We start from the raw sequence: 57671 nt of genomic DNA, 5'->3' as shown, positions 1-57671 counted from the left end.
TCTTAACCGGTTACAATGGCTGCCACATTTTGAGAGCTGTGCATGTGCGGCTCGACCTAACCCATAGGATTTACTCATGAGCGAATATTCGATTTTCACCTCTGAATCAGTTTCAGAAGGGCACCCAGATAAGATTGCCGATCAGATCTCTGATGCAGTTTTAGACGCGATTTTAAAAGAGGACAAGTACGCACGAGTGGCGTGTGAGACCATGGTGAAAACCGGGGTTGCGATTGTCTCTGGTGAGATCAGCACCACCTCTTGGATTGATCTTGAAGATCTTGTTCGTGACGTGATTAATGACATCGGCTACACCTCTTCAGATGTGGGTTACGATGGTGATACCTGTGGTGTGATCAACATCATCGGTAAACAGTCTGTGGATATCGCTCAGGGCGTCGATCGTGCAAAACCTGAAGATCAAGGCGCCGGTGACCAGGGTTTGATGTTCGGCTACGCGTCGAACGAAACCGATGTTCTAATGCCTGCTCCAATTACCTTTGCCCATCGTCTTGTAGAGCGCCAAGCAGAAGCCCGCAAATCAGGCTTGCTGCCTTGGTTGCGTCCAGACGCGAAATCTCAGGTGACTTGTCGTTACGAAAACGGTAAGCCGGTCGCGATTGATGCTGTTGTTCTTTCGACGCAACACAATCCAGATGTCACCCAGAAAGATCTTCAGGAAGCGGTTCAGGAGCTGATCATCAAGCATGTTCTGCCAGCTGATCTACTGCATGCTGGCACTAAGCTGCACATCAACCCAACCGGTAAATTTGTTATCGGTGGTCCCGTCGGTGACTGTGGTCTGACGGGTCGTAAGATCATTGTAGATACCTACGGCGGCATGGCACGTCACGGTGGTGGGGCGTTCTCTGGCAAGGATCCATCAAAAGTGGACCGTTCGGCGGCGTATGCAGGTCGCTATGTGGCTAAGAATATCGTCGCTGCAGGCCTTGCAGATCGTTGTGAGATTCAAGTCTCTTACGCGATTGGTGTTGCAGAACCGACCTCAGTTTCAATCAACACCTTCGGCACTGGCAAGATCTCGGATGAGAAGATCATCGAGTTGGTTCGCGAGACCTTTGATCTGCGCCCGTACGCAATCACAAACATGCTAGATCTACTGCACCCTATGTACCGCCAGACAGCGGCATACGGTCACTTTGGTCGTGATCCATTTGAGATGACCGTTGGTGATGACACCTTCACGGCCTTCCCATGGGAGAAGACCGATAAAGCAGACGCGTTAAAATCAGCTGCAGGCGTCTAATCGCCAACTAATAGTGGCTAAGGGTAGGCGAAAGCCTGCCCTTTTTTGTGTCTAAATCCAGCCTGACGCACCCTAATTGTCATGGCATAATCAGTGGCAGAGTAACCAGAGAATCAGTATGCGAATACCCCGTGTCTACCTAGACCTACCACTGAGCACCGGAACAGAAATTGAACTGCCAGAAGCCGCTCACAATCACCTAGTGAAAGTGTTGCGTATGAAGCAAGGGTTCAAACTCGTACTATTCAATGGTGATGGTTTTGACTATCAGGCCGAGCTATCGAGCGTGGCAAAGCGTGAATCCAGTGTGCGGATCATTGCGGCCGACCCGAATGATCGCGAATCCCCGATCGACATTCATATTGGGCAGGGACTTTCGCGCGGTGAACGCATGGACTATGCCGTGCAAAAAGCGACAGAGTTGGGAGTACAAAGCCTGACCCCCCTTTTCACGGATCGTTCCGAGGTCAAACTAACAGCCGATCGCCAAGAGAAGCGATCCGCTCACTGGCAGCAGATCGCGATCAGCGCCAGCGAACAGAGTTTTCGGGCTAAGCCGATGAGCGTTAGCGCTCCAATGTCACTGACAGAGTGGATCGAACAGTGTGATGCCGAATTAAAACTGATTCTTCACCCACACCTTGAGCTCACATCGCTGAACAGTGAGCCAAGACCCTCCAGCGTGGCACTGCTGATTGGACCGGAAGGTGGTTTAGAAGAGAGCGAAGTCGAGTTGGCACTGCAAAAAGGATTTAAGCCCTGGTTACTGGGCAGTCGAATATTACGCACAGAGACCGCCCCCGTCGCAGCGGCATCGGTACTAAATTACCTCTGGGGCGACTTCTCATAAAAGGAACGAGAGATGAGCATTAAACTGGGCATCGTCATGGACCCTATTGACGACATCAACTACAAAAAAGACAGCTCTTTGGCGATGCTTTGGGCAGCGCAGCAGAAAGGGTGGGAGCTGTTCTATATGGAGCAGTCCGATCTCTACTCAAGAGATGGGGATGTTCGTGCTCGTATGGCACCGATTAGCGTCGATATGAACCCGAACAAGTGGTTCGAACGTGAAGCCTACCAAGATCTATCGCTAACAGAGCTCGATGTCATATTGATGCGAAAAGACCCACCTTTCGACAACGAATTCATCTACACCACCCATCTTTTGGCGGTTGCTGAAGCTGCCGGTGTACTTATCGTAAACCGCACTCAGAGCCTGCGCGATTTCAACGAAAAGCTATTTGCTACGCACTTCCCGCAATGCTGCCCGCCGGTACTGGTCAGTCGTTCAGAGGAGCGATTAAAAGCCTTTCATGCTGAGCATAAGGACGTCATCTTTAAACCTTTAGATGGTATGGGTGGCAGCTCTATCTACCGCATCAAAGAGGATGGTTTGAACCTAGGGGTGGTGATAGAGACGCTGACAAAATTTGGCCAAGAGACCATTATGGCGCAGCGCTACATCCCTGAGATTGTCGAGGGTGATAAACGCATATTGATGATCAATGGCGAGCCTATCGACTATGCACTGGCACGCATTCCCAGTCAGGGAGAGACTCGCGGTAATCTAGCCGCAGGGGGGCGAGGCGAAGGCCGCCCACTGAGCGAACGTGATCGTTGGATTGCTGCACAGGTGGGGCCAAAACTGCGCGAAGCAGGGCTTCTATTTGTCGGCTTGGATGTGATTGGTGACTACCTAACAGAGATCAATGTCACCAGCCCGACCTGTATTCGTGAACTCAATGATCAGTTCGGTTTGGACATCGGCATGCAGTTAATGGATTGCATAGAGGAGCAACTCGCTCAGCAATGAACTTAGCTGCCTCGCCAAAACCGGTCAATCGATCAGCTGCATGGTGTGCAGATGCCGATGAGCGTCTGCGCTTTATGCTGGTATTGGCACTGGCTCTGCACGCACTGATCATACTTTTGGTCGGATTTGATGCACTGAAAACAGAGCAATCATCTAAAACACTTGAGATCACCTTTGCGATAAATCAGGATCCACAGGCCCCTATCGATCCAGCCTATTTAGCCCAGCATCATCAATTAGGTCAGGGCGATTCACAAACGAACCAAGAGGCGAGTGTTGTTGAGCCTGCGCTGTTCAGGTCTGACAAGATCAACCAACTCTCGGCACAGATCAGTGCACAATCCGGAACGGGCGTGGCACCTTCGAATGATGAGGGCGTCAACGATAGTACTCTACAGGCGAAATCGGGGACGAATGAGCTGTTAGCAGCCAACACCCAAGCGCTGCTTAAAGCCAATCAACAGACTGATTCCATTCAGACCACCGCCTCGAATCCCTTAGCAGGCGACTCAACGGCTCTGTTTAAAGCGTCAGAGGAGATCGCCTCTTTGGAAGCGCGCTTAAAAGATGAGCAGCGAAAATTAGAGAGTCGCTCACGCACGGGGCGTGTCACTTCGCTTTCGACCTTGGCCAAAGCTGATGCACTCTATCTAGAGCGCTGGCGTCAGAAAATCGAAACGATAGGTAATCTCAACTACCCTATCGAAGCGCGACGCAAGGGCATTGAAGGCAGTCTGCAGATGCTAGTCACTTTAGCCGCTGATGGGAGCGTCAAGCAGTTAGAGATCCTCAAAAGTTCTGGCTACTCAATACTGGATGATGCCGCCGTTCGGACAGTTAGGAGCGCTTCACCCTTCGAGCCCTTCCCTAATGAGATGCGCCAGCGGCTGGACCGACTGGAGATCATTCGCACTTGGAAATTTGAGAAAAATACCCAAGTGTACTGATATCGAAACATTTTCAGCTTACACTGAGGGTGTAAAAAGATTCGACGTTGTTAAAGGAGAAAGAGATGAGTAATGCCAACCTACTCAAGCACCACTTCTTGATGTCTATGCCCAGTCTGGAGAGTGACTACTTTAGCAACAGCCTCATCTATCTTTGTGAGCACAATGAAGAGGGTGCCATGGGGATTGTGGTCAATAAGCCGCATGAGATTCCTATGGATGAGATCCTTGATCAGCTCGATCTCCCTGAAAACTCTCCCTTGAACTATCAGCCTGTTTACCAAGGCGGACCGGTCTCTGAAGAGCATGGGTTTATTCTGCACAGACAGGGCGAGCAAGCTTGGAAATCCTCACTACACCTACCCGAGCAACTGACGTTAACCACATCCCTTGATGTTCTAGAGGCCATTTCGCGTGGCGAGGGGCCTGAAGACTATCTGTTCGCTTTAGGTTATGCGGGCTGGGGACCGGGGCAGCTCGATGAAGAGATGTGTCAGAACCTATGGTTAAGCTCACCCGCAAATTTAGATATACTGTTCGATGTTGAACCCGAATTTAGACTCTCATCCGCAGCGTCTACTCTGGGTGTCGACCTAAACCTAATCTCCGCACAGGCGGGGCACGCATAATTAAGGTCCAATGACTGAGTTAACTGAGAGCGCACTGGGATTCGATTTTGGCTTACGCAGAATTGGTGTTGCCTTTGGTCAGTCATTAACAGCCACCTCCCAACCTCTAAATCCAATTGCTGCAAAAGATGGCATCCCCGATTGGAGTTTAGTCGATAAAATTATTGCTGAATGGCAGCCAAAGACGATCGTTGTGGGACTGCCATTGAACATGGATGGCACTATCAGTGATATGGCGCGACGAGCGAGAAAATTCGCCAACCGCCTGCATGAACGATCTAAAATACCCTGCTTTCTTTTTGATGAACGATTAACATCTCAAGAGGCTAAATCGATTCATCTTGAGAATGGCGGATCAGCCGATTTCGGTGCAGAATCTGTCGACGGTATCGCCGCTCAATTGATGTTAGAAGGTTGGTTTCTTCAAGAACAGCGCATACCAAGCCATGCAAGGCTTGAGGACTATTATGACCAGTAAAACTTTGGACGCTGAACAGCTCCTAACAAGAATGTGTGACAGCACACAGCAGTTAATCGAGACACGCGGCTTAGATAACCCGTACATCATTGGCATTCATAGTGGCGGTGTTTGGTTGGCTGAACGTCTTCACCAACACCTGGGGATTCAGGATGAGATGGGGGTGCTGGACATCTCCTTCTATCGTGACGATTTCACTCGCGTTGGATTGAACCCTAAAGTAGGGGTTTCAAAGCTGCCAAGCGCAACCGAAGATCGCAACATTATCTTGGTTGACGACGTGTTAATGAGTGGTCGCACAGCTAGAGCCGCGCTCAATGAACTGTTCGATTTTGGTCGTCCAGCCTCTGTGACACTGGTCACCCTGATTGACCTACAACGCCGCGAACTGCCGATTCAAGCTGATGTCATCGGTGGAACCCTGACGTTATCAAGCGATCAACAGGTAAAGCTAACAGGCCCATCTCCCCTTGAACTGACCATCAGTCAGCGTAGCAAATAATAGGAAGCGAACATGTTTAACTTTCCTGACCCAACTCAAGCGCAGCTAACCGAAGATGGCCAGCTAAAGCACTTTTTAGATATCGAGGGGCTGCCAGAGTCACTGCTATTAGAGCTGCTAGATACGGCTGACTCTTTTGTGGATATGAGTGAGCAGCAGGTTAAAAAGGTGCCGCTTCTTCGGGGTAAAACCGTGGCCAACCTCTTTTTTGAGAACAGTACACGTACATTGTCGACCTTTGAGCTAGCCGCTAAGCGCCTATCGGCTGACGTTCTGAATTTAAACATCAGCACCAGCTCCACAAAAAAAGGGGAGACGCTAAAAGACACCTTGATGACCTTGGAAGCGATGCATTCGGATATGTTTGTCGTTCGCCACTCGGATAGCGGTGCGGCTCACTTCATTGCCAGCCAGGTCACACCCAACGTCGCCATCATCAATGCCGGTGACGGTCGTCACGCACACCCGACCCAAGCGATGCTGGATATGATGACTATTCGTCGCCATAAAGGTGGCTTTAAGCATCTAAAAGTCGCGATCGTCGGCGATATACTTCATTCGCGTGTAGCTCGCTCACAGATTCATGCCTTAAGGATTCTCGGTGTACCCGAGATTCGTCTGATCGCACCTCGTACACTGCTACCGCGTAATGTCGAGATGCTTGGGGTCAAAGTTTTTACCGACATGGCACAGGGTCTTCGTGATGCCGATGTCGTCATCATGCTTCGTCTGCAAAAAGAGCGTATGACCTCCGCTCTGTTACCGAGCGAGTCTGAGTTCTTCAAACTCTATGGCCTATCAGAGGAGAAGCTCGCCTTTGCACACCCTGAGGCGATCGTTATGCACCCAGGGCCGATTAACCGAGGCGTTGAAATCGCGTCCTCCGTAGCTGACGGACCTAAATCGGTGATACTGAATCAGGTCACCAACGGCATTGCCGTTAGGATGGCCGTTATGTCGATGGCGATGAGTGGCCAGGTTGCGGAGAGAGCAAAAAAATTAGAGGCAGGAGAGTAAACAGTGCAGATTAAAATTGCCGGCGGGCGCATTATCGACCCTGCACAAAATATAGATCGAATTGATGACCTCTACATTGTCAAAGGACGCATCGCCGCCATAGGAGAGGCGCCAGAGGGCTTCTCTGCTGACGAAGAGTTTGATGCTGAAGGACAGATCGTCTGCCCCGGTCTCATCGATCTATGTACCCATCTGCGTGAACCAGGTTTAACGCAAAAAGGGACTATCGCATCCGAGACTGCCGCTGCCGCTGCTGGCGGCATTACCACACTGGTAGCCTCACCTAACACCAAACCGGTCGTAGACAGCACAGCGGTTGCTGAACTGGTACAAGATCGTGCAACCGATGCCGGTATGGCACGAGTGCTACCGCTAGGAGCGCTGACACAGTCAATGCAAGGCGAGCAGCTTGCGCCACTGCATGCACTGGCGAGCTCAGGCTGTATCGGTTTCACTAACGGTCGTCACCCGATCGATAGCTCGCGTGTAATGCTAAGAGCGCTTGAATACGCGGCCACACATGACCTGTTGGTAGTGTTTCAAGCGGAAGATCGAGCACTGGCTGCCGAGGGTTGTATGCACGAAGGCACCACCGCCACTCGTCTTGGCTTGAACGGCATTCCTTCCGCTGCTGAAACCATAGAGGTATCACGCTGCTTGATTCTGATTGAAGAGACCGGTGTAAGGGCTCACTTCGGCCAGCTTTCCTGTGCTCAGTCAGTTCTATTAATTCAGAGTGCCCGTGAACGAGGTCTCAATGTGACCGCTGATGTGGCGATTCACAACCTGCTTCTGACAGATGAGGAGGTTAATGGTTTTAACAGCCTATTCCATGTCATCCCACCGCTGCGTTCGCAGCTGGATCGTGCGGGACTGCGTCAAGGCTTAGTCACCGACACACTGGATGCCATCTGTTCCGATCATCAGCCTCAGGATGCTATTTCAAAAGAAGCACCTTTCGCGGCGACTGAACCAGGCATTAGTGGACTTGAAACACTATTACCGCTGAGCCTAATGTTGGTAGAGCAGCAGTTGATCGCCCTGCCTCAGCTGATTGAAAAATTGACAGCGGGTCCTGCGAAAGTGCTAGGCATCGAAGCCGGCTCTCTCGAAGTCGGGGCTGATGCAGATGTGTGTGTCTTTGATCCAGAAGCGACCTGGACGGTCAACAGTGAAACGCTCAAATCTCGTGGTAAGAATACCCCGTTCATCAACACTGAACTGAAAGGCCGTGTGACACTGACTCTACTCAATGGTCAGCCAGTACATCGCTTAAGTTAATAGTCTGAAAACGAAAAGACCCAGCCGATGCTGGGTCTTTTTTTGCCTATTTATGGACCAATCAGTGATTCAGAGTATCGTCTGAATCTTGAAGAGTAAATGACGGTAGATCCTCACCTTCTTGCTTACCCCCCTCATCACTGAGTTTGATCATCAAACGCAGATCATTTGACGAGTCAGCAAAGGACAGTGCCACTTCGTAAGTGATGACACCCTCTTTGTAGAGCGCAAACAGTGCCTGATCGAAGGTCTGCATGCCAAGATTGCTCGATTTCTTGATGACATCTTTAATCTCGTGCACCTCACCTTTGCGAATCAGATCCTGAATCAGCGGCGTGTTGATTAGCACTTCAATGGCCGCTCTTCGCCCCTTACCATCCGCAGTGGGCAGCAGTTGCTGCGCGACAATCGCTTTCAAGTTAAGTGATAGATCCATCCAGATCTGATTATGATGCTCAGGGCCAAAGAACGAGATGATACGGTCAAGGGCTTGGTTCGCATTGTTAGCATGAAGCGTTGCCAAACAGAGGTGGCCGGTCTCAGCGAATGCCAGAGCGTACGCCATGGTTTCAGCCGAGCGGATTTCACCCATCAAGATGACATCTGGTGCCTGACGTAAGGTGTTTTTCAGTGCTACTTCAAACGACTCAGTATCAAGCCCCACTTCACGTTGAGTCACGATCGACTTTTTATGATGGTGAATGTACTCAATGGGGTCTTCAACCGTAATGATATGCCCCGCAGCATGCTCATTACGGTAATCAATCATTGATGCCAGAGAGGTCGATTTACCGGTAGAGGTACCACCGACAAATAGGATCAAACCACGCTTAGTCATCGAGAGATCTTTAAGCACCTCAGGAAGTTTGAGCTCCTCCATAGTCGGTATGTGGTTAGCTATAGAACGCAGCACCATTCCCGGCGTGTTTCGTTGCACATAGGCGCTAACACGAAAACGACCGATACCGTTCACACTCAGTGCAAAGTTACACTCATTGGTTGCTTCAAATTCGGCCAGCTGCTTGTCACTCATCGTACTGTAAACCAGTGCACGTGATTGTGATGAGTTGAGCGACTCACGTGTCAGTGGCTTGATCGTGCCGTCCACCTTGATAGAAGGGGGTGCACCCGCAGTGATGAACAGATCTGAACCACCGCGTTCAGTCATTACTTTTAATAGCTGTGTAAAATCCACGGGTTACCTCACTTAAAATATCGAAGGGTCTTTAGCGCGAGCAGCCGCTTGCTCTGGCGTGATAAAGCCTTTTTGAACCAGCTCTAAAAGGGCCTGATCCAAGGTCTTCATACCCACCTGGGAACCCGTCTGAATGGCTGAATACATCTGAGCCACTTTATCTTCCCGAATCAGGTTACGTATGGCAGATGTCCCGATCATGATCTCGTGAGCTGCGACTCGACCGCCGCCTGTCTTCTTCAAAAGGGCTTGAGAGATAACGCCCTGCAGCGATTCAGAGAGCATTGAACGGACCATATCTTTCTCTGCGGCTGGAAAGACATCGATGATACGGTCAATGGTTTTCGCTGCCGAGGTGGTATGAAGAGTGCCGAAAACTAAGTGTCCAGTCTCTGCTGCAGTCAACGCAAGACGAATGGTCTCTAGGTCACGCATCTCACCCACTAGGATGACATCGGGGTCTTCACGCAGCGCCGAACGCAGTGCCGCATCAAATCCAAGGGTATCTCGATGCACCTCACGCTGGTTAATCAGACACTTTTTACTCTCGTGTACAAATTCGATGGGATCCTCAATCGTCAATATATGCTCAGATCGAGAGTCATTGATGTAATCGATCATCGCTGCCAGCGTGGTCGACTTACCGGAACCGGTTGGTCCTGTCACTAGAACCAGCCCTTTTGGCTGGTCGGAGAGCTGCTGGAAGACCTTACCCATACCAAGATCGTCCATAGTAAGCACTTTACTGGGGATGGTACGAAATACCGCTGCCGCTCCGCGGTTTTGAACAAAACCATTAACACGAAAACGCGCCAGCTGAGGTACTTCAAAGGAGAAATCGACTTCTAACTTCTCTTCGTACTCTTTACGCTGCTTGTCATTCATAATGTCATACAGCAACCCATGGACCTGTTTATGATCCATCGATGGCAGTTTGATGCGACGCACATCACCGTCGACACGGATCAACGGCGGCATACCCGCCGTAATGTGCAGATCGGATGCTCCTTGCTGTACAGCAAAGGCTAAAAGTTCGGTAATATCCATAATTGAGTTCACCCTAGCGGAAACGACCGCATCAACCTCATGAGTAGTGACACATATGACTAGCATAGCAGAGAGCCTGAAAAAGGTGAGATCCGAGATAGAAAAAGCCTGCGCTGAGTCAAACCGTTCTGAAAAAGAGGTATGCCTACTAGCCGTCAGTAAGACCCGCAGTGTGGATGAGGTCGTCGAACTGGCTCGCTTAGGGCAACGTGCTTTCGGTGAAAATTATCTGCAAGAGGCGCTGGATAAAATATCCGCTCTTGAGCCCCTTAATCTCGAATGGCACTTTATTGGCCCCATTCAATCCAACAAAACGAAGCCAATCGCAGAGCAATTTGCCTGGGTCCATAGTGTCGATAGACTGAAAATCGCACAACGTCTGTCAGCACAACGGCCTTACTATGCCGAGGACTTAAACATCTGCTTGCAGGTTAATATTAGCTGTGAAGAGAGCAAATCTGGCTGCTTTCCAGATGAAGCGCTCGAGCTCGCCAAACAGATTGCCGAACTCCCCAAAATAAACTTGCGTGGTTTAATGGCTATACCAGAAGCGACTGAGGATGTTGAACTACAAAAAGAGCGTTTTTGTCAGGTGAGAACTCTGTTTGAAGAGATCAAACAAACGATACCCAGTCTGGATACCCTATCAATGGGCATGTCGGGTGATCTGGATGCCGCCATTGAAGAGGGCGCAACCATCGTTCGTATTGGTACGGCTCTATTCGGCCCACGCAACTACAACAAATAATTTTTAGGAGAAGAGTGTGGCACAGCCATCTATCGCATTTATTGGTACAGGCAACATGGCCGGTGCAATCCTTGAGGGCTTAATTGCAACGGGATACCCCGTCGACAAGCTATGGGCCACACGTCGCCAGCTCGATAAGTTAGCAAGCTTTGCTGAGCGTGGCGTTCACACAACGACCGATAACCATCTCGCGATTAACGCTTCGGAAATTGTTGTAATCTCCGTTAAGCCGCAGATGATGCGCGATACACTGACTGAGTTAGCACCCACACTGAAACAGCGTAAACCGCTGTTAATCTCTGTGGCAGCAGGCATTAGCTGCGACTCTTTGGAGCGTTGGGCCGGCGGTGAACTGGCCGTGATTCGTTCAATGCCGAACACGCCATCTCTACTCAAATTAGGCGCCAGCGGCCTGTTTGCCAACCCTAGAGTGAGTGATGAGCAGAAAGCTCAAGCCTCTTCAATTGCAGAAGCGGTCGGCATTGCTACCTGGTGTGATACTGAAGAGGGCATCGATCAGGTAACTGCCGTTTCGGGGTCAGGCCCTGCTTACTTCTTCCTAATGATGGAGAAGATGATTGAAGCGGCACAAGCGCTCGGCATGAGTCCTGAAGCGGCGCGTCAACTAACCATTCAAACCGCCAAAGGGGCTGCAGAGATGGCCGCTCAAACTGGGATTGAACCGGCCCAGTTGCGAAAAAATGTCACCTCCCCAGGCGGTACCACTGAGCAAGCGATTAACAGCTTCGAACAGGATCAACTGGGCGAGGTTGTGTTACGAGCAATGACCGCCTGCAAGAACCGTGCAGCAGAGATGAGTGAGCAACTCGGTAAAGACTAATGGCTGCAAAACAGCTACTCTTAAACACTTGTCATCATTAAGCGAACTATAGGATTGAACATGGCTGGCGATACACTGACATTAATCATTCGAACGATTGGTGAAGTTTTTGCATTTATTCTGCTTCTGCGTTTTTTACTGCAGGCGAGTGGCGCTGACTATTACAATCCGATCTCTCAATCGGTGGTTCGCTTTACCCAAGTTCCTTTGGCTCCACTGCAGAAACTGGTTCCAAGAATTGGGCGTTTAGACATCTCCCCGTTGGTATTGGCCTTCGCAGTTAAAGTGGCTGTTGTTGTCGCGATTATCTTCTTTACACAGGGCAACATCCCCAACATGCTGGGTGCGGCACTGTTTGGCCTATTCGGGGTGCTTGACGGCATTCTCACCATCTATTTCTGGGCTGTTATTGGGTCAGTGATCCTCTCCTGGGTAGCCCCAAACAGCTACCACCCGGGTCCACAGCTCATTATGCAGATCACAGAGCCCGTGTTCTCTTTGGCGCGCAAAGTCATTCCACCTATCGGCGGTCTGGATCTATCACCGATTTTGATCTTTTTAGTGATTCAAATTCTACAATCTCAAATCACTCGTCTGGTCATGTAACTGAACCCGTGGTTTGCTAGAATTAAATACTGTTTCACGTACAGCATTGCACAGGAGATAGCCTAATGCCGGCTAGCTTGCCAACGGATTCCGTCGGTATCGTTACACCAGAATTGATTCACTTTGCCGAGCCTCTCTCTTTGGCTTCAGGCCGAGTGCTGCCTGAATACGATCTAATGGTTGAGACCTACGGGCAACTCAATGCAGATTGCTCAAATGCGGTTTTGATCTGCCATGCACTATCGGGTCACCACCATGCGGCGGGATATCATTCAGAGAGTGATAAATACCCTGGCTGGTGGGACAGTGCTATTGGTCCAGGTAAGCCGATCGACACGAATCGCTTTTTTGTTGTGTCGTTGAATAACCTTGGTGGCTGTCACGGCTCAACAGGGCCGACTTCCATCGATCCAAACACAGGAAAACCTTACGGACCAGACTTTCCTTTTGTAACCGTTCGAGACTGGGTCAACAGTCAGGTTCGACTTGCAGACCACTTCGGTATCCAACGTTGGGCAGCGATTGTGGGTGGCAGCTTGGGCGGTATGCAGGCGATGCAGTGGTCAATCGACTACCCTGAAAGACTGGGCCACGCATTAATCATCGCCTCTTCACCAAAGTTAACGGCACAGAATATCGCGTTCAATGAGGTGGCTAGACAGGCTATTTCGAAAGACCCTCAGTTCCACGAGGGACGCTATTACGATCACGAAACCCTTCCCAAAACAGGGCTCTCACTGGCTCGTATGATTGGCCACATCACCTATCTATCTGATGATGGCATGGCCGAGAAGTTTGGTCGTGAGATGCGCACGGGTGAGCTGAGTTTCGACTTAAATACTCAATTCCAAGTCGAAAGTTACCTTCGATACCAAGGTGAGAAGTTTTCGACGGCGTTCGATGCAAATACCTACCTGTTAATGACAAAAGCGCTGGATTACTTTGATCCCGCATCAGAGTATGGCGATGATCTTTCAAAGGCATTAAGCCAGGCTAGCTGTAAATTTCTCGTCGTCTCGTTTACAACAGACTGGCGCTTCTCTCCCGAGCGCTCGCGTGAGATTACCGATGCACTGGTCGCAGCCGATAAAGATGTCAGCTACGCAGAAATCGACTCTGATCACGGACACGACGCCTTCTTAATCGATAGCCCTCGTTACATGGCTGTTTTTAGAGCCTACATGAACCGTGTAGCCAATGAACTCAATCTAGGAGTCACCCATGAGAGCTGATTTAGAGATCATTGCAGACTGGATTCAACCCGAGGCGCGCGTCCTGGATATGGGTTGTGGCGACGGTGAACTGCTCGATTTTCTCTCCCAGCAAAAGCAGGTTGATGGCTTAGGTTTAGAGATCGATCATGACAACATCACTCACTGTATTGCTCGGGGTGTGAACGTCATCGAAAAAAACTTGGACGAGGGTCTTGCCAGCATAGACGACTCAAGTTTTGATAGCGTGGTCATGACGCAAGCGCTGCAGGTCATGCATCGTCCTGACTTGATCGTAGAGGAGATGCTGCGTATCGGTAATGAAGGGATCGTCACCTTCCCTAACTTTGCCCACTGGCGTGCGCGTTTCTACTTAGCATTTCGCGGCAAGATGCCGGTCTCCAAGTTTCTCTCTTACAGCTGGTATGACACGCCAAACATTCACTTCTGTACCTTTAAAGATTTTGAAGCGCTCTGCATCGAGAGAAACATCCGAATCATTGAACGCACCGTAGTCGATAATGAGCACCGCCAGCGTTGGTGGCATAAGCTCTGGCCCAATATGATGGGTGAAATTGCGATCTACCGAATCACACGATAGAGGTTAATGATGCGTTCTTTAATGGTTCTATTACTCACTTCGCTATTTACTCTGTCCGTTCATGCGGAACAGAAACAGATTGAGCGTGGTTATGAAGTGCACTATAACGCCTTCAACTCTAGCTTCGTTACCCCTGAAGTCGCCGCTGCAAATAGCATCCTGCGCAGTAAAGTGAGAGCCCTGGTCAATGTGGCAGTTTTTAAACTTGAGCAGAACGGTGACAAAACCGCTGTACGTGCCAATATAAAAGGCGAAGCGAGTAATTTGCTTCAACAGATACAGACCATCGAGTTCAAACCGATCATTGAGGGCGATGCAATCTACTACATTGGCGGGTTCCGCTTCAGCGAAGAGGAGCGCATGACGATCGAACTCGAGGTCACACCGGACCCTAACCAAGCTCCGATCAAGGTTAGCTTCAACCAAACCTTCTACACGGAGTAAGCATGAGCCAGCGCATTGTTTTAGCCAGCGGTAACCAGGGAAAACTCAAGGAGTTCTCACAGATATTGGCTCCTCTGGATCTAGAGATCGTCTCCCAGGGAGACTTGGGTGTTGAAGATGCTGAAGAGACCGGTTTAAGCTTTGTCGAGAACGCGATCATCAAAGCCCGCAACGCATGCGCTGCAACTGGCCTACCTGCCATTGCTGATGACTCAGGCCTTGTGGTGGATGCTCTCTCTGGAGCCCCTGGCATCTACTCTGCTCGTTTTGCAGGCCCAAGCGCCTCGGACCAACAGAATATAGATAAGCTTCTTCAAGAGCTTGGTGAGCTTGAAGCGGAGCAGCGCTCTGCACGATTTCGCTGTGTTCTGGTCTGTATGCGCCACCAGAATGATCCTACTCCACTGATCGCTGTGGGCAGCTGGGAAGGTAAGATTCTTGGTGCACCTGAAGGGGAGAATGGCTTTGGTTACGATCCTATATTCTGGTCACCTGAGTATGACTGCGCAGCAGCACAACTCACCCCAGAGCAGAAAAAAGCCGTCAGCCATCGCGGCAAAGCCGTTGCACAGCTGACAGAACAGCTGGCTGCTTTCCTCGCCTAAATGGATGCCAAGCTACCACCGCTGTCACTCTATGTGCACGTGCCTTGGTGCATTCGAAAGTGTCCATATTGTGACTTCAATTCGCACCAAGTCAGAGATGAGATACCTGAATCGCTCTATTTGGACCGACTCATTTCAGAACTTAAAAACGAGCAACACCTAACGTCTGGTCGACCCATACATTCGATCTTCATCGGTGGCGGGACACCTAGCCTTCTAAAACCGGAAAGCTACGCCAGATTACTTGAGGCTGTTAAATCAAACTACAGCCTAGAACCAGACGCTGAAATTACTATGGAAGCAAACCCTGGGACTTTTGAACAAGAGAAGTTTGAAGGGTTTGCAGATGCGGGCATCAATCGGTTGTCGATTGGCGTGCAGAGCTTTGATGATGATCGACTGAGAGCTCTTGGCCGAATTCATACAGGCGGCGAAGCCATTAAAGCCATTCAATCAGCAACAAAACTGTTTCAACGGACTAATATCGATCTGATGCACGGACTACCCGGTCAAACCCCGGACGCTGCGTTGAATGATCTTGAGCAGGCTATCGCATTCGAACCCGATCAAATCTCTTGGTATCAACTGACGATTGAACCTAACACAGAGTTTGCAGCCAAACCGCCCTCTCTACCGATCGAGGAGTCCTTATGGACTATTCAGGAGCAGGGCAGTGAACTGCTAAAACGTCATGGCTATGAGCAATATGAGATTTCGGCCTTCGCACGACCAGGCGGTGAATCAAAACACAACCTCAACTACTGGCAGTTCGGCGACTACTTAGGTATTGGAGCCGGCGCACACGCTAAGATTTCCCGCTGGGAGCAAGGTCAGCTGCTGATTGAACGTATTCATAAACAGCGCCAACCCAAGACTTACATAAATGCCATCGACCCAGTTGCAGGTAGAGAGATCATAGAATCCGAGGCTCTGCCCTTTGAGTTTATGCTCAATGCCTTGCGCCTGAAATCGGGCGTTGCCACAGAGCTGTTTGAGCAGAGCACTGGATGTTCGATTGAACGTATAGAACCTCTGCTATCAAAAGCTCGTCAACGTGGAATGCTAATTGAAGACCCTGCCCGGATTGCTCCAACCCAAGAGGGGCAGCTGTTTCTGAATGATCTGTTGGAGATGTTTATCGATTGAGGTTGGCGACGATCTTAGGTATCTCACTGATCGTCTCAGCGTGCCAGTCAGCCTCCACCTCAATGGCCCACTCCAGACCTTCGGGGTTGACCCAAATGGTATGCATTCCCATCTCTTTTGCCGCCCGAATATCATTAATCGGGTGATCACCCACATGGACCACCTCATCAGCCTTGACCGAGGCAAATTCCAAAGCCTTTTCAAACATCAAAGGATGGGGCTTCGCAGTACCCACCCCGTCGGCATTAAATTGAAAGTCGAACCACTGAGCTAAGGGTGTTTTAGCCACCTCAGCATTACCGTTACTCAGTGCACCAATCAGCAACCCTTGATCTTTAAGTTGCTGTAACATGTCGATCACCTGGTCGTAGGGCGTGACCGCGTGGCGATGATGTAAAAACAAATCAAAAGCTGCGGCCGCTTTGGATTCCGCCTCTTGTTGGGTAAGCCCCACTGAGACCATCCCCTCTTCAAGCAGACGTATACGTGTTTCTGTCATGCTGTGTGCAATTTCTGGATAACGCTCTAATAGAGAGCGACGCAGTGCTGATCCTTCGGCAAGATCACTCAATGAATATCGCTCTGTGTAAGCTGGGACCTCGCGCTCTAGCCACTCCCATAGCAAATCGTTCGCTTTAATCACAACCGGGTGGACGGCCCATAAGGTATCGTCGAGATCAAAGGTGACACACTTAATTTTTTTCACGTCGTTTAGCCCTTGGGTGTGAATTTTGATAGATCGATTTAAGTTGCTTGAAGTCTAGGTGCGTATATATCTGAGTCGTACTGATATCGGCGTGACCTAATAGCTCTTGCACGGCACGAAGGTCACCAGAGCCGGCGAGCATTTCAGTCGCGAAACTATGACGCAGCCGGTGTGGGTATAAATTGCCTGCGACACCCGACTGTTCACCAAGCTCTTTCAAACGTTTCTCGACGCTGCGGGATGAGAGACGCTTGCCCAGTTTCCCGACAAACAGAGCCTCTTCATTGTAGTCTGCTAATGCCAAGCGCTCCTTGAGCCAAAGCTGAATGGCCTGCAGAGCCGCACCGCCCACCGGAACTTGGCGCATTTTGCGCCCCTTACCCTCAACGATGACGGAGCCTGAACCTAAATCGATATCGCTTAGATTAATACCAACCAGTTCCGATACGCGCAGCCCACTGGAATAGAGCAGCTCCATCATGGCTAGATCACGAATCTTTAAGGGATCATCTTGGGGCGTGTCTAACACCTCATTCAAGGTCTCAGAACTCAGTGTTTGTGGAAGACGGCGAGGGGCTTTCGGCGCTTTAATGGCCAGAGCGGGATTATGTTCGCAGATCGATTGCTGATTCAGATATCGATAAAAGCTACGAAGTGCAGACAGCATTCGTTGCAACGATCGGCCCGACAGACCCTCAGAGTGCAGCTCGGCCACCGCGTAACGCAGAGGGCGCTCAGAGAGCTCGAGCCAACTGGTGAATTCAATCAGTTGTAGCGTCTCTCGAAAGCGTTGAAGATCGCGCTGATAGTTGAAGACTGTTTTATCGGATAGCTGACGCTCGACACGCAGATGCTCGGTAAAGCGAAATTCTAAGTCGCTGTCCGAGCAACCCATGTTAGCCTCGAATATTCATCAAACGCGCAAGGATTCTGCTTAGAACTTCGCCGATATACGCCAAAAATAGCGTTCCTTGCGTAGACTGGAAGTAGTTGGCGTCGTATGAGCCAATCACCAGAAGACCTAAAGATTCGCCCTTCACTAGCGGTACCACAGCGCAAGATCCAACGGGCTTTTGAGGGTTTCGGAATAAGAATCGGGTCATCTGATCCGACAACTGTCCGCAGACAGGGCTTGATGAGTCGATCAACGGCTGAACAATTGACGTTTGACTGCGCGGCAACACTCTTAGTGAGTTAACGTCGAGCTCCGTATCCGAGAAGAGGATTAGCTCCACCTCATCGCCACTGAAGTCGCCACACAAGCTCTCTTCAAGTGCAATACTGACTTCATCAAAGCTGTCTGCCTCTAGCAGTGACAGAACCATCCGCTTGGTCTTACCGAATTGCCCGTCGTTATGACGCGCTGCTTCGATCATATCCGACAGGTGGATTTCGAGTGTATTGGCTTTTTCTCGCAGCATGCTGGTTTGACGTTCAACCAAGGAGACCGCCGAACCTCTCTGATGAGGTACCGTCAGCTTTTCAAGTAACCAGGTATGGTTCTCAAAAAAACTGGGATTCTGTGCAAGCCACTCTGCGACTTGGTTTTCATCTAGCGGTTGGCTCATAAGTAGATCTGCCCTTCGTAAACCGAACATACGGGACCAGTCATATTGACGGAGTGCCCTTCACCTAACCACTCAATCTCAAGATCACCACCAGGTAAGTGAACGGTAACTTTGCTATCGAGAAGGCCACGCAAACGACCTGACACGACGGCAGCACAAGCCCCAGTACCACACGCTTGAGTTTCACCTGCACCGCGCTCATAGACACGAAGATTCACCTCATTTTTGGAGATGACTTCCATAAATCCGATATTGGCACGACTAGGGAAGACAGCATGAGATTCCAGCTCTGGCCCCCAGCTCTCAACCGGCGCGCTTTCAATGGAATCAACGACCAAGACAGCATGAGGATTACCCATGGAGACAGCACCAAACTCAACAGTTTGACCTGAAGCCAGTTGGGTAGAGTAAGTCGTGCTCTTCTCTGTGAAGGTGGTAGGCACTTCGACCGGATCCAACTCTGGAGCACCCATATCAACTTCAACCAGATCGCGACCCACAATGTTCAACACCGCACGACCACGTGCTGTTTGCACCTTAATGGTATCTCGCAACACCAACCCTTTATCGCGAACAAATCGCGCAAAGCAGCGAGCGCCGTTGCCACAGTGCTCGACTTCACTGCCATCAGCATTAAAGATACGGTAACGAAAATCCATATCCGGATCGGATGGCGGTTCGACCAACAACATCTGATCAAAACCGACACCAAAATTACGATCCGAAAGTTGACGCACAAGGTCCGCGTTGACACGGACGCGTTGTGAGATGGCGTCAATGACCATAAAGTCATTGCCCAAGCCATGCATCTTAGTGAATCGCAGTAGCATCAGCCTTCCTCTGACAGCAATGATTCACCGCGCACAAGATCAGCAAACTGCTCACGCTCACGAACCACTTGGAAGCGCGCATCATCCACCATCACCTCAGCGGCACGGCCACGGGTGTTGTAGTTAGAAGCCATGACAAAGCCGTATGCGCCTGCCGAGCAGACTGCTAATAGATCACCTGGAGTCAGTGCCAACTTACGATCTTTGCCAAGGAAGTCGCCGGTTTCACAAATCGGGCCGACAAGATCCCAAACGGCCTCTTCCGCGGATGACTCTAGCTGAGCTGGAATAATCTCTTGGTAAGCGCTGTATAGCGACGGGCGAATCAGATCGTTCATTGCCGCATCGATAATGGCAAAGTTCTTCTCTTCATTACGCTTAAGGAACTCAACCTTGGTGAGTAGAATTCCCGCGTTCGCAGAGATCGAACGGCCCGGCTCAAACACTAACTTAAGCTGACGATCACCCAAACGATCAATGATGGCATCGATGTAATCTTTGGGCTCTGGTGGTGTCTCGTCGGTGTAACAAACCCCTAAGCCACCGCCAAGGTCGAGGTGTTCGATCAGGATACCCGCTTCCGCCAATCGATCGATCAATGCTAATAGGCGATCGAGCGCATCGAGGAAGGGATCGATTTCAGTCAACTGCGAACCGATGTGGCAATCAACGCCAACCACTTTAACGTTTGAAAGCTGAGCCGCTCGCTGATAAACCTCAAGCGCAGAATCAATGGCAATGCCAAACTTGTTCTCTTTTAGGCCTGTTGAGATATATGGGTGAGTGCCCGCATCGACATCTGGATTCACACGGAATGAGACATCGGCCACCTTGCCTAACTCAGCAGCGACCGCATTAACACGCTCCAGCTCTGATTCAGACTCGATATTGAAACAGTGGATGCCAACCTCTAGCGCACGAGCGATCTCTGCAGCTTGCTTGCCAACACCAGAAAAGACCACTTTGGAAGGATCCGCACCCGCCAAAAGCACACGCTCTAATTCGCCCTGAGAGACAATATCAAAACCTGCTCCCAACTTAGCCAATACATTTAACACAGCCAGGTTGGAGTTAGATTTAACCGCAAAGCAGACCAGTGCATCGCGCCCTGCTAACGCGTCAGCATAAGCCAAATAGCCTCGCTCAAGGGCATCACGCGAATAAACATAGGCGGGCGTGCCAACCGCATTTGCGATCTCTGCAACAGAGACATCTTCCGCAAACAGTTGACCGTCGCGGTATTCAAAACTTTCCATTTTTTCTCTCTTAAGAGTTTGATTGCTGCGAAGTTTCAGCACCCGGCATCGACAATGGGCCCTTCTGACCGCATCCAACGAGTGCACAACAGAACACCAGTGCAAAGAACATTCGCATAATCCACTCCAATTACGACCAACCCTTAATGTGTCGGGTTTTGATCAATAAAATTAAAGCCAGAGTATACCCTGATAATAGGCTTGTAAGCGACCACGAAAGGCCTATTTAGCACGGACAAAGCTGCGGAAATCAGTATAATGAAATCAATGTTTACAGGAGGTTAGACAATGAGTGATGCGATCTATTTAGAGCGTGTTGAAGAGACCCTCAACGCACTCGAAGAGTTATTAGACGATGCGGAATCCGATTTGGACTATGACAATAACGGCGCGATGATGACGATTAAGTGCCCTGACCGAAGCCAAATTATCCTAACGCGCCAGCCTCCAGTGAAGCAGCTTTGGCTAGCAACCCGCACACAAGGTCTGCATTTTGATTACGATGAAGCTCAACAAGCTTGGGTTTTAGACTCGGATGGCTCGCTGCTACGAACTCATCTAATGGCTGCATTCGCCGATCAAACCGATGAACAACTCGACCTATCTGATATCTAAATTAATTTTTTCACTTGCTCATAGAGGCGCTCCATAGCGCCTCTATTTTTTTCTACCACCCTGATGCCCGCTTGAGACATTGCGTGGTTATCATAGCCAAGCAAAACTCTAATCTGCTCAGCCAATTCTTGTTCGCCTTGCACCTGCACCAATGCACCTTCACTTTTCAGCGTCGAGATAATCGAGCGGAAGTTATAATCACTTGGCCCCGTAACAATTGGCAAACCAAGTGCGGCCGGCTCAAGCGGATTATGCCCACCCGTACCAGAGAAGCTTCCACCGACGAAGGCTAGATCCGCAGCTGCGTAGTAAGCGAACATCTCACCCAGCGAATCACCAATCCAAATATCGATATTGCAATCGGCCGTAGATAGTGATCGCTTACTTACTTTATCGGAATAGCCTTTAGCCAACTGATAAACAGAGTCAAAACGCTCTGGATGGCGGGGTACGAGAATGAGTACCGGACGCTGATCTTGTGGAATGACACGCCAAGCATCCAACAAAATCTTATCCTCACCCTGATGGGTACTGGCAGCCACTAGCACTTTGCGGGTAAAAGCAGTGTTCCACGCCTTACCTATTTGAACCTGATCTTCAGGAAGATCGATATCGAATTTGATACTGCCTGAAACCAGCAATCGATCCTCTGGCATACCTAAGCTCTTAAACCTTTCTGCATCCGACTCATGTTGAGCTAGCAAAAGCGAAATTGAATTTAACGCATCCTTGGTCAACCCTGAGAAGCGGCTGTAGCCCTGAAATGACTTTTCGGACAAGCGGGCATTGGCCAGAACGATGGGAATCTTCCGACTTGATGTAGCTGACAAAAGATTTGGCCAAATCTCTGTCTCAACAATGAGCAGTAATTTTGGAGAGTGAGCTCCGAAAAACAGTGTAAAGAAGATCGGTAGATCCCATGGCAGGTAACGGTGCTCGACTCGCCCCCCAAAACGCTGTTTTACCTGTGCCGCTCCCGTTGGTGTGGTCGTTGTGAAAAGGACCGACTCACCCTGATCCAAGAGCCTCTCAACAAGCGGGCTAATCGCAATGGTTTCACCAACAGAAACCGCGTGAATCCAAATCGGTTTGCCTGGTGTTTTCTTCTGAATGCCAAAACGTTCAATCAAACGCTGTCGATAGGCAGAGGCTTTTAAGCTACGAACTAACAGGCGAACAACGAACAGAGGCAGTAATAAAGTGTAAAGCGCGGAATAGAGCAGCCTAGCCATCTAGCTGCTCACTAAATTGCATGCGATGAAGTTGAGCATACGCCCCATCCAAAGCCAATAGCTCTGCATGAGTACCGCGCTCCACTATTTGCCCCTGATCCATTACAACGATCAGATCAGCTTTTTCAATGGTGGAGAGGCGATGTGCAATGATAAGCGTTGTACGCCCCTTAACGACCTCATCGAGTGCTTCCTGGATGTGTCGTTCCGACTCTGTATCCAGTGCAGAGGTTGCCTCATCAAGAATCAGGATAGGTGCATTTTTCAAAATAGCGCGAGCGATCGCAATACGCTGACGCTGACCACCTGAGAGAAGCACGCCACCCTCGCCAATCTCAGTTTCAAGACCTTTGGGCAGTCGCTCAACAAACTCCATGACATGCGCAGCCTCTGCTGCCACTTTAATCTGTTCTGGATTCGATGATGCAAGCGCACCATATGCAATATTGTCAGCGATCGTGCCGTTAAAAAGCACAACTTGCTGGTTAACTAACGCAATTTGTTCACGTAGCGACTCTAGCGTACAGGACTCAATCGCTTGGCCATCCAGTAACAACTCACCACGCCAACCATCATTAAAGCGAGGTAAAAGGCTGACCAGCGTCGATTTACCCGAGCCTGACTTACCTACCAACGCAACGGTCGTTCCTGCAGGAATATCCAAATTAATATGCTTCAGCGCATCATCCTGAGTCCCAGGATAAGCAAAGCTTAAATCTGAGAATTTAAGATCACCAACCGCTCGACCAAGCTCAATCGATCCGGTGTCGACTTCAACCGGCTCATCCATTACCGCAAAGACACCCTCTGAGGCGGCAATACCGCGTTGAATCTTAGTATTCACATCAGTAAGTAAGCGCAAAGGTTTTGTAATCAAACCTGCCGCTGTTAAAAAGGCTACAAAGCTACCAGTGGTCATTCCTTGCATTACCGATGGATGCATAGCAATAAACATTAATACCGCTAATGCAGCAGCAACAAGTAACTGAATAATTGGGGTATTAAGCGATTGAGTAACCACTAGCTTCATGAACTGCCTGCGATTTAGATCACTCGCTTTAAAAAAACGATCACTTTCAAATTCTGCACCGCCAAATATGCGCACAATTTGGTAGCCTCGCACAGCTTCAGATGCTGCGTCAGTGATATCTCCAACCGACTCCTGCAGCTGTTTAGATTGTCTGCGCATTTTGCGAGAGGCAATCATAACGACTATGCCTATGAATGGTGCAGCACCAATAAAAATAAGGGTCAATTTCCAGTTTAGATAGAGCATGTACCCGAACAGCCCAATAACTGTCATCCCTTCGCGAAGCCCAACCTTTATTGCTTCAGTTACAGCCTCAGTAACCTGTTCAACGTTATAAGTTAGCTTTGCTAGAATTTGGCCACTACTTGATTGGTTATAGAAAGAGGTCGGTAATCGCTGTAGTGTTTCAAAAAGATCCACTCGCAGTCCATGAATAACTTGGCGTGCAATGTAAGCAATACTGTAGCTTCCAATAAAAGTCCCCAAACCTCTACTGGCGAAAATAGCTAATACCATGATGGCCAAAAGGTAACGTTGATCAAACTCACCTGCTTCAACGGCATCAACAACCATCTCTAACCACTTTGCAGAGGCTGCCTGAGAAGCACCATAAAGTCCAAAACCCAAAAAGCTGATAGCAAAACCGTGCCAATATGGACGGACATAGCGCAATAGACGTTTATATAATGACCAGCTAGTTTGCTCAGAGTGCATATTAGAACCAAATAAAGCATTATCTTTAACAAAAGTGATCTAAGTATACCCTAGGCAATTGCCCATAAAGCACTTAAACCTATAAACTTTATGGATTACAGCTTACCTATTGATATGAAAACTAAAGCTCACACCAATTATCTAGCTCCAAGGTACTGGCCTACATGGTTAGGTCTAGGGGCTTTGAGTCTAATCAATTTGCTCCCTTTTTCTCTTCAAATAAAAATTGGAGCGGCCTTAGGCTCTATTATCAAAAACTTAGCTTCAAAGCGCCGACATGTTGCTGAGGTAAATATTCGCCTCTGTTTTCCTCAACTAACTGAAAGTGAGCGCACTCAGTTGGTTTCTGACACGTTTAAGAATAATGGAATTGGAATCATTGAGACGGCTATGGCTTGGTGGAGCGATAGGGAATCATTTCGCTCTAAGGTATCTATAGAGGGTAAAGAGTACCTAGACGAAGCTCTTTCAGAAGGTAAGGGCGTAATCCTCTTAGGAGCCCACTACTCAACACTCGATTTAGGTGGTCTTCTATTCTCACTTTTCTACCCACTTCACACCATGTATCGCCCACACAACAATCCACTAATGGACAAGGTGATTACAAAGGGGCGCTTAAGATCGATCAAGTCAATGATTGACCGATCAGATTTTAGATCAGTGATTAGAGCTTTAAAAAGAAATGAGATTGTTTGGTACGCACCAGATCAAGACTTTGGACCTAAACATTCTGTTTATGCACCATTTCTTGGTGTTAGTGCCGCAACTACACCCGCTACCGCCAAGCTGGCTAAATTAAGTAAGTCACCCGTTATTTTGCTCTCCCATCACCGCACAACTGATGGCACCTACATACTTCGCCTGCACCCGCGAATTGAGCCCTTCCCGCTCGAAGGTGATGTGGAATCAGCAACGCGAATAAACCAAGAAATAGAGAAGGGTATTAATTATCAGCCTTCTCAGTACATGTGGGTTCATAGAAGATTCAAAACTCATCCAAAAGGCAAGAACTGGCTGTATGACAACAATTAAACGTGTCGCGTTAGTTACTCAAACCTTTCCACCAAAGATGGGTGGTATGGAAGCTGTTATGGCTTCATTGGCGAAGCACTTTGCAGAGAATGGTTCAGAAGTCGCGATTTTCCCGAACAAACCGGCTCCTGAAGAGCAGTTCTACAAATCATACCTCTTGCCTTCGCCTAAACTAGTACGCCATTTATTTAAAAAGCTCCTGATCAGCTTAAAAGCCAATCCTCAGGATCTAGTGATATGCGATAGCTGGAAAAGTGTAAAAGCAGTTCCAGCTAAATTTAAAAATATAGTCGTGCTTGCTCATGGCCAAGAGTATCTGAACACGTCAAAACGCAAGTTGGAAATTGAAACAGCTCTGATGAAGGCTAGAGCCATTGTATGTAGCTCTCATGCGACAATGAAGTTAGTTGAAGCGTTAACACCAATTCACAGAGATAAAAGTCACGTTGTATACCCTACCTACATGCTTGAAGAGCCCTCAAGCATCGAATTAAAAAAATCTCCAGCGAACACATTAAAGTTACTGTCAATTTCTAGATTAGAAAAAAGAAAGGGCATACAAAATGCCATGAAAGCGATAGTAAAACTAAAAGATGAAGGCCTGATGTTTGAATGGGATATTTGTGGTTCAGGCCCAGCTGAAAAAGAACTTCATGATTTGTGCAAAGAACTAAAACTCGAGGAAAATATTCGTTTTCCTGGCCGTGTATCTGATCAAGAAAAACAACTACTTCTGTCTCAAGCTGATCTTTTTGTAATGCCATCCTATCAAGAAGGAAATTCACTTGAGGGCTTTGGCATTAGTTATATAGAAGCAGCAGCATTCGGTTTACCCTCAGTAGGAGGAGAAGCTGGCGGCGCAAATGAGGCAGTGCATGCTCCAGAATGCGGCTGGAGCTGTGACGGTGCGTCTATTGAAGAGATCTACACAGCACTCAAAGATTCTTGTTTTGATAGAGAAGAAAGAAACCATAGAGGCTCAAATGCGTTAATTCGTTTCAATAAAGAAATGAGCGGTAAGATCGTATTTAGTAAGCTATTTGAAATATGTCGAGCTATACAATGACTAATAATCTTCACACTGCAAGACTTCCAATTAGCGTTACGATTATTTGTCATAACGAGGTTGAACGTATAAAAGAGACCATCGAATGCGTTGAAGACTGGGTTGATGAAGTAATAGTCGTTGACTCTGGAAGCACTGATGGAACGCAGGACATCGTTCTTTCTACCACAGCAAAATTGTTTTTTAATGAGTGGCAAGGATACGGCCAACAAAAAAGATTCGCAGAAGATCAAGCCAGTAACGACTGGATCTTTAATATTGATGCTGATGAGCGTGTTCTACCAGAACTGGCCGAAGAAATTCAAAATCGATTCATAGTCGAATCAAATAATGTAGAGGCTTACAAAGTACCTATATACGATCGTTTTTTATGCACTAGAGAGATTTCTAAGTACAAACCATACAATCCAGTCCGGTTGTACAAAAAATCAGTTGGTCGATATAGAGATAGTGCAGTGCATGACCGAGTGGTTTTACCAAACACAGCCAATGTCAGCCAGCTACGAAATCGCATAGCCCATGACTCTCTTAAGTCATTCAGACATCGTGTAGAAAAAATGAACAATTACACAGATGCTCAGGTGATTGATCTTCGCTCTAAAGGACGCAAGTTCTCAAAAATGCGAATAGTGTTAGAGTTCTGGAGTGCTTTTCTAGTGTGCTACATCCGCAGAGGATATTGGAGAAACGGATTTATGGGATACATATACTCTATGAATTTTGCATACAGTCGCTTCTTGAGAGCAATTAAACTTTACGAATCATCTAGTAATGAGTAACAAAAAGACCATCTTTATCTCTCTAATATCTGACCGTGATGGGGGATTAGAGGAATCTTTTGTTTTTTATTCAAATCTCTTAATAGAAATGGGGCATGAAGTATTTCTGTTAACACCAACATCGGCTCCATATTTATCTAGAATCAACTCTTTAGCGCGTCGAATAAACTTTCATCCCAAGGGCTATTGGGACATTTTTTCTGCAGCAAGGCTATCTCTGATAACAAGAAAGTATGCGCCCGACATTATGCTAGGGTACAACTCAAGGGCATCGTATTACATATCAGGCATCGCAAAACTATTCAATAAGACACAGTCGATAGGCTACAGTCATAGTTACAAACATAAAAAGCTGCGATTCTGCGATTCTGTTATATGTGTAACGGAAGATATGAAGTCATTTTTCTTGGCCAATGGCTTTGATAATTGTTCAGTGGAAGTGTTACCACCGATAGGATTGGATCTAGATAAAATTTCCGAAACCCATAGAACTCAATACTTAAATAATGATTCTATTCGATTTGGCTTTTTAGGGCGTATGGCACCCGAGAAAGGCATACTTACTCTAATTAAGGCCGTGTCGAAAGTTCACTTATCAAAAAAAATTAAGCTTGTAATTGGGGGAAATGGTCCTCAACTTGAAGCTGCGAAAAGTCTATCTAATCAACTTAGTTTAGATGCTAATTTTATTGGCTGGGTAAGATTCAAAGAAGATTTCTTTAATCAAATTGATGTTCTAGTCATTCCCTCAGAATCAGAAACTTTTGGTATTGTAGCGTTGGAAGCAATGATAAGAAAAATACCTGTAGTCTCAACTCCAACTAATGGCGCAATTAGCATAATAGTAGATGGGAAGTCTGGTTTGATATCTGATGGCTTTGATGAAATGTCACTTTCGCGAGCAATCGCCGAACTCGACAATCTTGATCTTCAAGAATTAGTTAGCGAGGGGCACAAAAGAGCTTTAAGTTTTGATAAAGAAACCGTAAAAGGAAGATTCAAAGCTATAATCGATAAATTATGAATCGAATAGAGCTAAATTTTTAGCTATGATCTTTATTAGCTTTGGTGCTGAAAATGAGGCCCGCACTTACACCTAACCAAACCCAGAACCAAGCGTTCATCCAGCCACCATAAAAGTTGTTATGTGTATTGAATGGAAAGAAACCTGCCCAGAATGCTATCAATCCACTGAGTGCTAGAAGCGACCCGGTACTCATTGTTTTTAATGTTGTTCGAATTAAGAACACGAATAACACTACAAGACCCAAGACGCCCCATACACCAGCCCCAGACCATGCTTCCAAAATCATCTGATGTGTGTGCGTTGCACCTTTCAGTGGGTGCTTGCCATTAGACTCTTTCGAGAAATCATGAATCCAGTTATTACCTGGCTCGGCAACCAAGGGGTGTGCATATCGAAAGTTGTTCACACCCGTTCCAGTCAATGGATACTCTGCGCCTAACTTAATCGCATCAGACCAAATGTTTATGCGACCAGAGAGGCTACGATCAAGTGTCTCCATGTTTGGGTTCTTAAGGAAAGAGAATGTTTGATCAAACTTAGTGCTTAAACCGGGTAAGGTATATAGGTAATTACCCGCAAACACGACAGTCCCAATGAGCAGAACTGATCCTAAGATTGTTTTTTGATTAAATCGATAACCACGGAAAAAAGGGGTTAAAGTAAAGACACCTAAGGTGACCAAAATTGATAGCCAAGAAGAGCGGGTGCCGCTAATAAAACATAAGAAAATAATAAACACTCCTAAAACTATTGAGGACTTGTACCAACCCTGACTCCATAGCGATAAAGTAAGAAACCCAAACAAAGAACCCAGGATAACCCCCATCATAAGTCCGCCATCGACAAACGGGTTATCTCTAGTATGAAGCCCTTGATTATGGCTTCCACCGGGGCCAAATGGGTTATTTGGATCAATATACTGCCAGATCGCTAATACGCCCCAGAATACTACAATAAGGCTTATCACTATGACTGACGGGATTAAGTTATATCCATTAGAGAGCCTTTTATATAGGAAATATCCAGCTAGAGAAAACAGCGGATACGTTCCTACGAAAACCATTGTTCGCTCGAAATCGATAGTACCAATGAATGAAATTACTGCCGGAATCCAAACACAAAGTCCTGCGAAAATTAGCCACTTAGTGCCCGCTTCAAGTCCTTTTCCAACTTTTAGCTCTCTAAAAAGCAGAACCGCTCCTATGATTGCCATTACCAACAATGGGTACCATAGTGTTTTCCCAAGCGGCATCATGAAGAAATAGAGCGACAACAGGATAGTTAGATCATTTTTTTTAAATAAATTTAGCACTTCATTATCTCTTTGTGTTTTTAGTGCTTGAATTAAAGAAGGTTTTTATATTGCACGAGGGTATCACGCCGCATCTGACTTAATGTAAATGTATTCGGCGGTAGCGAAGCAGGACTTTGAAGTGCTTTCACAAGAGCTTTAACTACAGCTACAAAATCTCCAGATTCAACAAGGTATTCTGGCGCTAAAACTTTCATTGTCTCTTCTACAGCCCCATGTGCATATGCAATAACCGGTGTACCTACCGCAATACTTTCAACGACTGCTCTACCAAACGACTCCGCTGTTGTCGTTGTTAGTGATAATGAAACATCAGAAATAGCGTATAGCTCTCGCATATCCGAGCGTGTGCCTAGAAATACAAAAAACTGCTCAAGATCGTTGGTGTTGATAGCAGACTGTACTTCAGCCAGGAACTTACCTTTCGAATCACTTCCTACTACTAATACTTTGAAGTCTGTTCTCTGCTTAGCAAGTTCTTCAACAACTTTCACTAACTCAAGATGACCTTTCCAGCGCGTAATTCGGCCAGGAAAACAAAGAAGTTTTTTATTCAGGCAATCAGGATTTTGTTTATAAAAGTTTTTGCACCAATCGTCCGATGGCTTAAAGCCTCGGTAAAAATAGTCCTCATCTATTCCGCGATGAATCACTGTTACTTTATCTGGGTCGTCAACTTTATAATTTTCGAATAGATATTGTTTGCAGGTTTCGGAAACACAAATAACACGTTCCCCCTTGGCCATTATGGCACTGTACCAGTTAACAGAATGCATACCGTGCAAAGTGGTAACAAATTTAGGACGATCATTTTTCGGCATACCCCGCCAAGCAAGCCAGACAACCCAAGCTGGCATGCGGGAACGAACATGGACGATGTCTGGCTTCTCTTTACGAAGCCATTTTCGGAAAGACCAAAGCTTTAAAAATGTGAGCAGAGATTTTTTGCCAAGATCCCATGCGATATGTCGCGAGCCCTCAGACTCCAATTGACCAACTAATCGCCCCCCAGCTGAAATAACAATAGATTCGTGCCCTGCTTCAACTAATGCTTTTGCGATATCGATGGTACCGCGTTCGACTCCGCCAACCTCTAATGCCGGAAGTACCTGAACTACTTTCACAGGGGAAATCTCTCCAAAATAATCTCAGCGCAGCGGGCTGCTTCTCGAAAATTCGACACTGGATTGGCCGGTTTTTGATCGGCTGTAGCACCCACTAAACCTTGCTCAACCAATGAGTCGATGCCCTGTTGCGTTCTTGAATTAGGCGTAGATTCTAAACGTATCAGCGAAACAGTGCACCCGGCGGTTAATGCTTCGTAGACCATTGAGACACTGTCTGAGCTGACAATCACCTGTTCGGTGATTGCTAAAGTGCTGGGTAACCAATCACTATCGACTGAATCAGGCTCAATTAATCTGATGCTCGTTTTCGATTTAAGCCGTTGTAAGAGGTCGCTGGAGGTTCTTCGAGAGGTCGCTACATTCAATAACCCAATGGATGGTTCAGTTAACTGGTCGATCTGCTCAATAATGCGATCATCATCCCAAATCACGTGCTTGCTTGGCCCACCTAAAAGAACCAATCGACTCTCCGGCTGTTTATTAGACGGCTTCATTCGATTGATTGCTCCTTTGGTAGTCACTACACGATCAGAAGCGGGGGGCGCATCATGTTCTGGGACCAGAGCAAAATTAAAGAAGCTGTAAGGGAGAGATGGACGCATCAGTACGACATTTTTCGCCCCAAAGCGAACAGTGAGCGCCCAATTCCAAAAGTGAGTGGCTCGACCTGCACTGATAATCAATTTGGGGCGATCTGTAGCAAACAGTGCGCTACTCACACCCTTCAGTGGAAGGGTTTTGAATGTCAGATTCGGTTTAAACTCAAGCAACGCTTCTACCAATCCAAGGGACTGATTAATGTGCCCGGGCTTTCCATCACTGATGATCCAGATATCTGCCACAACAAACCTTTTCGCATATAGATCCCTAAGGATAAACAGTTCCCGCCCTAAACACACTTCAATTTAATAAATATCGATTCCAATTTTCCCTCTATGGCTTACAATTGATCGATTAAATTTTGGCGCACTGTATCGACTCAACAGAACAGTTGTAATTTTAGGAAGATTTTCATGGCAGCATTTGGTTCTCTCTTTATGCCAGAGATGGCGATAACTTGGTTTGATGGCGACAGCTGGAGCCCAACTGAAGTGGTCGCTAGTGACTCCATCTCATTTCACCCTGGCGCACATGTGCTGCACTACTCAAGCACCTGCTTTGAGGGGTTAAAAGCATTTCGCCATGCTGATGGTTCAGTCAAAATTTTCCGTATGGACAAGAACATTGAACGCTTTGCGCAGAGCAGCCGCCTTCTTGGTTTACCTGAGATTGATAAGGGGCAGACGCAGCAAATGATCGAGTCAATCGTTCGTCAGTACGCTGCAGATGTACCAGAACCACCGGGTTCGATGTACATTCGCCCGACACACATTGGTACTGAGCCTGCAATTGGTAAAGCGGCGGTGCCATCGGTTACCTCATGTCAATACATCCTTCTATCACCTGTAGGTGATTATTTCGCAGGTGGCGATAAAGCACTTCGCCTACTGGTCGACGATGAAGCGATGCGCTGCCCTCCACACATGGGCATGATCAAAAGCGGTGGTAACTACGCTGCAGCCATGGGGCCTATCTTAAATGCCAAGGCACAATACCAAGCGGATCAGGTACTCTTCTGTCCAGGTGGTGACGTTCAAGAGACCGGCGCTGCGAACTTCCTGCTTATTGATGGCAACCAGATCATCACTAAAGCATTGGATGAGAGCTTCCTGCACGGTGTCACTCGTGACTCGATTCTGACATTAGCTCGTGATCTAGGCATGGATGTTCAAGAGCGCCAGCTTTCAGTAGATGAGCTTCTGGAACGTGCTGCAAAACCGGGTTGTGAAGCGGCTTTGTCGGGTACGGCAGCTGTTCTAGCCCCTGTAGATACTCTGATCTACAAAGATAAAGAGTACAAAGTCGGCAACGGTGGAATCGGCGAGACTACCGTTAAGCTTCGTCGTGCACTGAATGACATTCAGTGGGGTAAGGCCGAAGACCCGCACGGTTGGTTAACCCACCTATAAATTTTCAACTAAAAAGGGGCATCAGCCCCTTTTTAATTTAATCTTTGTTCCACCTTGTCACCAAAATCATAGATGAAAACTTTGATTTGAGTAACAAGTAGCTTACTAAGCCACCTATACCTGCCCCAACCATCGTGTCCAACGGAAAATGGACACCTAAATAGATTCGGCTAAAGGCAACTAAAATTGCAATTGAAAAAAAGACCCATCTCAAACGAACAAAGGCGAACGCAAGGATTGTCGCTAACATCATGCTATTAGCTGAGTGACCACTAGGAAATGATCCATTAGATGAGAGAGACTGTGCTTCATGTTGATCGACTCTAAGCTCGGCTAAGTTCTGCTCAAACGGACGATCTCGATCAACTGCTACTTTCACAGCACTGTAGACGCCAGCATTCACTCCATAAATGAGTGCTAATAGAGCCAAAACTCTAAGTTTTGATTGAATTCCTGACACTCTATTTGAGACAGGAATTCCCATACTACTACTGACAAAACGCTCGGCAGGAATCGACACACCAATAAGCGCTATAAGCCCCCAGACCACCTCTTTATCACCGAGATGGGTTAATAAAGGCATAATCCAGTCGAAAATGGGGTTTCCCAAACTCTTATTGATTAACTGAAATAAGGATTGGTCTAAATCCATCAACACAATCAAGTACTCTGTTTAAAAATTGATTGCCAAACAACTTTTACAGATTGGCGTAGATCTATTAATTCTGCACTGGAGATCAAGCCCTTCGCGTTTTGTAGAGTCTGGCGATGGCCTAATGCGCGGTAAGTTTTATAACTCTCGCTTAACACTTCAGCCTGGGTTTGATCCAAATAACCCGCATCCGCCAGAGCCTCAATAATGCGCACGTTATCAGTGAACTTATAAAGCGCAGCTGTCTCTTTAGCGTATCTGAGCACAAGGTACTGCACCGCAAACTCGATATCGACAATACCGCCAGCATCCTGTTTGATATTGAACGCTTCTGAACCCTCTGCAGTGCCAAGATGATCACGCATCTTCTGGCGCATTGCGATCACCTCTTCACGTAACGATTCAGCTTCCCTATCCTTACAAAGGACCTTAGCACGCACCGCTTCAAATTCGGCTTTAAGTCGACTCGACCCTGCCACTACACGGGCACGCACCAGTGCTTGGTGCTCCCAAGTCCAGGCTTCATTCAGTTGATAGGCCTCAAAGGCATTCAGGGAGCTGACCAATAGTCCAGAATTGCCAGAGGGTCGCAGACGCATATCGACCTCATAAAGCTGACCCGAGGTCGTGAAGGTGTTCAATATATGAATGATGCGCTGACCTAAACGCGTGAAAAAAACGTCATTGGCTATCTCTTTATTGCCCCCAGCAGTCATCAAATTACTGGGCGCATCATGCACAAAAACCAGATCCAGATCCGATCCATAAGAGAGCTCAATCCCACCCAATTTACCAAAGCCGATAATGACAAAGTCTTGATCGCATGGAACGCCTGCCGATCGCTGCGGCGTGCCATATTTGGTTGTCATATCTCGCCATGCGATCTCCAAAACCGCCTGGAGAATCGCTTCTGCTAGCCAGGTTAAGTAATCACTCACTTTCATCAGAGGCAAAGCACCAGTTATATCCGCAGCAGCCACTCGCAGAATATGTGCATTTCTAAAGTAACGCAGCGCTTCCATTAACTGCTCAATGTCATCCTCTGGGATACGCATCAACTGCTGTCGTAACTCATTGGATAAAGCTTGTGCGTCCGGTGGATTGAACAGTGATGATGCATCAATCAGCTCATCAAGAAGGACCGGTTGATGAGCTAACTTCTCTGCAAACCATGGACTGGCTGAACAGAGCTTTACCAACTGCGCTCGAGCACTGGGGTTTTCGGCTAGCAGAAGAAGATAGGCTGAACGACGCACTACAGCTTGAATCAGCTGCAAAACCCGCTCCAAAGTCTCTTCTGCGTTTTCCACGCCCGACAGATCCCGGAGCAAACGAGGCAGCAGATCCAACAAACGCTCCTGCCCGACATTTTGCAACGCCTGTACCGTTCTTAACTGGCGCAGCGATACCAGTGCCTTCAACGCTCGATCGGTTTCGCTGTAACCCAGCTCTGTCAGATAGTGAGCCAGCGCCTCCTGATCTGCAAACTCCTCATGCCAGAGGCCCGTAAGATGCGCATCGCTCTCAGTTTGCTCGGCATTGCCTTCCTGATCCACTGGTGCAATAACATCTGCAAAGTGCTGTGAGACTCGACTTCGATGCTCATTTAGCTCTGTTAAAAGCGCCTCTGGACTCGTAAAGCCCATGGAGTAGGCAAGGCGCTGCATACCGAGATCATCAGCTGGTAGCTCTTGGGTCTGCTTATCTGCTTGCGCCTGAATCGCATGTTCCACATTACGCAGGAAGACGTAGGCATGGGTTAGCTCTGTCACAACCACGTCTGGAATGCCGACTACCTCTGGGAGAAGTGGCAATATGTTGCACAACTCTCGTTGCTGCAAACGTGTATCACGCCCGCCGCGGATTAGCTGAAAGGCTTGAGCGATGAACTCAACCTCGCGAATACCTCCGGCTCCCAACTTAACGTTATTCTCACGACCCTTTAAACGGTTCTCACGCTCAATCATCCCTTTCATTTCACGCAAAGATTCAAAGGCGCTGTAGTCAATGTACTTACGATAGACAAAGGGGCGCAGATCCTGCATCAACTGGGCGCCAGCTTCCTTATCACCCGCGATGATACGCGCTTTGATCAACGCATAACGCTCCCACTCACGCCCCTGTGTCTGGTAGTACTGCTCCATGGCATCAAAACTGGCAACCAATGGACCAGAAGATCCAAACGGACGCAGACGCATATCGACACGGAATACAAAGCCCTCGGCTGTGGGGGCATCTAAAACACGAATCAATCTTTTACCCAGTCGTGTAAAGAACTCTTGGTTGGATAGTGAACGGCGGCCACCTTGGGTTTCGCCATTGGCGGGGAAGGTAAACATCAGGTCGATATCCGAGGAGAGATTGAGCTCATGTGCCCCCAATTTGCCCATTCCAATGACGGCCATGCGTTGCAAATTTCCATCAGAGTCCATTGGCTCACCCAGATCTTTGACTAGATCTTGGTGCAGCCAATTCAATGCTGCATCAGTAGTGGCATCGGCCAGTTCGGAGAGCATCCGGGTGGTTTCTGTTAGATCGGCCAATCGGTTCAAGTCGCGCCAAATAATTCTAACCATGGCCAATCGACGCAGGCGACGCAGCGCAACACTCAGTGCCTCTTCACTCCCCACAGCTTCAACAGCCGCCAACACTTGCGCTGTTAAAGCACCTGTTGGAAGCTCACCAACATCAAGGTTTAACTGCTCAATCAATTCGGGATGACGCTGCAGCTGATCCGCAACATAGTCAGATCCCAATAGCACTCGATCTAACTCCGCCAACCGATTGTGATCTGATTCAAGCAGATCTCTTGCTGCTGAAACCTTTTGCTGCTGTTTTTCTAGGTAGTCATTCAATATCGCTGTCACTCAAACCACTCCGAAATCTTGCCAATAGGACTAATATACTGCGTTCAGTTATAAGAGGAACAGGACTTAAATCAAATTGCACCAATACTGTGCAAAAGCTCAATTTAAGCCCTACTTTAGTATTGACCTTTGAGTCATAATGACACAATCTTAAACGAGTAAGCAGAGTGCTGGCGTTGGGTATTAAAGATTATTTGATCAAAACACCCCGTTATACCGTAACTTTCAGACAATTTTTAACGATGAATGTCGATGAAAATGACTCACTGAAAATTGTTGGCACACTAGTTGCTGTGGAAAAAGAACAACAACCTACTCAAAAGAGGATCTACATAATGGCTAAGAAAGCTTTACTAACCGCTTCTATCCTTGCTGCAACAATGACTGCTGGTGCAGTTCAAGCAGCTACTCTTGACGATGTTAAGAGCCGTGGCACCCTAACTTGTGGTGTATCTACTGGTCTTGCAGGCTTCTCTCAAAAAGATGAGAACGGCAAATGGAGCGGTCTCGACGTTGATATGTGTCGTGCGGTTGCAGCTGCAGTACTTGGCGATTCAGAAGCTGTTCAATACAAACCGCTAACCGCTAAAGAGCGTTTCACTGCGCTAGCGTCTGGCGAAATCGACATGCTATCTCGTAACACGACTTGGACTCACACTCGTGATACATCACTAGGTATCAACTTTGCTGGTACTAACTACTACGACGGTGCGTCATTCATGGTCATGAAAGATCTAGGCGTATCAAGCGCAACTGAGCTAGACGGTGCAAACGCATGTATCCAAGCGGGTACCTCTACTGAGCTTGCAATCGCTGACTACTTCCGTGAGAACGGCATGTCATACAAAGCGGTTACTTTCGATACCTCTGACCAAACTCGTCAAGGTTTCGAATCAGGTCGTTGTGACTTCCTAACATCAGACGGTTCTCAGCTAGCGGCACTTCGTATCGGTCTAGCTAACCCAGGCAATGCAGTGATTCTTCCCGAAGTTATCTCTAAAGAGCCTCTAGGCCCAGTAGTTCGTCAAGGCGATGACCAGTGGTTCAACATTGTTAAGTGGTCTCTAAACGCAATGATCGAAGCAGAAGAGCAGAAGGTCACTTCTGCAAACGCAGCTGACATGAAAGCGAACGGCAACCCAGCTAACAAGCGTCTACTAGGTGCTGAAGGTGAACTAGGTGCTAACCTAGGTCTAAGTGCTGACTGGGCTTACAACATCATCACTCAAGTAGGTAACTACTCAGAGTCGTTTGAGCGTAACGTGGGTATGGATTCACCACTTAAGCTAGCACGTGGTATCAACGCGTCTTGGCGTGATGGCGGTATCCTATACGCACCAGCTATGCGCTAAAACCGAAGCGATCTAAAAAGGGGCACAACAGTGCCCCTTTCTGCGTGAAAGCACTCTATTTTTAGGTTAATTCAATGTTCAAACAAAAAACCATTGAAGAGGTTAAGTCAGCGAGCCGTAAATCGAGCTCCGGAACCACCTCCAACGCCTTTTATAACAACCCACGCATCCGCGGTTTCTTCTATCAGATCGCACTGGTCGCTGGGTTGCTCTATTTCTTTGGCACCATCATTGGCAACACGCTGGCCAACATGGAAGCGACGGGGATCAAAACCGGTTTCGACTTCTTAGGCGCAGCTGCAGGCTATGATGTCTTGATGTCGTTGATCTCCTTTGAGTCGACCGATACCTACGGACGAATATTTGTTGTCGGTTTCTTAAACACCCTTTTGGTCTCGGCCATCGGTATCTTCTTCGCGACGCTACTTGGATTTATCTTTGGTGTGGCGCACTTCTCGCATAACTGGTTGATTCGTAAGATTGCTCTGGTCTATGTAGAAATCTTCCGAAACGTACCGCTTCTGCTACAGGTGTTCTTCTGGTACTTCGCCGTTCTATCCAGTCTGCCTGGCGCTCGCCAAAGCTTGAGTTTAGGCGAAGCTGTGTTCCTCAACGTTCGCGGCCTCTACCTACCTAAACTGATTGGCGGCGATCTATCATCTTTGGTCTGGATCGCTTTAGGCGCTGCCGTTGCAGGAATTTTTGTACTGCGTCGCTGGGCCAAAAAACGTCAAGAGCTGACCGGCCAACAGTTCCCTGTGCTGAAGACCAGCATCGCCATGGTGATTCTATTTCCATTAATTGTTGCAGCGTTAACGGGCTTTCCATTCACCGTTGAATACCCAGCTCTAAAGGGCTTTAACTACTTCGGTGGTATTACCGTCATCCCAGAGCTGATGTCGCTTGCCATTGCGCTGTCGGTCTACACTGGTGCATTCATTGCCGAAGCCGTGCGTGCAGGTGTGCAATCGATTCCACACGGTCAAACAGAAGCGGCTCGCAGCATTGGTTTGCGTGAGAACAAGATCATGTCATTGATCATCGTGCCTCAGGCAATGCGTGTCATTGTGCCGCTACTGAACTCCGAGTATCAGTCACTGGTGAAGAACTCTACGCTAGCGGCGGCGGTCGGTTATCCCGATCTATTCAACGTATTTGTCGGCACCGCTCTTAACCAGACTGGACAAGCGATTGAGACCATCTTTATGACCATTATCGTCTACTTTGTGGTCAATATGGTGATCTCGTTCCTCATGAACCGATTTAACAGCGCGGTTGCGTTGGTGAGCCGATAGGAGAGCATAATGAAAGAATTTCAGCCTATTGCAGCCCGCCCGGCACCGATTAAAACCGTCGGTTTTACAGCCTGGCTGCGTGACAACCTTTTCTCTTCGATCCCGAACTCGGTCGTAACCCTTTCAGTCATTGCACTGTTGGCTTACTACCTACCACTTATCTTTGACTGGGCTTTTTGGTCGGCAAATTTCACCGGCACCACAGAAGATGCCTGTGTCAAAGAGGGGGCTTGTTGGGTCTTTATTAACGCTTGGTCTTACCAATTCTTCTATGGGACTTACCCTGTTGAAGAGGTATGGCGTATCAACCTTACCCTAGTCTTACTAGTGATGGTGATTGCGGCGTCATTCACACTGCCAAAATCGATTCGCCTAAAAGCTTCCATCACCTCTTGGTTACTACTACCGATTGTGGGTATCGCTATCCTAGATGGCCGTTGGTTAGGCCTAGAGGTTGTCAGTACTGATTTGTGGGGCGGATTTACGCTCAACGTCTTTATGGCAGCCGCCAGCATTATCGTCGCCTTCCCATTCAGCTTCCTGTGGGCTTTGGGTCGTCGCTCAGAGATGCCATTTATCCGATCTGTTTCAGTTATCTTTATCGAGTTCTTCCGTGGTGTTCCGGTACTGTCGCTCTTCTTCATGGGCTCAGTCATGCTGCCACTCTTCTTTGCAGAAGGAACGAACGTCGATAAGTTGATTCGTGTCTGGTTGGTATTGATCTTCTTCATGTCAGGTTACATGGCAGAAGTGTTCCGTGGTGGTTTCCAAGCTGTCCCGTCGGGTCAATACGAAGCGGCAGATTCGATCGGCCTTAGCTACTGGCAGAAGATCCTGTTGATCATCTTGCCGCAGGTTATCAAAGTGTCGATGCCGAACATTCTGGCTACCTTTGTCATGCTGTTTAAGAACACAACCTTCTTGTTGATCATCGGCATCCCAGAAGTCGTTCAAACACTACAGACAGCTCTGTCTAACTCCTACTGGCTAGGTGGCCATGCGCTTGAAGGTTACCTATTCGTCTTCCTCGTGTTCTGGGGAAGCTGTTTCAGCATGTCGGTGCTTGCTCGCCGCATCGAACGTCAAATGAATACTGATAAGAGAGACTAATCATGACCGCAACTAACTCAGCAGCAGACTCTCAAGATGTCATCGTTATTGAGAACCTAAACAAGTGGTACGGTAATTTCCATGTACTACGTGATATCAATCTGCGTGTTAAAAAAGGTGAGCGTATCGTTATCTGTGGCCCGTCGGGCTCAGGCAAATCGACCACCATTCGCTGTATCAACCGCCTAGAGGAGTTCCAAGAGGGATCTCTAGTGGTTGACGGTGTCGAGATGATTGAAGATGTTAAGAATATCGAGAAGATCCGCCGCGACGTGGGTATGGTGTTCCAGCACTTCAACCTATTCCCGCACCTAACCATTTTGGAAAACCTTACACTAGGCCCGATCTGGGTTCAGAAGAAGCCAAAAGCGGAAGCTGAAGAGATCGCAATGAAGTACCTAGAGCGCGTTAAGATTCCTGATCAGGCTGATAAGTACCCAGGCCAGCTATCGGGTGGTCAGCAGCAGCGTGTCGCGATTGCGCGCTCCCTCTGTATGAACCCGAACATCATGCTGTTTGATGAGCCGACGTCAGCTCTCGATCCTGAGATGATCAAAGAGGTACTCGACGTCATGGTTGAGCTCGCTGAAGAGGGTATGACCATGTTGTGTGTGACACACGAGATGGGCTTCGCTAAGAAAGTTGCTGACCGTGTCATCTTCATGGATGCAGGACAAATTGTGGAAGAGAATGAACCCAACGAGTTCTTTAACAATCCACAGAACGAGCGTACTAAACTCTTCCTAAGTCAGATTCTGGGGCACTAATACAGAGCCTTCACCCCTCAATGAAGGCTAAAGCTCTTCTCAGGGCTGAAGCTCTCCACAAAGCGGTTGTTGCCATTGGGCCTCAACCGCTTTTTTGTCTAAGCCTTTTGCAAACAGATAGTGCAGCTTGGCAAAGGCCGCTTCAGGTGTCATATCAAAGCCCGGCAATGCGCCCAACTCTGCTAACAAAGCTCCGGTCTCATAAGCCCCTGGAATGACTCGACCTTTCAGACACTGGGTCATGTTGACCAACAGCACACCTTTCTCATGAGCACGCCTTAGTGCATCGCCAAAGTCACTGCTGGTCGTTGGAATATTGCCACTGCCAAAGCTCAACAACACAACAGCTCGCAGGCGATCATCCGTCAGAAGCCCATCCATGATAGCGGCAGACATTCCGGGGTAGATCAAAAGGGTCGCGACTGCGCCCTCTTGGTAGCCCAGCACTTCTGGAACCGCAGCTTCATGGATAGATGAGATCTCACCGTTTGGCATCTCAAAAGCGACATAGTCCTGAGCATCCACTTTTCGAACGCGGTTTGCCTGAAGATTAAGTCCGCCAAAACAGACACGAACGCCTTCAACATCAGGCTGGGCCAGATAGCTAAGCGAATCCAACAGGTTAGTTGGCGCATCACTGCCCTCAACACCTAAGGGGTACTGAGATCCCGTCGCCACAACAGGCTGACTCAAACCCAGCAGCGCAAAGCTTAACGCCGATGCGGTGTACGCTAAGGTATCCGTGCCATGAATCACAATAAAGCCGGCATAGTGATGCTGTTCAGATAGGATCGTTTCGCAGATGCGCGTCCAATCATTTAAACGAAGATCGGAACTGTCGATGAGGGGAAGCAGGTCGACGAGATCAAATGAATAGTGCGCCAACTCTGGTACCTGTTCTCGCAGCCGTAATTCAAGATCGGCAGCGGGCGCCAGCCCGGCTTCACCTAGCACCATACCAAAGGTGCCACCGGTATTAATGATCAGAACCTTATTCATCACCCGCTCCTTGAGTCGTTTCACGAATGAAGTGAGCCGTTCTGAGCGCTAACTGACCGATTGAAGGATCATTCAAAAGATCAGCAGAGATCGATCGTGATCTCTCTTGAATGGTCTTATAAAAGGTTGGAGAGGAGCCGCTGAAATAGGCCAAATCATAAAGAGGCATGACTCGAGTAAGCAGTGCTTCGTACTCCTTCAGCAGCCCTGCAGAGGCTTCTAAATCACTTAACTGTCGCAACAGTGCAATCTGTTGTTCCAGGGCAGAACAGAGGGTGGTAATGACCGTTGGTGCGAGAGTGATTGGAATCAATTCATAACAGCGCTGCCAACAGATGGTCATGGCCGAGAGGCGCTCAACACGCTCAGCCAAATCGCCACGCTCCATGATAAGCGATGGCAACTCTGGGGCAGGAGGGTGCTCGAATCGTAGCTCCCAGCCACGCTGCGCCTTGCTACGCTGACCAATCCACAGTGGGCTCAATCGAGTCAATTGTTCAGCAAGATCAAACAGAGCACTGGCATCGCCCTGTTTTAGCTCTAACTCCACTTCAGAGATCGGCTCAATACGATTACCGGTTCGTACTTCACCCTGATCACAAGCGATCTCGATCTGCGTCTGTTCGCGTTGATAGAGCCAAGTTGTGCGCTTAAAGTTGGTTGAAAAGACAGGGTAGAGGCTGTCACTGTCGAGATCGGCGGGCAGCAACTCCTTAAGAAGATCCAACTTGAGATTGGGCCCATCGATCACCCACTCATATTCACCACGAGTGGAGAGCCCCGATGCATCGGTTATCCCAGTCGTTTTCAAAGTCTGCAGCCACTGATCGCCAGATTTACGAATGCGCAGCGCCATTTTCATCCGTTTCAAAGACTCATCCGGCGTATCGTAGTAGAGATTGAGAAGGAGCTTTGATTCACTGGGTAAGTCACTTAAAAACGGCAGTGCGCAGACCTGTGCTGCCACAGTCGGAAGGCAACCTAACTTTAACTCAAGCTCTTTGGACATGATTCCATTCTCAATAACGCGGATGTTTAAGCCATTGTACAAGAGTTTTGAGCTCTGAATCAGTGACCAACGCACTGGAACAGGATAAAGTCAGATGAAATATTTATGGAGAGCCGACCATGCCCATGCCACCCAAGCCGATAGAGATGATCAGTTCACTGATAGCTGTGCCCTCTATCAGCTCAACCACACCGAAATGGGATCACTCAAACCTCGGCGTCATTGAGTTACTGCACAGCTGGTGTGAATCGCTAGGGTTTCAATGTGAGGTGATGCCGGTTCCCAACAACCCAGGCAAAGCCAATCTAATAGCAACCTTGGGCACAGGACCTGGCGGTCTCGTTCTCTCTGGCCATACCGATACTGTGCCCTGTGATCCAGAGCTGTGGAAATCAGACCCTTTTAAAGTCGAAGAGCGTGATCAAAAACTGTATGGGCTGGGCACCTGTGACATGAAAGGCTTTTTAGCACTGGCGATTGAAGCCGCCAAGCAATACAAAGATACACCCTTACAAGCACCGCTGATCATTCTCGCAACAGCCGATGAGGAGTCCTCGATGTCTGGGGCAAGAGCCTTGGTCGATGCGGGCAAACCCAAAGCACGTGCTGCGTTGATCGGCGAGCCGACCAGCCTGAAACCGATCAGAATGCATAAAGGCATGATGATGGAAGCGGTTCGCATTGAGGGGCAAGCGGGTCACTCATCCGATCCATCGCTTGGGGCCAATGCGCTAGAGGCGATGAGTGGTGTGATGAATGAGCTGCTCACAATACGCAGCGAGCTTCAGTCTAAGTATCAGAACTCAAACTTTAGAATCGACGTCCCGACCATGAATTTGGGCTGTATCCACGGTGGTGATAATCCCAATCGGATCTGTGGGCAGTGTGAGTTGGAGTTTGACCTTCGCCCGCTACCTGGCATGTCGATGGATGGACTGCGAAACCTAATCAGCGATCGGCTCAAGCCGATAGAGCAGAAGCACAGAGTGGATCTGAGTGTTCGCTCACTATTCCCCGGCATCCCTCCGTTTGAACAGAGCGAAAGCGAATTTGTGGCATGTGTCGAACGACTCACTGGACACAAAGCGGAAGCGGTCGCATTTGGCACAGAGGCGCCCTTCCTGCAGCAGATGGGGATGCAGACACTGGTACTCGGACCTGGGTCGATTGATCAGGCTCACCAGCCAGATGAGTTCTTAGCGCTGGATCAATTCGCTCCAACCCTCGATCTGTTGCATAATCTAATCAATCAATACTGTGTGAAAGGCTGTTAACGATGGATAGCTCATCGAACTATGTGAAGTGGTTTAGGCACTCATCACCCTACATCCACCATCATCGTGATAAAACGATGGTGATGATGCTGACGGGTGAAGCCGTTGCCAGCGACAACTTTGCTAACATTATTCATGACATTGCGCTGCTGAATGGCTTAGGTGTTAAGCTCGTTCTGGTGCACGGTGCGCGCCCACAAATTGATCAACGCCTTCAAGCTGCCGGCAAAGAGGTTAGACTGCACCACGATCAGCGTATTACCTCACCCGACCTAATGGGTGATGTCATTGATGCCGTGGCCAATGTCAGAACCGAATTTGAAGCACGCCTCTCTATGAGCCTTGCCAACACACCGATGCACGGCGCCAAAATACGTGTTGTTAGTGGCAACTTTGTTATGGCTAAACCGCTGGGTGTTCTTGATGGCGTGGACATGGGATTAACCGGCGAGCTGCGTCGCGTCGACAGTGAAGCGATTCAGCAGCAGTTAGCCCTAGAGAACATAGTGCTGGTGACCAACCTGGGTTACTCACCGACTGGAGAGATCTTCAACCTATCGGTTGAGGAGGTCGCAGTGAATGTAGCGACAGCATTGAACGCCGACAAACTTGTGCTGTTTGGCGCACAGCAGGGTATACGTGATAGCCAAGGCGAGTTACGCAGTGAACTGCTCGCGTCGACGGCTAAACGTCTGGTTTCGCACTATTTAGCGAATATTGATGACCCGACTCAACCACACTCCGAGATCGCTTGTCTGCTTGGTGCCGCGGCCGATGCTTGTGAGCGTGGTGTGCCACGTTGTCACCTAGTGAGCTACCAAGAGGATGGTGCACTGCTAACGGAACTGTTCACCCGAGACGGTTACGGCACAATGGTCAGCCGCCACTCCTATGAGCAGGTCAGGGAAGCGAGCATCGATGATGTCGGCGGTCTGATTGATCTTATCGCCCCTCTAGAGCAGGCCGGTGTGTTGGTGCGCCGCTCTAGAGAGCTGCTCGAATCTGAAATTGAGCGCTTCTCTGTCATTGAACGAGATAATGCGATCATTGGCTGTGCCGCCCTCTACCCCTTCCATGAAGAGGGCGTTGGTGAGCTTGCCGGAATAGCCGTCAGTGATGAGTATCGTGGTGGTGAACGTGGTGATAGTCTGCTTGAGCACATTACTGAGCGAGCTAAAGCCATTGGCCTTAAAGAGTTGTTTGTACTGACAACAAGAACCGCACACTGGTTCTTGGAGAGAGGCTTTGTAGAGCGCGATTTAAGCGCACTACCCACTGAACGTCAGGCGCTCTATAACTTTCAAAGAAACTCAAAAGTCTTCTTTAAAATCTTGGAGTAATCACTCCTCACCAGCCGGAAGGCGGAGTCTAATCTGGGCTCCGCCAAGCTCCGACTGCGCTATTTCGATACCCCCGTTGTAACTGCTGACAATATCCGTCACAACGGCTAAACCTATGCCCTGACCAGGTCGAGAGGTGTCGAGACGAGCACCTCGTTCAATGACAACCTGATGTTCCTCTGTCGAGATAGCTTGGCCATCATTCTCTATAACAATCTCTAACCACTGCTGCTCTTGCGTCGCAGAGAGACGAACCTGATGATCACAATACTTAAAGGCGTTCTCAATCAGATTACCCAGCATCTCCATCAGATCTCGTTCATCACCCGCGAAGAAATGATTTAACCCTTCACGCTCGACATCGATCTCTTTTGCGGCATAGACCCGGCCAAGTGCATTAACAATACGATCGACCGACAACAGCAGGCTGGTGGCGCCTGTCATAGCCTGCTCTTTAGACTTCACCGCACGGCTCAATTGATACTGCACAATCTGAGTCATGCGATCACTCTGCTCTTCAACCAAGCGTTTATAGCTCGATTGCGAGTGTTGCTCTTCTCCGGCACCACGAATCACTGCCAGTGGTGTTTTAAGACTGTGTGCAAGGTCGCCTAGGGTGTTGCGGTAGCGCTCTCGTTGCGAGCGCTCGGATTCGATCAGGCGGTTCAAGTTCTTGGTAATACGCTCCACCTCATAGGGATAGACACCTTCAAGCTTCTCCGCATCACCCTGCTCAATCATAGAGAGGTCGTCCGCAAGATCATCCAAGGGTTTCAGACCCCAACGAAGAATAAAGAACTGCAGCAAAAGAGCCAGCAAGTAGACCGCTAATAACCAACCCCACAACTGGCGTTGGAAGGCTAGCAGCTCTTCCATCGCGGCCGCATCTGAACTCACTATCGCGATGGTGTAACGAAACTCCTTCTCTTCAATCTCCCAAACCAGTGGGTAGACGTAGAGGTAGAATCCTTGATCTTTTAAGTGCTGAAATCGACTACTGCCCGGCTCCGGCTGGATGGTTGAAACCTGAATGAGAAACTGCTCTTCGAGCAGTGCACTCGACTCAGACTGCCAACGCAATAGACCTTGAGCATCGAACACCAGCCCTGATAATCCAGATTGGACCTGACTGAAACGCGGCTCTTGAAGGCGGCGTGGTAGGACGAGCTCCCCCTCCACCAGATCAGCGGACCCCAAAATACCATAGGTTTGCAGTTGCGCTTGGGAGCGCTCCGATGCAAACAGACTGCTCTCGTAGGCGTTCTGCAGTGCTGCACCGGCGAAAATAATCAGAATAGGGAGCAGCACAATCGACGCCCAAAGGAGTCGAGTCTGCAGAGATCCGGGCACCCATTTGATGCCCGAAAAGAACTTATTCAGAGGCTTCCAGAGCAAAACGATAGCCTAGACCTCGGACGGTCATGATCGGATGCAAGGCCTGATCAGGATCCAGTTTTTGACGAAGACGACGAACAAACACTTCCAACACATTGGAGTCGCGATCGTAATCTTGATGGTAGAGATGCTCAGTCAACTCAGCTTTAGAGATTGTCTTACCGGCGTGCACCATTAGGTACTCCAATGTGCGGTATTCATAGCTGGTCAGTTTAATTTCTGAGCCATTAACAAATACGGCACGTGCGACCGTATCCAAAGTAATGGGGCCAAAGGTCATCTGCGGGGAGGCGTGACCAGCTGCACGACGAAGCAGTGCATTCACGCGCGCATTCAGCTCTTCCATGTGAAAAGGTTTAACAAGGTAATCGTCAGCGCCCGCTTCTAACCCCTCTACCTTATCCTGCCAATCACCGCGTGCCGTAAGAATCAAAATAGGAAACTGTCTCTGCGCTTTACGCCAGCCTCGAATAACATCAAGGCCTGACATGCCGGGTAGGCCAATATCGACAATCGCAAGATCGTATTCAAACTCACTGCCCTGGTAGAGCGCTTCGTTACCATCACCGCAATCTTCTACAGTATAAGCACGACCCGATAGACCGCTGACTAGCTGGCGACGTAGATCCGGATCGTCCTCAACGACGAGTATTTTCACTGTGCAGCCTCCTCACTTAAAGGAGCTTTCTCGCTTACAGGAACATCCTCGGTTACCGTATCCGATTCAGCTTCTGCAGCAAGCGGCTCTTCAAGAGGCTTAATAATGTCACCATTAGCTGCATCAATAACGACGTCTTTAACACGCCCTTCGTTAACAATACGGATAGTGAAAAGAAGCAGTCCAGCTTCGTCCGGTGTCTCTTCCGCTTTCACCACTTCACCACCGAATGTGTCGATGGCCAGATCAGCTGCAGCCTTAAGATCAAAGGGCAATTGCACATCAGCCACACTCACTTCAGCGGCACTGGTCGACTCAGGGGTGACAACAGGATCAATGACACCTTCAGGAATTGCAACGGCTTCAGGCGAAGTAACATCTGCTTCAACAACAGCAGTAACCGCATCGGCCACGGCCTCTTTATCAGCGGCACTAGCAACAGAAAACCCCAAAAACACGGGGCTCAACATCAACAAAAATAAGTGTTTCAAACACTCCTCCAAACACGAGGATAGAACAATGATTATTAGAATAACTCAGCACATATTAATTGAGTCTGAATCGGTAAAAAACCCTACTCAGAATAAGGAACCTGCGAACAAGTCTTTAAGCTGATCATTTCGTTCAATCTGATATACTGAGTGGATAATTTTTTGGCGTAATCAAAAGAGAGAAGACGATGCCACAGTACCGTTCAAAAACATCCACCGCTGGCCGCAATATGGCTGGTGCCCGCGCGCTTTGGCGTGCAACTGGCATGAAAGATGATGACTTTCACAAACCGATCATTGCCGTAGCCAACTCATTTACTCAGTTCGTTCCCGGCCACGTTCACCTAAAAGACATGGGGCAGCTAGTCGCACGTGAGATCGAACGTGCGGGCGGTGTTGCAAAAGAGTTCAACACCATTGCCGTCGATGACGGCATCGCGATGGGCCACGACGGTATGCTCTACTCTCTACCTAGCCGTGACATCATCGCCGACTCAGTGGAGTACATGGTGAACGCACACTGTGCCGATGCCATTGTCTGCATCTCTAACTGTGACAAGATCACACCGGGAATGTTGATGGCCTCTATGCGCCTGAACATCCCTGTTATCTTCGTCACCGGCGGCCCAATGGAAGCCGGCAAGACAAAACTAGCAGAGCACAAACTCGATCTAGTCGATGCAATGGTACTGGCAGCCGATCCAACGGCTTCCGATGAGACAGTAGACGCCGTTGAGCGCTCAGCCTGTCCAACCTGTGGTTCTTGTTCTGGTATGTTTACGGCCAACTCGATGAACTGTTTGGCAGAAGCTTTAGGTCTTGCTCTACCAGGTAACGGTACGGTCGTGGCAACCCACGCTGACCGTGAAAACCTCTTCCTAGAGGCAGGCCGCCGCATCGTTGAGATGGCAAAGGACTACTACGAGAATGACAACGAACGCGTTCTACCTCGTAGCGTTGGATTCAAAGCCTTTGAAAACGCGATCACGCTGGATATCGCAATGGGCGGTTCTACCAATACCATTCTTCACCTTCTAGCGATTGCTCAAGAGGCAGAGATCGACTTCACATTGGCTGACATCGATCGTCTTTCACGCGTCGTCCCACAGCTCTGTAAAGTGGCGCCAAATACACCTAAATACCACATTGAAGATGTACACCGTGCGGGTGGCATCATGGCCATTTTGGGTGAGCTCGATCGTGGCGGCAAATTACACACCGACGTTCCAAGCGTAGCTGGTAAAGATATGGCTGAAGTGCTCGACAAATGGGACATCATGCGTAATCCAACACCGGAAGTCGTTGAGTTCTACAAAGCGGGTCCTGCCGGCATTCCAACTCAACAAGCCTTCTCTCAATCGACGCGCTGGCCATCTCTTGATGGGGATCGCGCCGAGGGTTGTATCCGTTCAGTAGAGCACGCTTTCTCTCAAGAGGGTGGCCTAGCGGTACTGTTCGGCAACCTAGCTCAAGATGGTTGTGTTGTGAAAACAGCCGGTGTTGATGACTCGATCCTTGTGTTTGAAGGACCCGCACACATCACCGAATCTCAAGACGAAGCGGTTGATCACATCCTAAACGACCAGGTCAAAGCGGGTGACGTTGTCATTGTTCGTTACGAAGGCCCTAAGGGTGGCCCAGGCATGCAAGAGATGCTCTACCCAACGTCATACATCAAGTCTAAGGGTCTAGGTAAAGCCTGTGCTCTACTTACTGATGGTCGTTTCTCGGGTGGTACTTCAGGCCTATCGATCGGTCACGTCTCACCAGAAGCTGCTGGTGGCGGTAACATCGGTCTTGTTCGAGATGGCGATATGATTCGTATCGACATTCCGAATCGCACCATCGATGTGCTTGTCAGCGATGAAGAGCTAGCGACTCGTCGCGCAGCTCAAGATGCTGCGGGATGGAAGCCTGCTAAAGAGCGTCCTCGTAAAGTCTCTGCAGCGCTAAAAGCCTACGCGAAACTCGTTACGGCAGCAGATAAGGGTGCCGTTCGCGATCTTAGTCAGCTGGACTGATCTCAAGCGACATAAAAAAGCCGGCAGATGTGCCGGCTTTTTTGTAGCTGTCGGTTTTAGAGCATCGGTTTCAGGAAACGCCCTGTCTCGGACCCTTGAGTATCAGCCACCTGCTCAGGGGTTCCTTCAGCGACAATACTGCCACCGCCACTGCCACCTTCAGGCCCCAAGTCGACTATCCAATCCGCCGTTTTAATCACATCGAGGTTGTGCTCGATGACAACGATGGTATTGCCGTGATCGCGCAGACGATTGAGAACAGTCAACAACTGTTCAATATCATAGAAGTGCAGACCAGTCGTCGGCTCATCGAGAATGTAGAGTGTTTTTCCCGTATCACGCTTAGAGAGCTCTTTGGCCAACTTAACGCGCTGCGCCTCACCACCAGACAGGGTCGTTGCCGCTTGGCCTAATCGGATGTAACTCAAGCCGACATCGATCAGAGTCTGTAGTCGGCGAGCCAAGGCTGGGATAGCATCGAAGAACTCTCGTGCGTCCTCAACCGTTTGGTCCAACACTTCGTGGATGTTTTTACCCTTGTACTGAACTTCCAGAGTTTCGCGGTTGTAACGCTTCCCTTTACAAACATCACAGGGCACGTACACATCCGGTAGGAAGTGCATCTCTACCTTAATAACACCATCACCTTGACAGGCTTCACAGCGTCCGCCTTTAACGTTGAAGCTGAATCGGCCAGGTTTGTAGCCACGTGAACGAGCCTCTTGGGTACCGGCAAACAGCTCACGTACTTGAGTAAAGATACCGGTGTAAGTTGCAGGGTTTGAACGAGGGGTACGACCGATTGGACTCTGATCGATATCGATCACCTTATCGAAGTGGTCCATACCGACCACCTTCTTATACGGAGCTGGCGTTAAGGTCGTCGCATTATTCAGTTCCGTTGCCGCAATCGGGTAGAGCGTATTATTAATTAGTGTCGACTTACCAGAGCCCGATACACCGGTGATACAGGTAAACAGGCCAACCGGAATCTCTAGGTCGACGTTTTGCAGATTGTTACCAGAGGCCCCAAACAGTTTGAGCGACTTCTTAGGATCACGCTCATGGCGCTGCTTGGGCACCTCAATGGCACGCTTGCCGGAGAGGTATTGACCAGTAAGTGAGCGCTCACTGTTAACGATATCCTCATAGCTTCCAGAACCAACAACCTCGCCACCGTGTACACCGGCACCAGGACCAATATCAATAATATGATCAGCTTGGCGGATCGCATCCTCGTCGTGCTCAACGACAATCACGGTATTACCCAGGTCGCGTAGATGCTCAAGCGTCTTCAAAAGACGCTCATTATCGCGTTGGTGCAGACCGATAGAGGGCTCATCTAGGATGTACATCACACCGACTAGACCGGCACCAATCTGACTGGCCAGACGAATACGCTGAGCTTCGCCGCCTGATAGAGTCTCTGCACTGCGCTCTAGAGAGAGGTAATCAAGTCCGACATTGACAAGGAAGCTGAGTCGTTCACGGATCTCTTTCAGCACTTTCTCTGCGATCTCGCCCTGTTTTCCCTCTAGCTTCAAGCCATTGAAGTAGTCCAATGCTGAACCAATGGGGTAACGTACAAGCTCTGGCAGTGTCTTGTCATCGATGAATACGTGACGCGCTTCACGACGCAGACGACTGCCAGAACAACTCGGACAAGGCTGCATGTTGATGTACTTCGCTAAGTCATCACGCACCATGTCTGACTCAGTCTCTTTATAACGACGCTCAAGGTTATTAATAACCCCTTCAAAAGCGTGTGATTTAGAGACGATATCGCCACGATCATTCAGGTAGCGGAATGGTACTGTCTCAGTACCGCTGCCATAGAGGATCACCTCTTGATGCTTTTTAGACAGATCCTTAAACGGCGTATCGATATCAAAGCCGTAGTGTTCGGCAACTGCTTTAAGCTGTTGGAAATAGTAAAGCGTGCGTCGATCCCAACCACGAATTGCCCCTTCAGAGAGCGTCAGAGTGTTATCTTGAACAACCTTGTTGGGATCAAAATACTGCTTAACCCCCAAACCATCGCAGCTTGGGCAAGCGCCGTGTGGGTTGTTGAAAGAGAAGAGGCGCGGCTCTAGCTCTTGAATGGAGTGCCCACACTTAGGACAAGCAAAACGCGCAGAGAAGATCATCTCTTCGCCCGCACCCTCATCCATCCAATCAACCGTTGCCAGACCGTCGGTAAGATTGATGGCGGTTTCAAACGACTCAGCAAGACGTTGCTGTAGGTCAGATCGCACTTTAAAACGATCTACGACCACATCAATACGGTGCTTCTTGTTCTTATCGAGCGCCGGGACATCATCTAAATCAACAACCGTGCCATCAATACGAGCTCGAACAAAGCCTTGGGCTCTTAACTCATTCAAAGTGTGCAGATGCTCGCCTTTACGATCCTGCACAACAGGTGCCAGTAGCATCAGTTTAGACCCCTCTGGCAGTGCCAACACTTGGTCGACCATCTGACTGATAGTTTGCGCCTTTAGAGGTAGATCATGATCAGGACAACGCGGTTCACCCGCACGAGCGTAAAGAAGGCGCAGGTAGTCATAGATCTCAGTAATGGTACCGACCGTTGAACGCGGGTTGTGGGAGGTCGACTTCTGCTCAATAGAGATGGCCGGCGAGAGACCTTCAATGTGGTCCACCTCGGGTTTTTCCATCATCGATAGGAACTGACGCGCGTAGGTAGAGAGTGACTCGACATAACGTCGCTGTCCCTCAGCATAGAGCGTATCGAAGGCAAGTGAGGACTTACCAGATCCCGATAGACCGGTGACTACGACTAACTTATCGCGGGGTATCTCTAGATCGATCCCTTTAAGGTTATGGGTGCGCGCACCGCGTACCAGAATTGTGTCCATTACTGCTCCGGCCGTGAAAAAACGAGTACTATATCATGCAGTTCAATACGACAGATAAGTAGATTGCAATTACGGCTGAATCGCCGCTTTTGATCTGTTAAAGTAACCTAAATTGATTAAAGTTTTTGTGCGGAGATAAGAATGGCACGCGGTATTAATAAAGTAATTCTAGTGGGTAACATTGGTGGTGACCCAGAGACTCGTTACATGCCAAACGGTGGTGCGGTGACCAACATCACACTGGCAACCAGTGACTCTTGGAAAGACAAGAACACGGGGCAAATGAACGAACGTACCGAGTGGCACCGCATTGTATTCTTTAACCGCCTTGCTGAGATCGCTGGTGAGTACCTTCGCAAAGGTTCAAAAGTCTACGTTGAAGGCGCACTGCGTACCCGTAAATGGCAGGGTCAAGATGGCCAAGATCGCTACACTACTGAAATCGTAGCGAGCGAAATGCAGATGCTAGATGGCCGAAATGGCGGTGGCGACAACATGGGCGGCGGTTACCAACAGCAGGGCGGCGATATGGGTTACAACCAACAACCTCAGCAAAGTGCACCGCGTCAACAAGCGCCTCAGCAGGCGCCGCAACAACAAGCCCCGCAACAGCAGCCTCCTGCGTTTGATGACTTTGATGATGACATCCCGTTCTAAGCGATCGCTTAGATAGGATAGCCATCAAGAAGCCACGAACTCCGTGGCTTCTTTTGGTTTGGACCGACTATGACATTGCTACCGACTGCTTACATTACAGGTGCCATTACCGGAGCGAGCTTAATCGCTGCGATTGGTGCTCAAAATGCCTTTGTATTAACCCAAGGAGTTAAGCAGCACTACTTTTGGCAGATTGCCCTCACCTGCGCATTGATCGATACCCTGTTAATTTTTGCGGGTGCCGCCGGCATGGGTGCTTTAATCAATCGCTCCGAGCTATTTTTAACCTTGGTTACCTGGGGCGGTGCTGCCTTTTTGATACTCTATGGATGCAAAGCAGGGTTGTCGGCACTCAAAAGCAACACTCTACAAGCTAATAAAAGCGCAGGTTTTAGCAGCCTCTCTACAGCATTGATGGCAACCGCAGCCTTAAGCCTGCTTAACCCCCATGTCTACCTAGATACTGTGGTACTACTGGGCAGCATTGCAGGGCGTTATGACAGCCTAGACACTTATTGGTTTGCAGCCGGTGCATCCAGTTTCTCTCTGCTCTGGTTTTTAACCATTAGCTACGGTGCGAGAGCGCTTACACCTCTGTTTGCCAATCCACTGGCTTGGCGCGTATTAGATTGCCTCGTAGCCCTTACTATGTGGACAATAGCTTACCTGCTGTTAACCGACTCTTTAGGGAAATAGGGAGAGATATGAACGAAGCTCAATGGTGGATATTCCTTCCAGCCTGTATCGGGATGAACTTTTTCCCTGGTCCCAATAACCTGATAGCACTGATACATGGGACACGCACTTCACTCTTTGCTGCATCAGTTGCCGGTCTTGCGCGTCTACCCGTCATGGTGGTGATGCTGGTTCTGCTTGCTTATGGCCTAGAAGCGCTGCTTGCACTAAGCGAACACGCTTTCTTTGTTATGAAGCTAATCGGTGCCGCTTACTTGCTCTACATGGCCTGGCAATCACTCCGTGCACAGGTCAACCTGAACAGTGTCGATGCACAAGAGACAAAAATCTGGGAGATGGCTCGATCAGAAGCGATCGTCGCCTCAACCAACCCTAAGTTGATCCTGATCTTCACCGCCTTCTTTCCACAATTTATGGATCCAACAGCCAATATCGCCGAGCAGGTTACTGTCATGGGCGGGACGTTTATTGTGATAGAGATCGGTGCGTTAATTGCTTATGCATCGGGTGGCCGCTGGTTACAGAAAAAACTCGCTGATGAGTCAAACACTAAGTGGTTGGCGCGTTTCACCGCAACAGCATTAACGGCCGCGGCTGGTTTGGTGTTAATGCCATAAAAACGATTCGATCCCCTGCCACAGTAATCGCAGCGCAAGCAGAGTAATGACCAGTCGAAACAGCTGATTAAAGAGATCAGAAGAGATCTTGTGCAGAATGTTGAGTCCGACCCAAGTGCCTATTGCGCCCGATAGGATCATCAATGAGATGAGGGGCAGCCACTCAAGAAATGAGAATCCAACAAACGCGAACACAACACCCTTTAATAGATGTTGCCCCGTCAATGCAGCGGCCATTGTCGCTACTTTCGATAGCTTATCCGCTCCAGTGCGGTAGACAAGCCCTCCGACTAAAGGGCCGGTTGCTCCAACAAACATCGAGATAATCGTGGTTAACCCACCTGCTACAACTGCCCCTTTTGGAGAGAGACCACCCCCTTTCGGTTTAGGCCCCCAAACGATCCATAATATAAATAGGCCAACCGCAATTTGAATCCACGTCAGGGGCAACTGAACGACGATGAACGACGCAATCACCGCTCCTATGACGGCACCCGCCATAAATTGAGCGATCAATGGACGATCAATATGGCGCCAAGTCAGCAGTGCACGATTAAAATTAGAGCCAAATTGGACCAATCCATGCACCGGAATCAGTGCAGCAAGCGGCATTATCTGCGCCAAGACCGCTAGCAACAGCGCGCCGCCACCAATGCCAAGCGTTGCCGTTAGCAGCGAGGTAAAGCCTGAAAGCACAATTAGAAACCAAGATTCTGATACGGTCAGCAAATCGGGTAGCAGGGCGTTAATGGATGCGAGCATAGTAAATAAACTGTTAATGGAATTTTGACGCGGTCTTAATGGACCAGGGCCGGCTGAGTCACTGAGGGGGACTGCTGAAGCCAACTAGGCCATTTATCATAGTGCCACTCAGCGACCTCAAATAGCCGGTGCATAATATTTAGCCACTGACGAGCATTAACACGAGGCATGGCAAGAGTGGCACACTCCTCATCACAGAATAGCTTTAACGTCAGTTGCTCATGCGAGACATTCAGATCAACACGATTGATTAACCACTCAGAACTGCCCTCTATCGCCTTAACAGGTGCCTCTTCGACCTGAGCTTGTTGAGCACGGTGTTGAGTAAATGATTGAAGAGTATCCGACTCAGGACGCCCCACTGTCTCTGATTCAATCGCTTTAACCATCGCCTCAATGAGGCGCACCAAAAGACGACGCGTTAGCCAAATGACAATCGTTTGCTGCTGACTCTCTTCGACCACCATTCGAATTCTGTCCTCAGAGGGTGAAAACTCGGTGGTGAAGCGGTTAATCGTGAAATCTGATGGCATATTAGAATTAGATAAACGGAACGAATGGCACGCAGCCCGACACAAGCAGGGCCGTTAATAAAAATATCATTAGGCGCATTTCAAAATCCTAAGCTATAAATAAGAGACTCATTATAGAGTTTGCTCCAGTAGTAAGAAACCGACGCATAGGCAAAAGAGTATCTGTAAATCATCAGCACAGGAGTGCAACCATGGATATGCAACAAAAAGAACAAACCCCGCTGACCATTCCTCAGGTCGCGTTTGATTGGTACGACGAATATGCACACGGTGATATTGACCGACGCATCTTCCTAGCGCGCTTAGGCACTTTAGGCATTGCAGGATTAACCCTTGGCGCAATGACGACAGCACTGACACCAAACTACGCCCTGGCGGAACAGGTCTCATTCAATGATCCCGAAATCAAAGGGAGATATGTAGAGTTCGAGTCGCCTGAAGGCCATGGAAAAGGGCGCGGATACCTAGTTGTTCCAGCAGGGGTCGATGAGATGAATGATGCGCCGACCGTACTGGTTGCCCACGAGAACCGTGGTTTGAATCCATACATCGAGGACGTCGCTAGACGTCTGGCCAAAGCAGGCTATATCGCCTTTGCACCCGATGCTCTCTATCCATTGGGTGGTTACCCAGGCAACGATGACGAAGGCCGCGCAATGCAGCGTACGTTAGAGCGAAGCAAAATCGTTGCAGACTTCATTGCAGCCGCTCAGTTTATTAAGAATCACGAGTTCAGCAGTGGCAAACTGGGTATGGTTGGATTCTGCTTTGGTGGCTACCTAGTCAATCAACTAGCGATCGATCTAGGATCAGATTTGAACGCCGGTGTTCCCTTCTATGGAACGCCTGCTGAAGACGGATTTGAGAAGATCACTGCTCCATTACAGTTCCACTTTGCAGAACTGGATAAGCGCGTGAATGGAACCTGGGTCGACTACCAGCCTATATTGGATAAGCTAGGTAAAACTTATACCGCTCACACCTACGCAGGAGTGAACCACGGCTTCCACAACGACTCGACTGCACGCTACAGCGAAGCTGAAGCAGAGCTGGCTTGGGAGAGAACCTTGGCGTTCTTTGCAGAGCATTTGAGAGGGTAGTTGGAGCGGTCTTGCGAAGGCCGGGAAGGTTGGGCGCGTAATTGGACAGCAGATGACAGGCTAAAGCCAGTCACTGGTGTGCTTAACTCACTACGAAGCTACGGTGACTGGCCTTCAGCCTGTCATCCGCTCTATCCGTTGGCAGAGATTCTGTTAAAACGTTGGAGCGGTCTTGCAAAGGCCGCGATGGATTTGGCAGAGATCCTTTACGAAGCTCTCAATGACCTACAATAGGTTACGAACGGTGTTCGAGTGAATGACCTACAATAGGTGCCGAGCGTTGCTCGTCATCGCTTCGCGACGCTTGCAGCGCCTCCCCGCCGCACTTTCAGTGCATGCGTGGTCACATGGGCATTCGCTCAGAAGTCTCCTTGCGACCAAAAAACAAAAAACCCCAGGACCTTTCGGTACTGGGGTTCTTTGTTTATTAGGTGCCTGGCAATGACCTACTCTCACATGGGGAAACCCCACACTACCATCGGCGATGACGCGTTTCACGACTGAGTTCGGTAA

58 protein-coding genes are annotated in these 57671 nt (G+C 48.8%); 35 read left to right on the top strand and 23 right to left on the bottom strand.

Annotated features, from left to right (window positions below; translation table 11 throughout):
* Nucleotides 1–76 precede the first annotated feature (76 nt).
* From metK to XMM312_RS07305, 9 genes are all read left to right on the top strand, one after another.
* A complete protein-coding gene (gene metK / locus XMM312_RS07345; RefSeq protein ID WP_173480080.1) occupies nt 77–1267 on the top strand; it encodes a methionine adenosyltransferase in 1191 nt (396 codons plus the stop codon).
* Between the two features lie 118 nt (nt 1268–1385).
* Nucleotides 1386–2117, top strand: coding sequence for a 16S rRNA (uracil(1498)-N(3))-methyltransferase (locus tag XMM312_RS07340; RefSeq protein ID WP_173488988.1), 732 nt, complete (start codon nt 1386–1388; stop codon nt 2115–2117).
* 12 nt (nt 2118–2129) lie between these two features.
* Nucleotides 2130–3083: a glutathione synthase gene (gene gshB / locus XMM312_RS07335; protein WP_173488987.1), complete on the top strand. Its 954-nt coding sequence runs from the start codon at nt 2130–2132 to the stop codon at nt 3081–3083.
* Nucleotides 3080–4030, top strand: coding sequence for an energy transducer TonB (locus XMM312_RS07330; RefSeq protein ID WP_173488986.1), 951 nt, complete (start codon nt 3080–3082; stop codon nt 4028–4030). The genes gshB and XMM312_RS07330 overlap by 4 nt, the downstream gene beginning before the upstream one ends.
* Nucleotides 4031–4095: 65 nt before the next feature.
* Nucleotides 4096–4659: a YqgE/AlgH family protein gene (locus XMM312_RS07325; protein ID WP_173480076.1), complete on the top strand. Its 564-nt coding sequence runs from the start codon at nt 4096–4098 to the stop codon at nt 4657–4659.
* A 10-nt stretch (nt 4660–4669) separates the two neighbouring features.
* Entirely contained in the window at nt 4670–5137 is a 468-nt protein-coding gene (gene ruvX / locus XMM312_RS07320) for a Holliday junction resolvase RuvX (RefSeq protein ID WP_173488985.1), read from the top strand.
* On the top strand, nt 5127–5639 hold the full coding sequence (gene pyrR / locus XMM312_RS07315; RefSeq protein ID WP_173480074.1) for a bifunctional pyr operon transcriptional regulator/uracil phosphoribosyltransferase PyrR: 513 nt from the start codon (nt 5127–5129) through the stop codon (nt 5637–5639). The genes ruvX and pyrR overlap by 11 nt, the downstream gene beginning before the upstream one ends.
* 12 nt (nt 5640–5651) lie before the next feature.
* The gene (locus XMM312_RS07310) at nt 5652–6656 is read left to right on the top strand and encodes an aspartate carbamoyltransferase catalytic subunit (RefSeq protein ID WP_173480073.1); all 1005 of its coding nucleotides are present in this window, start codon (nt 5652–5654) and stop codon (nt 6654–6656) included.
* A 3-nt stretch (nt 6657–6659) separates the two neighbouring features.
* The gene (locus XMM312_RS07305) at nt 6660–7937 is read left to right on the top strand and encodes a dihydroorotase (RefSeq protein ID WP_173480072.1); all 1278 of its coding nucleotides are present in this window, start codon (nt 6660–6662) and stop codon (nt 7935–7937) included.
* A gap of 61 nt (nt 7938–7998) precedes the next feature.
* On the opposite strand, the gene XMM312_RS07300 is transcribed toward XMM312_RS07305, so the two are convergent.
* Nucleotides 7999–9132: a PilT/PilU family type 4a pilus ATPase gene (locus XMM312_RS07300; RefSeq protein WP_173480071.1), complete on the bottom strand. Its 1134-nt coding sequence runs from the start codon at nt 9130–9132 to the stop codon at nt 7999–8001.
* Between the two features lie 12 nt (nt 9133–9144).
* On the bottom strand, nt 9145–10179 hold the full coding sequence (locus XMM312_RS07295; protein WP_173480727.1) for a type IV pilus twitching motility protein PilT: 1035 nt from the start codon (nt 10177–10179) through the stop codon (nt 9145–9147).
* A gap of 55 nt (nt 10180–10234) precedes the next feature.
* On the opposite strand from XMM312_RS07295, the gene XMM312_RS07290 reads away from it, so the two are divergent.
* The 8 genes from XMM312_RS07290 to hemW all read left to right on the top strand — a co-directional run bounded on the left by XMM312_RS07290 (nt 10235) and on the right by hemW (nt 16381).
* Complete coding sequence (locus XMM312_RS07290) at nt 10235–10927, top strand: YggS family pyridoxal phosphate-dependent enzyme (RefSeq protein WP_173488984.1); 693 nt, start codon at nt 10235–10237, stop codon at nt 10925–10927.
* A 16-nt stretch (nt 10928–10943) separates the two neighbouring features.
* Nucleotides 10944–11768, top strand: coding sequence for a pyrroline-5-carboxylate reductase (gene proC, locus XMM312_RS07285; RefSeq protein ID WP_173488983.1), 825 nt, complete (start codon nt 10944–10946; stop codon nt 11766–11768).
* A gap of 60 nt (nt 11769–11828) precedes the next feature.
* Entirely contained in the window at nt 11829–12374 is a 546-nt protein-coding gene (locus XMM312_RS07280; RefSeq protein ID WP_173480068.1) for a YggT family protein, read from the top strand.
* A gap of 65 nt (nt 12375–12439) precedes the next feature.
* Entirely contained in the window at nt 12440–13606 is a 1167-nt protein-coding gene (locus XMM312_RS07275; RefSeq protein ID WP_173480067.1) for a homoserine O-acetyltransferase, read from the top strand.
* Complete coding sequence (gene metW, locus XMM312_RS07270; RefSeq protein WP_173480066.1) at nt 13596–14186, top strand: methionine biosynthesis protein MetW; 591 nt, start codon at nt 13596–13598, stop codon at nt 14184–14186. Before XMM312_RS07275 ends, metW begins: the two co-directional genes overlap by 11 nt.
* A 6-nt stretch (nt 14187–14192) precedes the next feature.
* Complete coding sequence (locus tag XMM312_RS07265; protein WP_173488982.1) at nt 14193–14630, top strand: DUF4426 domain-containing protein; 438 nt, start codon at nt 14193–14195, stop codon at nt 14628–14630.
* 2 nt (nt 14631–14632) lie between these two features.
* Nucleotides 14633–15235 carry an XTP/dITP diphosphatase gene (locus XMM312_RS07260; protein WP_173488981.1) on the top strand — a complete coding sequence of 201 codons (603 nt, stop codon included), beginning with the start codon at nt 14633–14635 and terminating at the stop codon, nt 15233–15235.
* Complete coding sequence (gene hemW / locus XMM312_RS07255) at nt 15236–16381, top strand: radical SAM family heme chaperone HemW (RefSeq protein WP_173488980.1); 1146 nt, start codon at nt 15236–15238, stop codon at nt 16379–16381.
* Here the strand turns inward: hemW and XMM312_RS07250 are convergent.
* From XMM312_RS07250 to XMM312_RS07225, 6 genes are read right to left on the bottom strand one after another with little or no spacing between them, the layout of a single operon-like run.
* On the bottom strand, nt 16371–17087 hold the full coding sequence (locus XMM312_RS07250) for an HAD family hydrolase (RefSeq protein WP_173488979.1): 717 nt from the start codon (nt 17085–17087) through the stop codon (nt 16371–16373). The genes hemW and XMM312_RS07250 overlap by 11 nt on opposite strands.
* Complete coding sequence (xerC, locus tag XMM312_RS07245; RefSeq protein ID WP_173488978.1) at nt 17074–17982, bottom strand: tyrosine recombinase XerC; 909 nt, start codon at nt 17980–17982, stop codon at nt 17074–17076. The genes XMM312_RS07250 and xerC overlap by 14 nt, the downstream gene beginning before the upstream one ends.
* A 1-nt stretch (nt 17983) precedes the next feature.
* Nucleotides 17984–18655 (bottom strand): DUF484 family protein, encoded by a 672-nt coding sequence (locus XMM312_RS07240; protein ID WP_173482796.1) that lies wholly within the window; start codon nt 18653–18655, stop codon nt 17984–17986.
* Nucleotides 18652–19485, bottom strand: a complete 834-nt coding sequence (dapF, locus tag XMM312_RS07235; RefSeq protein WP_173480059.1) for a diaminopimelate epimerase — start codon at nt 19483–19485, stop codon at nt 18652–18654. The genes XMM312_RS07240 and dapF overlap by 4 nt, the downstream gene beginning before the upstream one ends.
* Nucleotides 19485–20741 (bottom strand): diaminopimelate decarboxylase, encoded by a 1257-nt coding sequence (gene lysA / locus XMM312_RS07230; RefSeq protein ID WP_173484398.1) that lies wholly within the window; start codon nt 20739–20741, stop codon nt 19485–19487. Before lysA ends, dapF begins: the two co-directional genes overlap by 1 nt.
* A gap of 10 nt (nt 20742–20751) precedes the next feature.
* Nucleotides 20752–20859 carry a lipoprotein gene (locus tag XMM312_RS07225; RefSeq protein ID WP_217361965.1) on the bottom strand — a complete coding sequence of 36 codons (108 nt, stop codon included), beginning with the start codon at nt 20857–20859 and terminating at the stop codon, nt 20752–20754.
* 170 nt (nt 20860–21029) lie between these two features.
* Here XMM312_RS07225 and cyaY point away from each other — a divergent pair, with 170 nt between their 5' ends.
* On the top strand, nt 21030–21356 hold the full coding sequence (gene cyaY / locus XMM312_RS07220) for an iron donor protein CyaY (protein WP_173484397.1): 327 nt from the start codon (nt 21030–21032) through the stop codon (nt 21354–21356).
* On the opposite strand, the gene waaA is transcribed toward cyaY, so the two are convergent.
* Together waaA and msbA are read right to left on the bottom strand one after the other, a co-directional pair.
* Nucleotides 21353–22588, bottom strand: a complete 1236-nt coding sequence (gene waaA, locus XMM312_RS07215) for a lipid IV(A) 3-deoxy-D-manno-octulosonic acid transferase (RefSeq protein ID WP_173488977.1) — start codon at nt 22586–22588, stop codon at nt 21353–21355. The genes cyaY and waaA overlap by 4 nt on opposite strands.
* Nucleotides 22581–24332 carry a lipid A export permease/ATP-binding protein MsbA gene (gene msbA / locus XMM312_RS07210; RefSeq protein ID WP_173488976.1) on the bottom strand — a complete coding sequence of 584 codons (1752 nt, stop codon included), beginning with the start codon at nt 24330–24332 and terminating at the stop codon, nt 22581–22583. The genes waaA and msbA overlap by 8 nt, the downstream gene beginning before the upstream one ends.
* A 90-nt stretch (nt 24333–24422) precedes the next feature.
* Between msbA and lpxL the strand changes: the two genes are divergently transcribed.
* From lpxL to XMM312_RS07190, 4 genes are read left to right on the top strand one after another with little or no spacing between them, the layout of a single operon-like run.
* Nucleotides 24423–25364 carry an LpxL/LpxP family Kdo(2)-lipid IV(A) lauroyl/palmitoleoyl acyltransferase gene (gene lpxL, locus XMM312_RS07205; protein WP_371743473.1) on the top strand — a complete coding sequence of 314 codons (942 nt, stop codon included), beginning with the start codon at nt 24423–24425 and terminating at the stop codon, nt 25362–25364.
* A complete protein-coding gene (locus XMM312_RS07200) occupies nt 25351–26430 on the top strand; it encodes a glycosyltransferase family 4 protein (RefSeq protein ID WP_173488974.1) in 1080 nt (359 codons plus the stop codon). The genes lpxL and XMM312_RS07200 overlap by 14 nt, the downstream gene beginning before the upstream one ends.
* Entirely contained in the window at nt 26427–27209 is a 783-nt protein-coding gene (locus XMM312_RS07195; RefSeq protein ID WP_173488973.1) for a glycosyltransferase family 2 protein, read from the top strand. Before XMM312_RS07200 ends, XMM312_RS07195 begins: the two co-directional genes overlap by 4 nt.
* Entirely contained in the window at nt 27202–28233 is a 1032-nt protein-coding gene (locus XMM312_RS07190) for a glycosyltransferase family 4 protein (RefSeq protein ID WP_173488972.1), read from the top strand. The genes XMM312_RS07195 and XMM312_RS07190 overlap by 8 nt, the downstream gene beginning before the upstream one ends.
* Before the next feature lie 19 nt (nt 28234–28252).
* Here the strand turns inward: XMM312_RS07190 and XMM312_RS11685 are convergent, their stop codons facing one another.
* The 3 genes from XMM312_RS11685 to XMM312_RS07175 are packed head-to-tail and all read right to left on the bottom strand — an operon-like array spanning nt 28253 to nt 31517.
* Entirely contained in the window at nt 28253–29548 is a 1296-nt protein-coding gene (locus XMM312_RS11685; protein ID WP_173488971.1) for an O-antigen ligase family protein, read from the bottom strand.
* 32 nt (nt 29549–29580) lie between these two features.
* Nucleotides 29581–30672, bottom strand: coding sequence for a glycosyltransferase family 4 protein (locus XMM312_RS11680; RefSeq protein WP_173488970.1), 1092 nt, complete (start codon nt 30670–30672; stop codon nt 29581–29583).
* Entirely contained in the window at nt 30669–31517 is an 849-nt protein-coding gene (locus XMM312_RS07175; protein ID WP_173488969.1) for an ELM1/GtrOC1 family putative glycosyltransferase, read from the bottom strand. The genes XMM312_RS11680 and XMM312_RS07175 overlap by 4 nt, the downstream gene beginning before the upstream one ends.
* 111 nt (nt 31518–31628) lie before the next feature.
* Here XMM312_RS07175 and XMM312_RS07170 point away from each other — a divergent pair, with 111 nt between their 5' ends.
* Entirely contained in the window at nt 31629–32684 is a 1056-nt protein-coding gene (locus XMM312_RS07170) for a branched-chain amino acid aminotransferase (protein ID WP_371731502.1), read from the top strand.
* Between the two features lie 37 nt (nt 32685–32721).
* Here XMM312_RS07170 and XMM312_RS07165 read toward each other — a convergent pair whose 3' ends face one another.
* Both XMM312_RS07165 and glnE read right to left on the bottom strand, forming a co-directional pair.
* A complete protein-coding gene (locus XMM312_RS07165; RefSeq protein WP_173484774.1) occupies nt 32722–33336 on the bottom strand; it encodes a phosphatase PAP2 family protein in 615 nt (204 codons plus the stop codon).
* Between the two features lie 8 nt (nt 33337–33344).
* Nucleotides 33345–36203, bottom strand: a complete 2859-nt coding sequence (glnE, locus tag XMM312_RS07160; protein WP_173484773.1) for a bifunctional [glutamate--ammonia ligase]-adenylyl-L-tyrosine phosphorylase/[glutamate--ammonia-ligase] adenylyltransferase — start codon at nt 36201–36203, stop codon at nt 33345–33347.
* 335 nt (nt 36204–36538) lie between these two features.
* Here glnE and XMM312_RS07155 point away from each other — a divergent pair, with 335 nt between their 5' ends.
* The 4 genes from XMM312_RS07155 (at nt 36539) to XMM312_RS07140 (ending at nt 40727) form a co-directional block, all read left to right on the top strand.
* Nucleotides 36539–37555, top strand: coding sequence for an amino acid ABC transporter substrate-binding protein (locus XMM312_RS07155; protein ID WP_173480039.1), 1017 nt, complete (start codon nt 36539–36541; stop codon nt 37553–37555).
* 74 nt (nt 37556–37629) lie between these two features.
* Nucleotides 37630–38850, top strand: a complete 1221-nt coding sequence (locus XMM312_RS07150) for an amino acid ABC transporter permease (RefSeq protein ID WP_173480038.1) — start codon at nt 37630–37632, stop codon at nt 38848–38850.
* A 9-nt stretch (nt 38851–38859) separates the two neighbouring features.
* On the top strand, nt 38860–39960 hold the full coding sequence (locus XMM312_RS07145) for an amino acid ABC transporter permease (RefSeq protein ID WP_173482814.1): 1101 nt from the start codon (nt 38860–38862) through the stop codon (nt 39958–39960).
* A gap of 2 nt (nt 39961–39962) precedes the next feature.
* Nucleotides 39963–40727, top strand: coding sequence for an amino acid ABC transporter ATP-binding protein (locus tag XMM312_RS07140; RefSeq protein WP_173480036.1), 765 nt, complete (start codon nt 39963–39965; stop codon nt 40725–40727).
* 39 nt (nt 40728–40766) lie between these two features.
* Here the strand turns inward: XMM312_RS07140 and XMM312_RS07135 are convergent, their stop codons facing one another.
* Together XMM312_RS07135 and XMM312_RS07130 are read right to left on the bottom strand one after the other, a co-directional pair.
* A complete protein-coding gene (locus tag XMM312_RS07135) occupies nt 40767–41726 on the bottom strand; it encodes an asparaginase (RefSeq protein ID WP_173488968.1) in 960 nt (319 codons plus the stop codon).
* Nucleotides 41719–42735 (bottom strand): CYTH domain-containing protein, encoded by a 1017-nt coding sequence (locus XMM312_RS07130; RefSeq protein ID WP_173488967.1) that lies wholly within the window; start codon nt 42733–42735, stop codon nt 41719–41721. The genes XMM312_RS07135 and XMM312_RS07130 overlap by 8 nt, the downstream gene beginning before the upstream one ends.
* A 119-nt stretch (nt 42736–42854) precedes the next feature.
* On the opposite strand from XMM312_RS07130, the gene argE reads away from it, so the two are divergent.
* Both argE and argA read left to right on the top strand, forming a co-directional pair.
* A complete protein-coding gene (argE, locus tag XMM312_RS07125) occupies nt 42855–44009 on the top strand; it encodes an acetylornithine deacetylase (RefSeq protein ID WP_173480033.1) in 1155 nt (384 codons plus the stop codon).
* A 2-nt stretch (nt 44010–44011) separates the two neighbouring features.
* On the top strand, nt 44012–45349 hold the full coding sequence (gene argA / locus XMM312_RS07120; protein ID WP_173480032.1) for an amino-acid N-acetyltransferase: 1338 nt from the start codon (nt 44012–44014) through the stop codon (nt 45347–45349).
* Here argA and XMM312_RS07115 read toward each other — a convergent pair whose 3' ends face one another.
* The 3 genes from XMM312_RS07115 to XMM312_RS07105 are packed head-to-tail and all read right to left on the bottom strand — an operon-like array spanning nt 45350 to nt 47893.
* Complete coding sequence (locus tag XMM312_RS07115; protein WP_254442888.1) at nt 45350–46744, bottom strand: ATP-binding protein; 1395 nt, start codon at nt 46742–46744, stop codon at nt 45350–45352. It abuts the gene before it with no gap.
* Entirely contained in the window at nt 46722–47402 is a 681-nt protein-coding gene (locus XMM312_RS07110; protein ID WP_173488966.1) for a response regulator transcription factor, read from the bottom strand. Before XMM312_RS07110 ends, XMM312_RS07115 begins: the two co-directional genes overlap by 23 nt.
* Nucleotides 47399–47893: a PepSY domain-containing protein gene (locus XMM312_RS07105; RefSeq protein ID WP_173480030.1), complete on the bottom strand. Its 495-nt coding sequence runs from the start codon at nt 47891–47893 to the stop codon at nt 47399–47401. Before XMM312_RS07105 ends, XMM312_RS07110 begins: the two co-directional genes overlap by 4 nt.
* A 188-nt stretch (nt 47894–48081) precedes the next feature.
* On the opposite strand from XMM312_RS07105, the gene ilvD reads away from it, so the two are divergent.
* Nucleotides 48082–49914 carry a dihydroxy-acid dehydratase gene (gene ilvD / locus XMM312_RS07100; protein WP_173488965.1) on the top strand — a complete coding sequence of 611 codons (1833 nt, stop codon included), beginning with the start codon at nt 48082–48084 and terminating at the stop codon, nt 49912–49914.
* A gap of 56 nt (nt 49915–49970) precedes the next feature.
* On the opposite strand, the gene uvrA is transcribed toward ilvD, so the two are convergent.
* Entirely contained in the window at nt 49971–52793 is a 2823-nt protein-coding gene (gene uvrA, locus XMM312_RS07095) for an excinuclease ABC subunit UvrA (RefSeq protein ID WP_173488964.1), read from the bottom strand.
* 141 nt (nt 52794–52934) lie between these two features.
* Here uvrA and ssb point away from each other — a divergent pair, with 141 nt between their 5' ends.
* The 3 genes from ssb to XMM312_RS07080 all read left to right on the top strand — a co-directional run bounded on the left by ssb (nt 52935) and on the right by XMM312_RS07080 (nt 54763).
* On the top strand, nt 52935–53450 hold the full coding sequence (ssb, locus tag XMM312_RS07090) for a single-stranded DNA-binding protein (RefSeq protein ID WP_173480027.1): 516 nt from the start codon (nt 52935–52937) through the stop codon (nt 53448–53450).
* Between the two features lie 69 nt (nt 53451–53519).
* Entirely contained in the window at nt 53520–54146 is a 627-nt protein-coding gene (locus XMM312_RS07085) for a LysE/ArgO family amino acid transporter (protein ID WP_173482818.1), read from the top strand.
* A gap of 8 nt (nt 54147–54154) precedes the next feature.
* A complete protein-coding gene (locus tag XMM312_RS07080; RefSeq protein WP_173480025.1) occupies nt 54155–54763 on the top strand; it encodes a LysE family translocator in 609 nt (202 codons plus the stop codon).
* Here XMM312_RS07080 and XMM312_RS07075 read toward each other — a convergent pair.
* Both XMM312_RS07075 and XMM312_RS07070 read right to left on the bottom strand, forming a co-directional pair.
* Nucleotides 54752–55525: a sulfite exporter TauE/SafE family protein gene (locus XMM312_RS07075; protein WP_173488963.1), complete on the bottom strand. Its 774-nt coding sequence runs from the start codon at nt 55523–55525 to the stop codon at nt 54752–54754. The genes XMM312_RS07080 and XMM312_RS07075 overlap by 12 nt on opposite strands.
* A 35-nt stretch (nt 55526–55560) precedes the next feature.
* Nucleotides 55561–56058 carry a hypothetical protein gene (locus XMM312_RS07070; protein ID WP_173488962.1) on the bottom strand — a complete coding sequence of 166 codons (498 nt, stop codon included), beginning with the start codon at nt 56056–56058 and terminating at the stop codon, nt 55561–55563.
* A gap of 191 nt (nt 56059–56249) precedes the next feature.
* Here XMM312_RS07070 and XMM312_RS07065 point away from each other — a divergent pair, with 191 nt between their 5' ends.
* Nucleotides 56250–57158, top strand: coding sequence for a dienelactone hydrolase family protein (locus XMM312_RS07065; protein ID WP_173488961.1), 909 nt, complete (start codon nt 56250–56252; stop codon nt 57156–57158).
* Nucleotides 57159–57392, top strand: a complete 234-nt coding sequence (locus tag XMM312_RS07060; protein ID WP_173488960.1) for a hypothetical protein — start codon at nt 57159–57161, stop codon at nt 57390–57392.
* The last annotated feature ends 279 nt before the right edge of the window (nt 57393–57671 follow it).

Origin of the sequence: Marinobacterium sp. xm-m-312 (genome assembly GCF_013283295.1) — a bacterium.
Lineage (GTDB): Bacteria > Pseudomonadota > Gammaproteobacteria > Pseudomonadales > Balneatricaceae > Marinobacterium_E.
This window is presented reverse-complemented; position numbering and strand designations above follow the sequence as displayed.

What these genes read in the sequence shown, in the direction of transcription:
- metK (WP_173480080.1), top strand. Translation starts at nt 77, where the DNA reads ATGAGCGAATATTCGATTTTCACCTCTGAATCAGTTTCAGAAGGGCAC.
- XMM312_RS07340 (WP_173488988.1), top strand. Translation starts at nt 1,386, where the DNA reads ATGCGAATACCCCGTGTCTACCTAGACCTACCACTGAGCACCGGAACA.
- gshB (WP_173488987.1), top strand. Translation starts at nt 2,130, where the DNA reads ATGAGCATTAAACTGGGCATCGTCATGGACCCTATTGACGACATCAAC.
- XMM312_RS07330 (WP_173488986.1), top strand. Translation starts at nt 3,080, where the DNA reads ATGAACTTAGCTGCCTCGCCAAAACCGGTCAATCGATCAGCTGCATGG.
- XMM312_RS07325 (WP_173480076.1), top strand. Translation starts at nt 4,096, where the DNA reads ATGAGTAATGCCAACCTACTCAAGCACCACTTCTTGATGTCTATGCCC.
- ruvX (WP_173488985.1), top strand. Translation starts at nt 4,670, where the DNA reads ATGACTGAGTTAACTGAGAGCGCACTGGGATTCGATTTTGGCTTACGC.
- pyrR (WP_173480074.1), top strand. Translation starts at nt 5,127, where the DNA reads ATGACCAGTAAAACTTTGGACGCTGAACAGCTCCTAACAAGAATGTGT.
- XMM312_RS07310 (WP_173480073.1), top strand. Translation starts at nt 5,652, where the DNA reads ATGTTTAACTTTCCTGACCCAACTCAAGCGCAGCTAACCGAAGATGGC.
- XMM312_RS07295 (WP_173480727.1), bottom strand. Translation starts at nt 10,179, where the DNA reads ATGGATATTACCGAACTTTTAGCCTTTGCTGTACAGCAAGGAGCATCC.
- XMM312_RS07290 (WP_173488984.1), top strand. Translation starts at nt 10,235, where the DNA reads ATGACTAGCATAGCAGAGAGCCTGAAAAAGGTGAGATCCGAGATAGAA.
- XMM312_RS07280 (WP_173480068.1), top strand. Translation starts at nt 11,829, where the DNA reads ATGGCTGGCGATACACTGACATTAATCATTCGAACGATTGGTGAAGTT.
- XMM312_RS07275 (WP_173480067.1), top strand. Translation starts at nt 12,440, where the DNA reads ATGCCGGCTAGCTTGCCAACGGATTCCGTCGGTATCGTTACACCAGAA.
- metW (WP_173480066.1), top strand. Translation starts at nt 13,596, where the DNA reads ATGAGAGCTGATTTAGAGATCATTGCAGACTGGATTCAACCCGAGGCG.
- XMM312_RS07265 (WP_173488982.1), top strand. Translation starts at nt 14,193, where the DNA reads ATGATGCGTTCTTTAATGGTTCTATTACTCACTTCGCTATTTACTCTG.
- XMM312_RS07260 (WP_173488981.1), top strand. Translation starts at nt 14,633, where the DNA reads ATGAGCCAGCGCATTGTTTTAGCCAGCGGTAACCAGGGAAAACTCAAG.
- hemW (WP_173488980.1), top strand. Translation starts at nt 15,236, where the DNA reads ATGGATGCCAAGCTACCACCGCTGTCACTCTATGTGCACGTGCCTTGG.
- xerC (WP_173488978.1), bottom strand. Translation starts at nt 17,982, where the DNA reads ATGGGTTGCTCGGACAGCGACTTAGAATTTCGCTTTACCGAGCATCTG.
- XMM312_RS07240 (WP_173482796.1), bottom strand. Translation starts at nt 18,655, where the DNA reads ATGAGCCAACCGCTAGATGAAAACCAAGTCGCAGAGTGGCTTGCACAG.
- dapF (WP_173480059.1), bottom strand. Translation starts at nt 19,485, where the DNA reads ATGCTACTGCGATTCACTAAGATGCATGGCTTGGGCAATGACTTTATG.
- lysA (WP_173484398.1), bottom strand. Translation starts at nt 20,741, where the DNA reads ATGGAAAGTTTTGAATACCGCGACGGTCAACTGTTTGCGGAAGATGTC.
- XMM312_RS07225 (WP_217361965.1), bottom strand. Translation starts at nt 20,859, where the DNA reads ATGCGAATGTTCTTTGCACTGGTGTTCTGTTGTGCACTCGTTGGATGC.
- cyaY (WP_173484397.1), top strand. Translation starts at nt 21,030, where the DNA reads ATGAGTGATGCGATCTATTTAGAGCGTGTTGAAGAGACCCTCAACGCA.
- waaA (WP_173488977.1), bottom strand. Translation starts at nt 22,588, where the DNA reads ATGGCTAGGCTGCTCTATTCCGCGCTTTACACTTTATTACTGCCTCTG.
- msbA (WP_173488976.1), bottom strand. Translation starts at nt 24,332, where the DNA reads ATGCACTCTGAGCAAACTAGCTGGTCATTATATAAACGTCTATTGCGC.
- lpxL (WP_371743473.1), top strand. Translation starts at nt 24,423, where the DNA reads ATGGATTACAGCTTACCTATTGATATGAAAACTAAAGCTCACACCAAT.
- XMM312_RS07200 (WP_173488974.1), top strand. Translation starts at nt 25,351, where the DNA reads ATGACAACAATTAAACGTGTCGCGTTAGTTACTCAAACCTTTCCACCA.
- XMM312_RS07195 (WP_173488973.1), top strand. Translation starts at nt 26,427, where the DNA reads ATGACTAATAATCTTCACACTGCAAGACTTCCAATTAGCGTTACGATT.
- XMM312_RS07190 (WP_173488972.1), top strand. Translation starts at nt 27,202, where the DNA reads ATGAGTAACAAAAAGACCATCTTTATCTCTCTAATATCTGACCGTGAT.
- XMM312_RS07165 (WP_173484774.1), bottom strand. Translation starts at nt 33,336, where the DNA reads ATGGATTTAGACCAATCCTTATTTCAGTTAATCAATAAGAGTTTGGGA.
- XMM312_RS07155 (WP_173480039.1), top strand. Translation starts at nt 36,539, where the DNA reads ATGGCTAAGAAAGCTTTACTAACCGCTTCTATCCTTGCTGCAACAATG.
- XMM312_RS07150 (WP_173480038.1), top strand. Translation starts at nt 37,630, where the DNA reads ATGTTCAAACAAAAAACCATTGAAGAGGTTAAGTCAGCGAGCCGTAAA.
- XMM312_RS07145 (WP_173482814.1), top strand. Translation starts at nt 38,860, where the DNA reads ATGAAAGAATTTCAGCCTATTGCAGCCCGCCCGGCACCGATTAAAACC.
- XMM312_RS07140 (WP_173480036.1), top strand. Translation starts at nt 39,963, where the DNA reads ATGACCGCAACTAACTCAGCAGCAGACTCTCAAGATGTCATCGTTATT.
- XMM312_RS07135 (WP_173488968.1), bottom strand. Translation starts at nt 41,726, where the DNA reads ATGAATAAGGTTCTGATCATTAATACCGGTGGCACCTTTGGTATGGTG.
- XMM312_RS07130 (WP_173488967.1), bottom strand. Translation starts at nt 42,735, where the DNA reads ATGTCCAAAGAGCTTGAGTTAAAGTTAGGTTGCCTTCCGACTGTGGCA.
- argE (WP_173480033.1), top strand. Translation starts at nt 42,855, where the DNA reads ATGCCCATGCCACCCAAGCCGATAGAGATGATCAGTTCACTGATAGCT.
- argA (WP_173480032.1), top strand. Translation starts at nt 44,012, where the DNA reads ATGGATAGCTCATCGAACTATGTGAAGTGGTTTAGGCACTCATCACCC.
- ilvD (WP_173488965.1), top strand. Translation starts at nt 48,082, where the DNA reads ATGCCACAGTACCGTTCAAAAACATCCACCGCTGGCCGCAATATGGCT.
- uvrA (WP_173488964.1), bottom strand. Translation starts at nt 52,793, where the DNA reads ATGGACACAATTCTGGTACGCGGTGCGCGCACCCATAACCTTAAAGGG.
- ssb (WP_173480027.1), top strand. Translation starts at nt 52,935, where the DNA reads ATGGCACGCGGTATTAATAAAGTAATTCTAGTGGGTAACATTGGTGGT.
- XMM312_RS07085 (WP_173482818.1), top strand. Translation starts at nt 53,520, where the DNA reads ATGACATTGCTACCGACTGCTTACATTACAGGTGCCATTACCGGAGCG.
- XMM312_RS07080 (WP_173480025.1), top strand. Translation starts at nt 54,155, where the DNA reads ATGAACGAAGCTCAATGGTGGATATTCCTTCCAGCCTGTATCGGGATG.
- XMM312_RS07075 (WP_173488963.1), bottom strand. Translation starts at nt 55,525, where the DNA reads ATGCTCGCATCCATTAACGCCCTGCTACCCGATTTGCTGACCGTATCA.
- XMM312_RS07070 (WP_173488962.1), bottom strand. Translation starts at nt 56,058, where the DNA reads ATGCCATCAGATTTCACGATTAACCGCTTCACCACCGAGTTTTCACCC.
- XMM312_RS07065 (WP_173488961.1), top strand. Translation starts at nt 56,250, where the DNA reads ATGGATATGCAACAAAAAGAACAAACCCCGCTGACCATTCCTCAGGTC.